The 57,374-nt window shown below is 57.1% G+C and carries 51 protein-coding genes and 1 riboswitch (1 of these 52 running past the window's edge); of the genes, 24 read left to right on the plus strand and 27 right to left on the minus strand.

Annotated features, from left to right (window positions below; genetic code table 11):
• Positions 1-135 precede the first annotated feature (135 nt).
• Positions 136-558 (minus strand): TonB system transport protein ExbD, encoded by a 423-nt coding sequence (exbD, locus tag QLG07_RS20180; protein ID WP_282470038.1) that lies wholly within the window; start codon positions 556-558, stop codon positions 136-138.
• A gap of 5 nt (positions 559-563) precedes the next feature.
• A complete protein-coding gene (gene exbB / locus QLG07_RS20185) occupies positions 564-1,292 on the minus strand; it encodes a tol-pal system-associated acyl-CoA thioesterase (protein ID WP_099753684.1) in 729 nt (242 codons plus the stop codon).
• Between the two features lie 249 nt (positions 1,293-1,541).
• On the opposite strand from exbB, the gene metC reads away from it, so the two are divergent.
• Both metC and QLG07_RS20195 read left to right on the plus strand, forming a co-directional pair.
• Complete coding sequence (metC, locus tag QLG07_RS20190) at positions 1,542-2,759, plus strand: cystathionine beta-lyase (RefSeq protein WP_048914603.1); 1,218 nt, start codon at positions 1,542-1,544, stop codon at positions 2,757-2,759.
• A gap of 217 nt (positions 2,760-2,976) precedes the next feature.
• Complete coding sequence (locus tag QLG07_RS20195) at positions 2,977-3,633, plus strand: DedA family protein (protein ID WP_048914602.1); 657 nt, start codon at positions 2,977-2,979, stop codon at positions 3,631-3,633.
• A 15-nt stretch (positions 3,634-3,648) separates the two neighbouring features.
• Here the strand turns inward: QLG07_RS20195 and QLG07_RS20200 are convergent, their stop codons facing one another.
• Entirely contained in the window at positions 3,649-4,542 is an 894-nt protein-coding gene (locus tag QLG07_RS20200) for an AraC family transcriptional regulator (protein ID WP_048914601.1), read from the minus strand.
• Between the two features lie 174 nt (positions 4,543-4,716).
• On the opposite strand from QLG07_RS20200, the gene yqhD reads away from it, so the two are divergent.
• Positions 4,717-5,874, plus strand: a complete 1,158-nt coding sequence (yqhD, locus tag QLG07_RS20205; protein WP_282470039.1) for an alcohol dehydrogenase — start codon at positions 4,717-4,719, stop codon at positions 5,872-5,874.
• An 86-nt stretch (positions 5,875-5,960) separates the two neighbouring features.
• Entirely contained in the window at positions 5,961-6,785 is an 825-nt protein-coding gene (gene dkgA, locus QLG07_RS20210; protein WP_048914599.1) for a 2,5-didehydrogluconate reductase DkgA, read from the plus strand.
• Positions 6,786-6,828: 43 nt separating this feature from the next.
• Here dkgA and ftsP read toward each other — a convergent pair whose 3' ends face one another.
• The 3 genes from ftsP to parC form a co-directional block, all read right to left on the minus strand.
• The gene (ftsP, locus tag QLG07_RS20215) at positions 6,829-8,244 is read right to left on the minus strand and encodes a cell division protein FtsP (RefSeq protein ID WP_048914598.1); all 1,416 of its coding nucleotides are present in this window, start codon (positions 8,242-8,244) and stop codon (positions 6,829-6,831) included.
• Positions 8,245-8,383: 139 nt separating this feature from the next.
• The gene (locus QLG07_RS20220; RefSeq protein ID WP_048914597.1) at positions 8,384-9,121 is read right to left on the minus strand and encodes a 1-acylglycerol-3-phosphate O-acyltransferase; all 738 of its coding nucleotides are present in this window, start codon (positions 9,119-9,121) and stop codon (positions 8,384-8,386) included.
• A gap of 51 nt (positions 9,122-9,172) precedes the next feature.
• Positions 9,173-11,449, minus strand: a complete 2,277-nt coding sequence (parC, locus tag QLG07_RS20225) for a DNA topoisomerase IV subunit A (protein ID WP_048914596.1) — start codon at positions 11,447-11,449, stop codon at positions 9,173-9,175.
• A 444-nt stretch (positions 11,450-11,893) separates the two neighbouring features.
• On the opposite strand from parC, the gene QLG07_RS20230 reads away from it, so the two are divergent.
• The 5 genes from QLG07_RS20230 (at position 11,894) to QLG07_RS20250 (ending at position 16,413) form a co-directional block, all read left to right on the plus strand.
• Complete coding sequence (locus QLG07_RS20230; RefSeq protein WP_253539457.1) at positions 11,894-13,468, plus strand: transcription antiterminator; 1,575 nt, start codon at positions 11,894-11,896, stop codon at positions 13,466-13,468.
• 21 nt (positions 13,469-13,489) lie between these two features.
• Complete coding sequence (locus QLG07_RS20235) at positions 13,490-13,960, plus strand: fructose PTS transporter subunit IIA (protein WP_048914594.1); 471 nt, start codon at positions 13,490-13,492, stop codon at positions 13,958-13,960.
• An 18-nt stretch (positions 13,961-13,978) separates the two neighbouring features.
• Positions 13,979-14,293, plus strand: coding sequence for a fructose PTS transporter subunit IIB (locus QLG07_RS20240; protein ID WP_048914593.1), 315 nt, complete (start codon positions 13,979-13,981; stop codon positions 14,291-14,293).
• A 22-nt stretch (positions 14,294-14,315) separates the two neighbouring features.
• On the plus strand, positions 14,316-15,407 hold the full coding sequence (locus QLG07_RS20245) for a PTS fructose transporter subunit IIC (protein ID WP_048914592.1): 1,092 nt from the start codon (positions 14,316-14,318) through the stop codon (positions 15,405-15,407).
• A gap of 142 nt (positions 15,408-15,549) precedes the next feature.
• Positions 15,550-16,413: a ketose-bisphosphate aldolase gene (locus tag QLG07_RS20250; RefSeq protein ID WP_187498161.1), complete on the plus strand. Its 864-nt coding sequence runs from the start codon at positions 15,550-15,552 to the stop codon at positions 16,411-16,413.
• Between the two features lie 43 nt (positions 16,414-16,456).
• Here QLG07_RS20250 and QLG07_RS20255 read toward each other — a convergent pair whose 3' ends face one another.
• Positions 16,457-17,221, minus strand: coding sequence for a transporter substrate-binding domain-containing protein (locus tag QLG07_RS20255; RefSeq protein ID WP_048914616.1), 765 nt, complete (start codon positions 17,219-17,221; stop codon positions 16,457-16,459).
• Between the two features lie 152 nt (positions 17,222-17,373).
• On the opposite strand from QLG07_RS20255, the gene QLG07_RS20260 reads away from it, so the two are divergent.
• Together QLG07_RS20260 and QLG07_RS20265 are read left to right on the plus strand one after the other, a co-directional pair.
• Entirely contained in the window at positions 17,374-17,955 is a 582-nt protein-coding gene (locus tag QLG07_RS20260) for an NAD(P)H-dependent oxidoreductase (protein WP_187498162.1), read from the plus strand.
• Between the two features lie 37 nt (positions 17,956-17,992).
• Complete coding sequence (locus QLG07_RS20265) at positions 17,993-18,301, plus strand: antibiotic biosynthesis monooxygenase (RefSeq protein WP_048914589.1); 309 nt, start codon at positions 17,993-17,995, stop codon at positions 18,299-18,301.
• Between the two features lie 53 nt (positions 18,302-18,354).
• Here QLG07_RS20265 and QLG07_RS20270 read toward each other — a convergent pair whose 3' ends face one another.
• Positions 18,355-19,257 (minus strand): LysR family transcriptional regulator, encoded by a 903-nt coding sequence (locus tag QLG07_RS20270; protein ID WP_282470040.1) that lies wholly within the window; start codon positions 19,255-19,257, stop codon positions 18,355-18,357.
• Between the two features lie 223 nt (positions 19,258-19,480).
• Here QLG07_RS20270 and QLG07_RS20275 point away from each other — a divergent pair, with 223 nt between their 5' ends.
• Positions 19,481-20,038 carry a cytochrome b/b6 domain-containing protein gene (locus tag QLG07_RS20275; protein WP_282470041.1) on the plus strand — a complete coding sequence of 186 codons (558 nt, stop codon included), beginning with the start codon at positions 19,481-19,483 and terminating at the stop codon, positions 20,036-20,038.
• A 252-nt stretch (positions 20,039-20,290) separates the two neighbouring features.
• On the opposite strand, the gene parE is transcribed toward QLG07_RS20275, so the two are convergent.
• Genes parE through nudF form a run of 5 tightly spaced genes read right to left on the minus strand, consistent with a single transcriptional unit; the run spans position 20,291 to position 24,746 of the window.
• Positions 20,291-22,186, minus strand: a complete 1,896-nt coding sequence (gene parE / locus QLG07_RS20280) for a DNA topoisomerase IV subunit B (RefSeq protein ID WP_048914586.1) — start codon at positions 22,184-22,186, stop codon at positions 20,291-20,293.
• Between the two features lie 54 nt (positions 22,187-22,240).
• Positions 22,241-22,819: an esterase YqiA gene (yqiA, locus tag QLG07_RS20285; protein WP_048914585.1), complete on the minus strand. Its 579-nt coding sequence runs from the start codon at positions 22,817-22,819 to the stop codon at positions 22,241-22,243.
• Between the two features lie 3 nt (positions 22,820-22,822).
• Positions 22,823-23,650, minus strand: a complete 828-nt coding sequence (gene cpdA / locus QLG07_RS20290; RefSeq protein WP_282470042.1) for a 3',5'-cyclic-AMP phosphodiesterase — start codon at positions 23,648-23,650, stop codon at positions 22,823-22,825.
• A 38-nt stretch (positions 23,651-23,688) separates the two neighbouring features.
• The gene (locus QLG07_RS20295; RefSeq protein ID WP_048914583.1) at positions 23,689-24,111 is read right to left on the minus strand and encodes a DUF1249 family protein; all 423 of its coding nucleotides are present in this window, start codon (positions 24,109-24,111) and stop codon (positions 23,689-23,691) included.
• Positions 24,111-24,746, minus strand: coding sequence for an ADP-ribose diphosphatase (nudF, locus tag QLG07_RS20300; RefSeq protein ID WP_048914582.1), 636 nt, complete (start codon positions 24,744-24,746; stop codon positions 24,111-24,113). Before nudF ends, QLG07_RS20295 begins: the two co-directional genes overlap by 1 nt.
• A gap of 210 nt (positions 24,747-24,956) precedes the next feature.
• Between nudF and tolC the strand changes: the two genes are divergently transcribed.
• From tolC to QLG07_RS20315, 3 genes are all read left to right on the plus strand, one after another.
• Positions 24,957-26,420, plus strand: coding sequence for an outer membrane channel protein TolC (gene tolC / locus QLG07_RS20305; protein ID WP_282470043.1), 1,464 nt, complete (start codon positions 24,957-24,959; stop codon positions 26,418-26,420).
• Positions 26,421-26,599: 179 nt separating this feature from the next.
• Positions 26,600-27,265, plus strand: a complete 666-nt coding sequence (locus QLG07_RS20310) for a DUF1190 family protein (RefSeq protein ID WP_048914580.1) — start codon at positions 26,600-26,602, stop codon at positions 27,263-27,265.
• Between the two features lie 6 nt (positions 27,266-27,271).
• Positions 27,272-28,432, plus strand: coding sequence for a glutathionylspermidine synthase family protein (locus QLG07_RS20315; protein ID WP_282470044.1), 1,161 nt, complete (start codon positions 27,272-27,274; stop codon positions 28,430-28,432).
• 187 nt (positions 28,433-28,619) lie between these two features.
• On the opposite strand, the gene ygiD is transcribed toward QLG07_RS20315, so the two are convergent.
• Positions 28,620-29,405: a 4,5-DOPA dioxygenase extradiol gene (gene ygiD / locus QLG07_RS20320; protein ID WP_282470045.1), complete on the minus strand. Its 786-nt coding sequence runs from the start codon at positions 29,403-29,405 to the stop codon at positions 28,620-28,622.
• Between the two features lie 307 nt (positions 29,406-29,712).
• Positions 29,713-30,369, minus strand: a complete 657-nt coding sequence (gene ribB / locus QLG07_RS20325; RefSeq protein WP_048914577.1) for a 3,4-dihydroxy-2-butanone-4-phosphate synthase — start codon at positions 30,367-30,369, stop codon at positions 29,713-29,715.
• A 107-nt stretch (positions 30,370-30,476) separates the two neighbouring features.
• A riboswitch (FMN riboswitch) is annotated at positions 30,477-30,626 on the minus strand.
• Between the two features lie 161 nt (positions 30,627-30,787).
• Between ribB and QLG07_RS20330 the strand changes: the two genes are divergently transcribed.
• Positions 30,788-31,120, plus strand: a complete 333-nt coding sequence (locus QLG07_RS20330; protein ID WP_191149849.1) for an accessory factor UbiK family protein — start codon at positions 30,788-30,790, stop codon at positions 31,118-31,120.
• 39 nt (positions 31,121-31,159) lie between these two features.
• On the opposite strand, the gene hldE is transcribed toward QLG07_RS20330, so the two are convergent.
• The 3 genes from hldE to QLG07_RS20345 all read right to left on the minus strand — a co-directional run bounded on the left by hldE (position 31,160) and on the right by QLG07_RS20345 (position 36,846).
• On the minus strand, positions 31,160-32,596 hold the full coding sequence (gene hldE / locus QLG07_RS20335; RefSeq protein ID WP_048914575.1) for a bifunctional D-glycero-beta-D-manno-heptose-7-phosphate kinase/D-glycero-beta-D-manno-heptose 1-phosphate adenylyltransferase HldE: 1,437 nt from the start codon (positions 32,594-32,596) through the stop codon (positions 31,160-31,162).
• Between the two features lie 95 nt (positions 32,597-32,691).
• Positions 32,692-35,505 (minus strand): bifunctional [glutamate--ammonia ligase]-adenylyl-L-tyrosine phosphorylase/[glutamate--ammonia-ligase] adenylyltransferase, encoded by a 2,814-nt coding sequence (glnE, locus tag QLG07_RS20340; RefSeq protein ID WP_282470046.1) that lies wholly within the window; start codon positions 35,503-35,505, stop codon positions 32,692-32,694.
• A gap of 36 nt (positions 35,506-35,541) precedes the next feature.
• Entirely contained in the window at positions 35,542-36,846 is a 1,305-nt protein-coding gene (locus tag QLG07_RS20345; protein ID WP_048914573.1) for an inorganic triphosphatase, read from the minus strand.
• Positions 36,847-37,089: 243 nt separating this feature from the next.
• On the opposite strand from QLG07_RS20345, the gene QLG07_RS20350 reads away from it, so the two are divergent.
• The gene (locus QLG07_RS20350) at positions 37,090-37,710 is read left to right on the plus strand and encodes a TIGR04211 family SH3 domain-containing protein (protein ID WP_048914572.1); all 621 of its coding nucleotides are present in this window, start codon (positions 37,090-37,092) and stop codon (positions 37,708-37,710) included.
• Positions 37,711-37,848: 138 nt separating this feature from the next.
• The gene (locus QLG07_RS20355) at positions 37,849-39,069 is read left to right on the plus strand and encodes a multifunctional CCA addition/repair protein (RefSeq protein WP_282470047.1); all 1,221 of its coding nucleotides are present in this window, start codon (positions 37,849-37,851) and stop codon (positions 39,067-39,069) included.
• Between the two features lie 98 nt (positions 39,070-39,167).
• On the opposite strand, the gene bacA is transcribed toward QLG07_RS20355, so the two are convergent.
• Together bacA and folB are read right to left on the minus strand one after the other, a co-directional pair.
• Positions 39,168-39,989: an undecaprenyl-diphosphate phosphatase gene (gene bacA / locus QLG07_RS20360; RefSeq protein ID WP_282470048.1), complete on the minus strand. Its 822-nt coding sequence runs from the start codon at positions 39,987-39,989 to the stop codon at positions 39,168-39,170.
• Positions 39,990-40,133: 144 nt separating this feature from the next.
• Positions 40,134-40,493: a bifunctional dihydroneopterin aldolase/7,8-dihydroneopterin epimerase gene (gene folB / locus QLG07_RS20365; RefSeq protein ID WP_048914569.1), complete on the minus strand. Its 360-nt coding sequence runs from the start codon at positions 40,491-40,493 to the stop codon at positions 40,134-40,136.
• A gap of 107 nt (positions 40,494-40,600) precedes the next feature.
• Here folB and plsY point away from each other — a divergent pair, with 107 nt between their 5' ends.
• Complete coding sequence (plsY, locus tag QLG07_RS20370) at positions 40,601-41,203, plus strand: glycerol-3-phosphate 1-O-acyltransferase PlsY (protein ID WP_048914568.1); 603 nt, start codon at positions 40,601-40,603, stop codon at positions 41,201-41,203.
• 135 nt (positions 41,204-41,338) lie between these two features.
• On the opposite strand, the gene tsaD is transcribed toward plsY, so the two are convergent.
• Positions 41,339-42,352: a tRNA (adenosine(37)-N6)-threonylcarbamoyltransferase complex transferase subunit TsaD gene (gene tsaD / locus QLG07_RS20375; protein WP_282470049.1), complete on the minus strand. Its 1,014-nt coding sequence runs from the start codon at positions 42,350-42,352 to the stop codon at positions 41,339-41,341.
• A gap of 303 nt (positions 42,353-42,655) precedes the next feature.
• On the opposite strand from tsaD, the gene rpsU reads away from it, so the two are divergent.
• From rpsU to rpoD, 3 genes are all read left to right on the plus strand, one after another.
• On the plus strand, positions 42,656-42,871 hold the full coding sequence (rpsU, locus tag QLG07_RS20380) for a 30S ribosomal protein S21 (protein ID WP_001144069.1): 216 nt from the start codon (positions 42,656-42,658) through the stop codon (positions 42,869-42,871).
• A gap of 111 nt (positions 42,872-42,982) precedes the next feature.
• Positions 42,983-44,728, plus strand: coding sequence for a DNA primase (dnaG, locus tag QLG07_RS20385; RefSeq protein WP_282470050.1), 1,746 nt, complete (start codon positions 42,983-42,985; stop codon positions 44,726-44,728).
• A 356-nt stretch (positions 44,729-45,084) separates the two neighbouring features.
• Entirely contained in the window at positions 45,085-46,926 is a 1,842-nt protein-coding gene (gene rpoD, locus QLG07_RS20390) for an RNA polymerase sigma factor RpoD (protein ID WP_048914565.1), read from the plus strand.
• 346 nt (positions 46,927-47,272) lie between these two features.
• Here rpoD and mug read toward each other — a convergent pair whose 3' ends face one another.
• The 4 genes from mug to QLG07_RS20410 all read right to left on the minus strand — a co-directional run bounded on the left by mug (position 47,273) and on the right by QLG07_RS20410 (position 51,599).
• Positions 47,273-47,791 (minus strand): G/U mismatch-specific DNA glycosylase, encoded by a 519-nt coding sequence (gene mug, locus QLG07_RS20395; protein WP_048914564.1) that lies wholly within the window; start codon positions 47,789-47,791, stop codon positions 47,273-47,275.
• Positions 47,792-47,844: 53 nt separating this feature from the next.
• Positions 47,845-48,879 carry a tartrate dehydrogenase gene (locus QLG07_RS20400; protein ID WP_282470051.1) on the minus strand — a complete coding sequence of 345 codons (1,035 nt, stop codon included), beginning with the start codon at positions 48,877-48,879 and terminating at the stop codon, positions 47,845-47,847.
• A 156-nt stretch (positions 48,880-49,035) separates the two neighbouring features.
• Positions 49,036-50,580, minus strand: coding sequence for a PAS domain-containing methyl-accepting chemotaxis protein (locus QLG07_RS20405; RefSeq protein WP_282470052.1), 1,545 nt, complete (start codon positions 50,578-50,580; stop codon positions 49,036-49,038).
• A gap of 83 nt (positions 50,581-50,663) precedes the next feature.
• A complete protein-coding gene (locus QLG07_RS20410; protein WP_282470053.1) occupies positions 50,664-51,599 on the minus strand; it encodes a LysR family transcriptional regulator in 936 nt (311 codons plus the stop codon).
• Positions 51,600-51,730: 131 nt separating this feature from the next.
• Here QLG07_RS20410 and QLG07_RS20415 point away from each other — a divergent pair, with 131 nt between their 5' ends.
• Positions 51,731-52,120 carry a tautomerase family protein gene (locus QLG07_RS20415; protein ID WP_048914560.1) on the plus strand — a complete coding sequence of 130 codons (390 nt, stop codon included), beginning with the start codon at positions 51,731-51,733 and terminating at the stop codon, positions 52,118-52,120.
• A 46-nt stretch (positions 52,121-52,166) separates the two neighbouring features.
• Here QLG07_RS20415 and QLG07_RS20420 read toward each other — a convergent pair whose 3' ends face one another.
• Positions 52,167-53,321, minus strand: a complete 1,155-nt coding sequence (locus QLG07_RS20420) for an autotransporter domain-containing protein (protein ID WP_099754275.1) — start codon at positions 53,319-53,321, stop codon at positions 52,167-52,169.
• 203 nt (positions 53,322-53,524) lie between these two features.
• Positions 53,525-54,667, minus strand: coding sequence for a porin (locus QLG07_RS20425; RefSeq protein WP_282470054.1), 1,143 nt, complete (start codon positions 54,665-54,667; stop codon positions 53,525-53,527).
• Positions 54,668-55,266: 599 nt separating this feature from the next.
• Between QLG07_RS20425 and opgB the strand changes: the two genes are divergently transcribed.
• Positions 55,267-57,374, plus strand: the 5' portion of a protein-coding gene (gene opgB / locus QLG07_RS20430) for a phosphatidylglycerol--membrane-oligosaccharide glycerophosphotransferase (RefSeq protein WP_048914555.1). Its footprint extends 184 nt past the window's final position; only the first 2,108 of its 2,292 coding nucleotides appear in the window; the start codon lies at positions 55,267-55,269; the stop codon falls past the right edge of the window.

The raw sequence follows: 57,374 nt of genomic DNA on the forward strand, positions 1-57,374 counted from the left end.
CCGCAGGGAGCGTCTTTTGCCGTTCCGGCGTGCTCAGGCTGAGCTCAGACCGGTTTGCGGACGTTTAGCGATGGAAGTTATTTCTGGGGATACCTCAGGGGGCGACCACCGTTTTGGTCGACCCATTACACGGGATTATTTCCCGGCAGTTTCCATACCCATCAAACCAATCTTCAGATATCCCGCCTGACGCAGTTTATCCATCACGCCCATCAGCGTTGCGTAATCGACGGACTTATCGGCCTGGAAGAAAATCGTGGTGTCTTTCTTACCTTCGGTCTGTCTGGTCAGCGCATCGACCAGCGTCTCTTCGGTTACCGCATCATTGCCAATAAACAGCTGCTTGTCGGCTTTGATAGACAGATAAACCGGCTTTTCCGGGCGCGGCTGTGGCGCACTGGTGGAGGCAGGCAGATTGACGCGCACGTCAACGGTGGCAAGCGGCGCGGCGACCATAAAGATAATCAGCAGCACCAGCATAACGTCGATAAACGGCGTCACGTTGATTTCATGCATTTCACCGTTGTTATCGAGATCTTCGTTTAATCGCATTGCCATAGTGCTTAACCTACCCGCAGTTTCTGTGCGGGCTGAACGCGCGGTGCGCTGGCGGCGAGGTCAAGGTCGCGGCTCTGCAGCAGCAGAACCTGGGCGGCCAGGTCACCGAGAGAAGCTTTGTAGCTGCCAATGGTGCGGGCAAAGACGTTATAGATAACCACCGCAGGGATAGCAGCAATCAGGCCCACCGCCGTCGCCAGCAGCGCTTCCGCAATACCCGGCGCAACCACGGCGAGGTTAGTGGTCTGCGTATGAGCGATGCCGATAAAGCTGTTCATAATGCCCCACACGGTACCAAACAGACCGACGAACGGTGCGATAGCCCCGATGGTGGCAAGGAAACCGTTACCGCGACCGGCATGACGGCTGATGGCCGCGACGCGGCGCTCAAGGCGGAAACCGGTACGCTCTTTAATACCGTTGTTGTCATCAGAGCCTGCAGACAGCTCCAGCTCGTTTTCCGCTTCTTTTACCAGTAGCGTGCTCAGGCTAAAGCCTTTAAAACCGGCACAGGTCTGGCTGGCCTCTTCCAGCGAACGCACGTTGGCTAGCGCCAGCTGCTCGCGCTTAAGGCGCTTGCGTGCCGCGCTGAGTTCGATACTTTTGCTGAAGAAAATGGCCCAGGTGACAACCGATGCCAACAGGAGGCCAATCATCACCGCTTTCACCACGATGTCTGCATGCTGGTACATGCCCCAGACGGAAAGGTCCATCTGCATCAAATCATTTGTCACGCTGTGTCTCCAACGTCTAATAGCCGATAGCGGAAAAATTCAGTGCGGATCATACCAAAACAGCCGGGAATTGATAGTGGTTCTCATTACTATTTACAACTTAATGGACATTTTTTGCACATTTTTTTATCTCCCGCGCTGCGCTGTCGCAGCGATAATGAATTTTTATCACTTATCCGCAGGCTGCATACCGCGCGGCAGGCTGGCGTGTTAACGTTGAAATAGGGCAAAAAATCATACGGGTATTTCATGAGCAGCAAAAAAATTGAAACCGCGCTGATCGCGGCCGGACGCGCTAAACGCTACACGCAAGGCTCGGTTAATCCGATTATCCAGCGCGCATCTTCGCTGGTGTTTGATAGCGTGGCCGATAAAAAACGCGCCACCGCCGGGCGTGCCGACGGCGAACTATTTTACGGGCGCCGTGGCACCCTCACCCACTTCTCCCTGCAGGAGGCGCTGACCGAGCTGGAAGGCGGCGCGGGCTGTGTGCTCTATCCCTGTGGTGCAGCGGCGGTAGCCAACGCTATCCTCGCCTTTGTCTGCGCGGGGGATAACGTGCTGATGAGCGGCAGCGTGTACGAGCCGACCCAGGATTTTTGCACAAAAATTCTCAGTAAAATGAATGTCACGACCACCTGGTTCGATCACAGCGCGGGCAGCGAAATCGCCGAGCTGGTGCAGCCCAATACGCGCGTGGTGTTCCTCGAATCTCCGGCTTCGATCACCATGGAAGTGCAGGACGTTCCGGCCATTGTCGCGGCGATCCGCAGCAAAGCGCCGGATGCGATCATCATGATCGACAACACCTGGGGTGCCGGGATCCTGTTCCGCGCGCTGGACTTCGGCGTGGACATCTCGATCCAGGCCGGAACCAAATATCTGATCGGCCATTCGGATGCGATGATCGGCACCGCCGTCGCCAACGCGCGCTGCTGGGCGCAGCTGCGCGAGAATTCCTACCTGATGGGCCAGATGGTCGATGCCGACACCGCCTATATGACCAGCCGCGGCCTGCGCACGTTGGCAGTGCGCCTGCGTCAGCATGAAGAGAGCAGCATTCGCGTTGCCAACTGGCTGGCCGAACGCCCGGAAGTGGCGGTGGTCAACCACCCGGCGCTGCCACAGTGCAAAGGACATCAGTTCTGGCAGCGTGATTTCAGCGGCAGCAGCGGTCTGTTCTCCTTTGTACTGAAGGCGAAGCTGAGCCGCGAGCAGCTGGCACACTACCTCGACAACTTCAGCCATTTCAGCATGGCCTACTCGTGGGGCGGCTATGAGTCGCTGATTCTGGCGAACCAGCCGGAAGAGCTGGCGGCGATCCGTCCCGCGGGCGGCATCGATTTCAGCGGCACGCTGGTGCGCCTGCATATCGGGCTGGAAAACGTCGACGATCTGATTGACGACCTTGCTGCCGGATTTGCACGCTTAAGCCAGTCATGCCCTAAAGCTTCAACAAAGTGTTAATAGCCTCCCGGCTTCGCGCCTTTGATCAAGGTGTTGAAGCGAAATTGCAGCTACAATGGACAGCGAAATTTCAATAGCCAAAATAATTGGCGTGACGGCAAGGCGGCAAGTACGCGCATCCCCGGGAGCTTACAGAAGTCAGTCACCTGGGTGTCCGTACGCAGCTAATGCAGCTGTGGCGTCAAGTATCAAGGCTATGCAGGTTACGGGATAACTAATGGGTGTATTACACGAGATTGTTCAGGCGCTGTGGCATCAGGATTTCGCCGCGCTGGCCAATCCGGACGTGATTTGGATTGTGTACGGGATTATGTTTCTGACGCTGCTGCTGGAAAACGGCCTGCTGCCCGCGGCGTTTCTGCCCGGTGACAGCCTGCTGCTGCTGGCAGGGGCGATGATCGCCAAAGGGGCGATGGCATTTATCCCCACGCTGCTGATCCTGACTACCGCTGCCAGCCTCGGCTGCTGGTTGGGTTATCTGCAGGGGCGCTGGCTGGGCAACACCAAAATGGTTCAGGGCTGGCTTATGCACCTGCCCGCTCAGTATCACCAGCGGGCATGGAACCTGTTCAACCGCCACGGCCTGATGGCGCTACTGGTCGGCCGTTTCCTGGCTTTTGTCCGTACCATATTGCCCACCCTTGCCGGGATTGCCGGATTAAAGAACACCCGTTTCCAGCTGTTCAACTGGCTGAGCGGTCTGCTGTGGGTGCTGATTCTGGTGGGATTCGGCTATGCCATTAGCCAGGTACCGTTTATTAAACGCCATGAAGACCAGGTGATGGCCTGCCTGATGGTGCTGCCGCTGGTGATGCTCTCCATCGGTCTTATTGGCAGTATTGCGCTGGTGATGCGCAGAAAAAAAGCCCGGTGAATCCGGGCTTGTTGCTTAACCGCTCTGGCGCATGCGCGTCATCTCTTCGCCCGGCGTCACGCCAAAATAGCGCTTAAACTCGCGGGAAAACTGCGATGCGCTCTCATAACCGACCTTCATCGCCGCCACGCTGGCCTTCATCCCTTCCTGTAACATCATCATGCGCGCCTGGTGCAGGCGGTAACTTTTCAGATACTGCAACGGCGAGGTGCTGGTCACCGCCTTGAAGTTGTGGTGGAACGCGGAGACGCTCATATTCGCCTCCGCCGCCAGCAGATCCACGCTCAGGCTGTCGGTGAAATGGTGCTCGATGCGCCGCAGCGCCCTGGCTATCTGGCTGAACTGCGTCTGGCGGCTCACCAGCGCCAGCAGCGCACCGCCGCACGGCCCCTGCAGGACGTGGTAGAGAATTTCGCGCACGATCTGCGGCCCGAGCACGCGGGCATCGCGCGGGTCTTTCATCACGTCCAGCAGGCGCTCGGTGGCGCACAGCATCTCTTCCGTCAGCAGCGCCGAGTGGATGCCGCGGGTTTGCGGCTCCGGGTGGAAACCGTCGTCATCGCCAATGTCGATCAGCAGATCCTGTAGCTTCAGCGCATCAACGCGCAGCGATAGCCCGGCCAGCGGCGCTTCCGGCGTGGCAAAGGTTTCGCATTCGAACGGCAGCGGCACGGTGAGCATCAGATATTTGGTGGCGTCATAGCTGAACACGCTGCTGCCAAGGTAGCCGGTTTTCTGCCCCTGAAACAGGATGACAATAGCAGGCTGGTACATCACCGGCTGGCGCGCCCAGTGCTGGTCGGCATAGATCAGGCTGATGCCCGGCACCGGGGCAACGCGGGTTTTATCCTGCGTAACCAGCCCAATAACCTGTTGCGCCAGTCGGGCGCAGATTGCCTTACGATCCATAGAGGTTCCCGCTGCTGAAAAAACAGTGACGATATCATCGCCTGCCGCCTGCGAATTCTCCAGCCCTTTGGAGGATCAGGCAAGAAACAGGCAGAAATGTGCATTGAGCAAAGCAGCAGCACTGCTCACAATCAATCTCAGACTTTGCCGCCGCCACTCACCAGGATTATCGACATGAATAATTTTGTACTGCATACGCCGACCCGCATTCTGTTTGGCCAGGGCCAGATTGCCCATTTAGCCGCTGAGATCCCCGCTGACAGCAAAGTGCTGATCACCTTCGGCGGCGGCAGCGTGAAAAACAACGGCGTGATGGACCAGGTTTACAGCGCGCTGCAGGGTTTTGACGTGCAGGAGTTTGGCGGAATTGAGCCGAACCCGAGCTATGAAACGCTGATGCAGGCGGTGGAGGTAGTGAAGCGCGAGAAGATCACCTTCCTGCTGGCGGTCGGCGGCGGCTCGGTGCTGGACGGCACCAAGTTTATTGCCGCAGCAGCGTTCTACCCGCAGGACCCGTGGCATATTCTGCAAACCGGCGGAGCAGAGATTGAACAAGCGCTGCCGATTGGCTCAGTGCTGACCCTGCCCGCCACCGGTTCGGAGTCCAACCGCAGCGCGGTTATCACCCGCCGTGCGACCCACGACAAGCAGGCGTTTCGCAATAACCACGTCTTCCCGCGCTTTGCCGTGCTCGACCCGGTTTACACCTACAGCCTGCCGCCGCGCCAGATTGCTAACGGCGTGGTCGATGCCTTTGTGCATACCATTGAGCAGTATCTGACTTACCCGGTTGATGCCCGCGTGCAGGACCGCTTCGCCGAAGGCCTGCTGCTGACGCTGATTGAGGAAGGCCCGCGCGCGCTGGCCGAGCCGGAAAACTACAACGTGCGCGCCAACGTGATGTGGAGTGCCACCATGGCGCTTAACGGCCTGATTGGCGCCGGGGTGCCGCAGGACTGGGCCACCCATATGCTCGGCCATGAACTCACCGCGCTGCACGGGCTCGATCACGCTCAGACGCTGGCGATTGTGCTGCCGTCGCTGATGAACGTTAAGCGCGATACCAAGCGCGAGAAGCTGCTGCAGTTCGCTGAACGCATCTGGGGAATCAACGAAGGCAGCGAGGACCGGCGTATCGATGGCGCGATTGCCGCCACCCGCAGCTTCTTCGAACAGATGGGCGTGCCGACGCGCTTTAGCGATTATCAGCTCGACGGCTCCTCAATCCCGGCGCTGCTGGCAAAACTGGAAGAGAAAGGCCTGACCGCGCTGGGCGAGCGCCAGGATATCACCCTCGACGTCAGCCGCCGTATCTACCAGGATGCCTCCTAATCGCCCGGCATTCGTCTGTGATTCAACTAGACTTGATCACATCTACCGCTGCTGAGCGGCGGTAACTTGCTGAAAAGGAGATTAACATGGCCGATCAACCGATGATTAAACTGCACGATGGCAACATGATGCCGCAGCTGGGGCTGGGCGTCTGGCAGGCCACGATTGACGACGCGCGCGCCGCCGCCGTGAAAGCGCTGGAAGTGGGCTACCGCTCCATAGATACCGCCGCCATCTACAAGAACGAAGAGGGCATTGGCCAGGCGCTGAAAGAGACCGACGTGGCACGCGAGGATATTTTTGTCACCACCAAGCTGTGGAATGACGATCAGCTTAATGCCGAAAGCGCGATGGAAACCAGCCTGAAGAAACTGCAGCTGGACAGCGTCGATCTTTATCTGATGCATTGGCCCTGCCCGCAGAAAGATAACTACGTTGAAGCCTGGAAAGCGATGATCAAGCTACAGCAGCAGGGGCTGACCAAAAGCATCGGCGTCTGTAACTTCCAGGAAGCGCATCTCAAGCGCCTGCTGGATGAAACTGGCGTCAGCCCGGTCGTCAATCAGGTGGAGCTGCACCCGATGCTGCAACAGCGCACGCTGCACGCGTGGAATGCCATGCACCAGATCCAGACCGAATCATGGAGCCCGCTGGCTCAGGGTGGTAAAGGGGTGTTCGATCAGGAGGTGATTAAGCACCTGGCGAAAAAATATGGCAAGACTCCGGCGCAGATCGTCATCCGCTGGCACCTCGATAGTGGCCTGGTGGTGATCCCGAAATCGGTTACGCCATCGCGTATTGAAGAGAACTTCAAGGTGTTTGATTTCCGTCTGGAAAAACCGGAAATTAGCGAAATTGCCAAGCTAGATCAGGGCAAACGTCTGGGCCCGAACCCGGATGAATTAAATTAAAGATAGGTTGCGGGTCGGGCATGCCCGACCCCTACGAAAGACCCTATAACGTTGGATTCACCGCTAACTGCCCCGCCGTCCCACGATCCGCCATCTCCAGCGTCTGGCTGTAATAGGTGAACGGGAAATGCTCCGAGGTTGACTGCGGGAAGGAGACAAACAGCTCAACGCTGCCATCCACCCACACCGTATCTTTCCAGCCGCGATCTTCCGCCATTGGCTGCGCCCCGTTGACGTTTTTAATCAGGAACATCACGCCCTGAATATGGAACGCCTGCGGCGTGTCAGCATGGACAATCCAGCGTTCAAAGCTGCCCTGCTGCGCCTGCACGTCAGTGCGGTTCATATCCCACAGCGCGCCGTTGATACCCGGTACGGAATCGCCAAGGCGGAATTCACGGGTGCGGCTGACCGCGCCTTCAATCATCTGATCCGCCAGCAGGCGCATCGGTAAGTTATCGGTCACTAACGGCAGCAGCCCGGTGGGCCGCAGGTTGAGTATTTGCGTCGAGGTCAGAATGCTGGATGGCTCAAAGAACCCGCGCAGGCGATCCATGACGCCGGCGGCTTCCCCGGCGGTGATCGACACTTCATCCCCCTGCGACATATCCACCAGGATCTCCCGCCGCTCGCCCGGGGCCAGCGACAGCTGCTCAACCGCCACCGGCGCAGGCAGGAAGCCCTGATCGCTGGCAATCACGTTGAACGGGCGACCGTCGCTCATCCGCAGCTGATAGCGCCGGGCATTCGAAGCATTCAGCAGGCGCAGGCGCACCCAGCCGCGCGACACTTCCACATAAGCATTCTGAATACCGTTGACCAGCAGCGTATCGCCGATAAAGCCGCCGTTTTCCGGCGGGTCGTACTCCGGCGCACCAAAGTTGTCGAGACGTTTATCCTGAATAATCAGCGGGAAGTCATCGACGCCGTAGTGGTTCGGCACCGGTAAGGACTTACTCACTTCATCTTCAATCAGCCACATCCCGGCCAGCCCGTTATAGACGTGGGGTGCCATACGGTTCGGCGTGTTGGCGTGATACCAGCAGGTCGCGGCAGGCTGACGGATCGGCACCACCGGCGCCCAGTCAACGCCCGGCGACATCATGCGCGCCGCGCCGCCCATCAGGGCCCCCGGCACCTGCAGGCCGCTGACCGTCATGGCCACCGGCTCATTCAGGCGGTTGCTGTAGATCAGCTTCACGTCATCACCCGCCCAGACGCGCACCGTCGGGCCCAGGTACAGGCCGTTAACGCCCCATACCGGCACTTTGCTGTTGCCATCAAATGACCAGTGGCTGCGCTGCAGCGTCAGAAACAGCGGCTGCCCACGGCGGGATTCAATCAGCGGAGGAACAGGTAAGGGATTACCCGGCCCCGCTGCGCGGGCGCTGAAGGGTAAGGCAGAAGCGCACAGGGCAAGGCCCGATGCCTGAATAAATTGACGACGACTGAAGGACATACCCACTCCGTAAGCCAAAAAACCGACCACCGCAGTGGCCGTATTCCATTTTTTATCATTGTGCGCGGGCTGTGCTGCCGCGTCCTGTGCTGCCGTTTTTCGCGGTCAGCCTGGCCGCCAGTGCGGCCACTGCGTTAATTTATAGTTTACCTGCGGCTTCGCGCTCGGCCACTTCGGCATTTAATTCATCCAGCTTAGCCGCCATCAGCTCGCGACAGTGGGTCGCCAGCTTACGCACCGACTGGTCGGCAAAGGCTGCGGTATCCACCGGCGGCAGCATTTCGACAATCGCCAGGCCGTTTTTCAGGCGGTTGAGCTTAATTTTGCCGTGGGTGTTGGAGACCACCACCGGAATAATCGGTACGCCAGCCGCGACGGCCGCGTGGAAGGCACCGGTTTTAAACGGCAGCAGGCCGCGGCCGCGGCTGCGCGTCCCTTCGGGGAACATCCAGAATGAGATCTTCTTCTTCTTAAACTGCGCCACCAGCTCGCCGATGGTGCCGTGCGCTTTAGCGCGGTTATCACGGTCGATCAGCAGGTTACCGGTCAGCCAGTACAGCAGGCCGAAGAACGGCACCCACAGCAGGCTGGTTTTGCCCACGGTCACCGTGGTGGGCTGCACAATCGCGGCAGCGGTGATCATGTCGTAGTTATTCTGATGGTTACAGATATAAATTGCATTCGGATAGTTCTCTGCGCCCTGCGGCTTACGCAGCTCCACCTTCAGGCCAAAGACCGGCGCCAGACGGCCAAACAGGTGGCCAAAGGTTGCCACGTGGCGCGGGTTACGCGGGCTGAACAGGCAGTAAATACAGCCAAAGACACACAGCAGAATCGAGTACACCACCACGATGATGGTACGTAAAATAGCAAGCATCAAAACCTCGTCGTCACTTAAAGGCAGCGGCCCGCATGCAGGCCGCCGTCGTTACTCTTCGCTGTCATCCACCGGAGCAGCGCGCACCGGCCCTTCGATTTCTACCTTGTCGATACGCTGCAGGCCGCGCGGCAACAGGGTGCCACGGCGGCCGCGTTCGGCGCGGAATTTCTGCAAATCGGCAGCTTTCAGCGTCAGCTTGCGCTTGCCCACGTACAGCGTGATGTCGCTTTGCGGCGTCAGCAGCAGCAGCCAGGCCAGTTTGTCTTCACCCGAAGCGGCCTGCGCCGCAGGGATTGAGATAATCTTGTTGCCCTTGCCCTTCGACAGCTGCGGCAGGTCGCCCACCGGGAACATCAGCATCCGTCCGGCAGTGGTGATCGCCAGCAGCAGATCGTCATTGCTGTGGATCGCCATCGGCGTCATCACTTTGGCGTTTTCCGGCAGGCTCAGCAGCGCTTTACCGGCGCGGTTGCGCGAGACCAGATCGCTGAAGGTACAGACGAAGCCGTAACCGGCGTCGGAAGCCATCAGCAGTTTCTGATCGTCATTCTCCATCAGCACCTGCTCCACCACTGCGCCCGGCGGCGGGGTGAGTTTGCCGGTCAGCGGCTCACCCTGCCCGCGTGCCGAAGGCAGCGTGACCGGGTCGAGCGCGTAGCTGCGCCCGGTGGAGTCGATAAAGGCCACCGGCTGATTGCTCTTGCCGCGTGCGGCAGCGCGGAAGCTGTCACCGGCTTTGTAGCTCAGGCCGGTCGGGTCGATATCGTGCCCCTTGGCGCTGCGTACCCAGCCGCTCTGCGACAGCACAATCGTGACTGGCTCAGACGGCACCAGCTCATTTTCGCTGATCGCTTTCGCTTCTTCACGCTCGCGCAGCGGGGAACGACGATCGTCGCCGTAGGCATCGCTGTCGGCCTGCAGCTCTTTCTTCAGCAGGGTATTCATTTTGCGCTCGGAGGCCAGCAGCGCTTCCAGATGGGCGCGCTCTTTCTCCAGCTCATCCTGCTCACCACGAATTTTCATCTCTTCCAGCTTGGCGAGATGGCGCAGTTTCAGTTCGAGGATCGCTTCGGCCTGGGTCTCTGAAATGTCGAAGCGCGACATCAGCACCGGCTTCGGCTCATCCTCGCTACGGATGATGTGGATGACTTCATCAATATTGAGGAAGGCCACCAGCAAACCGGCAAGGATATGCAGGCGCTTGAGCACTTTTTCCAGACGATAGTTGAGGCGGCGGCGCACCGTGTCACGGCGGAACACCAGCCATTCGGAGAGGATCTCCAGCAGGTTTTTCACCGCCGGGCGGTTATCCAGGCCGATCATATTCAGGTTGATTCGGTAGCTGCGCTCCAGATCGGTGGTGGCAAACAGGTGGTTCATCACCTGATCCATGTCCACGCGGTTAGAGCGCGGCACAATTACCAGCCGCGTCGGATTCTCGTGATCGGATTCATCCCGCAGATCTTCCACCATCGGCAGCTTTTTATTGCGCATCTGCGTGGCAATCTGCTCCAGCACGCGCGCACCGGAAACCTGGTGCGGCAGCGCGGTGATCACCACGTCGCCATCCTCTTTTTTCCACACCGCGCGCATACGCACCGAGCCACGACCGCTCTGGTAGATTTTGCGGATTTCATTGCGCGGCGTGATGATTTCGGCCTCGGTCGGATAGTCCGGCCCCTGCACGATATCCAGCAGCTCATCAAGCGTGGTTTTCGGGTTATCGATAATCGTGATGGCGGCTTTCGCCACTTCGCGCAGGTTGTGCGGCGGAATATCCGTTGCCATGCCGACCGCGATGCCGGTAGTGCCGTTCAGCAGAATATTCGGCAGGCGCGCCGGCAGCATGGATGGCTCCTGCATGGTGCCATCGAAGTTCTGTACGAAGTTAACGGTACCCTGACCCAGTTCGCCCAGCAGCACTTCCGCATACTTCGACAGGCGCGATTCGGTATAACGCATCGCGGCGAAGGATTTTGGATCGTCCGGTGCCCCCCAGTTGCCCTGGCCATCGACCAGCGGATAACGGTAGGAGAACGGCTGCGCCATCAGCACCATCGCTTCATAGCAGGCGCTGTCGCCGTGCGGATGGTATTTACCCAGCACGTCACCGACGGTACGTGCCGATTTTTTAAATTTGGCGCTGTTGCTCAGGCCCAGTTCGGACATGGCGTAAATAATGCGGCGCTGAACCGGTTTCAGGCCATCGCCGATATAAGGAAGCGCACGGTCCATGATGACGTACATGGAGTACTTCAGGTACGCATCTTCGGTAAAGGTGTGCAGGGGAAGGCGCTCTGCGCCATCCTGCGTCAGGTCACTCATTGTTCTCTTTTCCTCACTTCGCGGCGCGTTAAGGGCAAGGCGCCACACAGCGGTAAGTTTGGCGAGGATAGTACCTTATCTGGTGAGGGTCTGTCACAGGGATCAGCGGTTAAGCCGTGCTGTCAGCCACAAATTGTCGCTAACGAGCGAAAAATGTAATTTATGCCCGCTATAATCATTCATGAAAATAATATGAGAACGCGATCACATTTATTCAGAAATGGATTAATGTGATCTCCCTCCCAAATAATTACCTCTTGCGGGATCGTTTTAATTTTGTCCCGCCTGACGGACAACCTTTAGTATTGTCCCCTTTCCCCGCAGCGACTAAATTCATCATCATAAGTTGGCGCCAGATAAACTCAGTCCGGCACGGTGAATGAATAAAACATGAGAATCTATTAACAATAAGACACCGCCGAACGGGCAAAAAAGGGTGATATGATGCAAATACTTAGCTCCCGACAAAACAAATTACTTAAGTACCTGCTGCAACATCAGGAGTATGTTCCGGTTAAAAATATCGCCCAGCTGCTGGCGGTATCGGAAAAGACGGTCCACCGCGATATCCAGTTTATCGAAGAGATGCTGGCCGAGTGGAATATCGCCAGCGATAAAAAAATTGGCAGCGGCATTATGCTGCTGGTCGACGACAGCCAGCGCCTGATGCTGCTGGAGCAGCTCATCACCCCGGAAGACGGCGGCGCTGAAGCGCTGGCAAACAATTCGCGCCGGGTGAAAATTGCTTCGCAGCTGCTGAGCGATACGCCGCGCGAAACCTCCATCAGTAAACTGTCCGAACGTTACTTCATCAGTAGCGCCTCGATCGTCAATGACCTGAAGATGATTGAGAGCTGGATTGCCCCGCTCGGCCTGACGCTGGTGCGCAGCCAGAGCGGGACGCATATTGAGGGCAGCGAAAATCATATCCGCCAGGCGATGGCCACGCTGATTAACGATGTGATGAACTATCAGGAGCCGGGCAGCGTCAATCATTCCCGCCTCGACCCCGGCAGCTATAAAGCCCTGACGCACTATTTCGGCGAGGAGGAGGTGCTGTATGTGCAGCAGATCCTGCAGCAGATGGAGCAGCAGCTGGGCTACCCGCTGGGTGAACCTTATTACATCAATCTGTTTACCCATATTTTAATTATGATGCACCGCATGTCTTTAGGTAACCCGCTTATTCTCAATGAAGAGAATATTAATCAGCAGCCGGATGAGGCTATTTTTAATATCGCGCAGCAGATGGTTAATCACATCGAACGGCGTATTGGTAATATCCTGCCACGCGATGAAGTGTGGTTTGTTTATCAATATATTATTTCCTCCGGCATTGTCATTGAGGAGAGTGAAAATAATCCGCCACTGTACTGCCAGCTATCCAACAGTGAATCACGCCGTTTAACGCTGGATTTAATCGCCACTTTTTCCAAGGTAATTAATATTGACCTGCGCGATGACCGCCTGTTGCACGAAGGATTACTGGTGCACATTAAGCCGCTGCTGAACCGCCTGAAATATCACATCCGCATTCGTAATCCGCTGCTGGAAGATATTAAACAGGAGCTGGCGGATATCTATCAGCTGACGGGCCACGCCATTCATCGCGTTTGCCAGCGCTTCCAGCTGGCTGACATTGCCGACGATGAAGTGGGCTATCTGACGGTGCATTTTCAGGCCGCGCTGGAGCGGCAAATTGCCCACAAGCGCATCCTGGTGGTGTGCTCCAGCGGCGTCGGCACCTCACACCTGTTGAAAAGCCGCATTCTGCGCGCTTTCCCCGACTGGACGATCGTTGGCGTGGTCTCCGCCAGCACCGTGACGCAGCACTGCCAGCAGCAGGATATTGAGCTGGTGATCTCTACCGTTCATCTGGCCGAGCTGCCGCTGCCGGTGGTGTATGTTTCGGCCTTTTTTAACGATGACGATATCAAGCGCGTCACCGAAAGAGTTATCGCCAGCAAACTGCTGCTGGCTTCCGATCGCATCAAGGCTTGTGAACACGCCTTTTCATAACGTTTTTAAAGAGGTTTGCCGATGGATATTAATAAGATTCTCAGCGCCCGGCGCGTCAAGTTAGACATGAACGCCCGCAGTAAAGATGAAGCGATCCGTGAACTGACCGACCTGCTGTATGCGGATGGCGCCCTGACCTCAAAAGAGGATTTTATTCACGACGTCTATTTACGTGAAGCAGAGGGCTCCACCGGCTTTGAAAATCATATCGCCATTCCACACGGCAAATCGCTGGCGGTGAAGCAGACCACCCTGGCTATCGGCCGCACCCGCGCCGATATTCCGTGGGAAACGCTGGACGGCAGCGAAGTGCGCTGCATTATTTTGTTCGCGGTACGCATGGAGGATCAAAACACCACGCATATTCGCCTGCTGTCTCAGGTGGCCTGCGCGCTGGCCGATGATGAGGTGATTGCCCAACTGTTACAGGAGCAGGATGCCGACAGCATTATCCAACTGTTCAGCCAGTACGCGGAAACAGACCTCTGTTAATAAGAAGCGAGGCACATCATGAAAATCGTTTGTGTGGCCGCCTGCACCGCAGGCATCGCGCATACCTACATCGCGCGTGAAAAACTGATTAAGGGCGCGAAAGCGCTCAACTTCGACATCCTGGTGGAGACCCAGGGCACCATCGGCACCGAGCATGCCCTGAGCGCAGCGGATATCGCCGCCGCTGACGTGGTGATCCTCGCGGTGGATATCAAAATCAACGGCGAGGAGCGTTTCAAAGGCAAGCCGGTGGTACGGGTCAAAACCGATATCGTGATCAAGTCCCCGGTGAAATTCCTGGAAAAAGTGGCCGGCTCGTTAGAGCGCGCCTGAACCGTCATTCGGGGAAATCACTATGCGTACGCAAACCAGCAACATAGGACAAGAGATAAAGGGGCATCTGCTGACCGGCATCTCGTGGATGATCCCGCTGATCGTCGCCGCCGGGATCTGTATTGCGCTTGGCCAGGTGATCGGCGGGCCGGACGTGGGGAAACACCCGGGGACTATCGCCTGGATGCTGAATCAAATTGGCGGCTGGGGGATGGGGCTGATCGTGCCGCTGATCGCGGCTGCCATTGCCTGGTCGATTGCCGACCGCCCCGGCTTTGCGCCGGGACTGATCGTCGGCTTTATCTGTGGACAGATCGGCACCGGGTTTATCGGCGGCATCCTCGGCGGATTTCTGGTCGGTTACACCGTGCTGCTGCTGCGGCGCACCATCAAACTGCCTGCTTCGATGCAGGGGCTGATGCCGGTGATGATCCTGCCGGTACTCAGCACCATTATCGCCGGGCTGCTGATGATGACCTTGATTGGCCAGCCGATCGCCTGGCTGCAGAAAGCGCTGTACCACCTGCTGGAGTCGATGCAGGGCGGTTCCCGCTTCCTGATGGGGGCTATCCTCGGCGCAATGGCCACCTTCGACTTCGGCGGGCCGGTAAACAAAACCATGTCGCTCTTCGCTGACGGCATGCTGGTCGACGGCATTTACGGGCCGGAAGCGGTGAAGTTTGTCGGCTCAATGATCCCGCCGTTTGGCATCACCCTCTCCTTCCTGCTGACGCGCAATAAGTACACCCGGGCAGAGAAAGAGGCGCTGAAGGCGGCGTTCCCGATGGGCATCTGCCTGATCACCGAAGGGGTGATCCCGATTGCCGCCCGCGACCTGTTCCGAGTGGTCGGCAGCTGCGTCGTTGCCTCGGCCATCGCTGGCGGGCTGATCATGGTCTGGGGCGTGGAGGCACCGGTACCGCACGGCGGAATGTTTGTGGTGCCGCTGTTCACCAAACCCGCGCTGTTCTGCCTGGCGCTGGGCATCGGCACGGTCATCTGCGGCGTGATGCTGTCGCTGCTGAAGAAGCCGGTGACGGCGGCGGATGAAGAGTTCGACGACGTGGACGACGCCAGCGTGCGCGACGAAGACATTAAATTTACCCTGGAATGAAGTGGGGCTGGAGCCTCTCTGCGGCTCCCGCTCTGCCCGTAAAGCGTCACCGTTAATTTTTCCGTTCGCCCTGCATTCCGTCAGTGACCCGTCACTGGTGCAGGAAAGTCTTGCCTGAAATCTGACCCTGAGGAAATAGACCATGTTGATGTCAATGCACGAACTGTTAAAACCCACCCGTGAAAACCGCTTCGCCATTGGGGCGTTTAACGTCGCCGACAGCTGCTTTATCCGCGCGGTGGTTGAGCAGGCCGAAGCCAGCAACAGCCCGGCGATTATCTCCATCCACCCCAGCGAGCTGGAGTTCGTGACCGATGAGTTCTTTGGCTACGTGCGCGAGCGCACGCTGCGCAGCCGCATCCCGTTTGTTATCCATCTCGACCACGGCGCGTCGGTTGAGCACGTGCAGCGCGCCATTCGGTGCGGCTTTACCTCGGTGATGATCGACGGGTCGCTGCTGCCGTATGAAGAGAACGTGGCGCTGACGCAGGAGGTGGTAAAGCTGGCGCACGCGGTGGGGATCTCGGTGGAGGGCGAGCTGGGCACCATTGGCGATACCGGCACCTCGGTAGAGGGGGGCGTGAGTAAAGTGATCTACACCGATCCGGCACAGGCGGAGGATTTTGTCGCGCGCACCGGCGTCGATACGCTGGCGGTGGCCATTGGTACCGCGCACGGCATCTATCCGAAGGATCTCAAGCCGGAATTGCAGATGCATATTCTGCGCGATATCTCGCAGCGCGTGACGATCCCGCTGGTGCTGCACGGCGGCTCGGCGAACCCGGATGCGGAGATCGCCGAATCGGTGACGCTCGGCGTTGGCAAGATCAACATCTCCAGCGATATGAAGTATGCCTACTTTGCCAAAGCGCGTGAGATCTTAAGCCTTGAGGCGTGGTGGGATCCGAACGTGATCTATCCGCAGCCGATCCAGGCGGCAAAAGAGGTGATCGCCTACAAGATGTCGCTGTTTGGCTCGACCGGGAAAGCGGATCTGTATCGTTAACCGGGAAGTGAATCCAGGGTCGGGCATGCCCGACCCTGTCAGGTTATTTGGCAGCTAACCACTGCCCGACAACCTGCTGATACTCACCGGTGGCTTTGCTGAGGTGCAGCCACTGGTCAACGTACATCTTCCAGCTGATATCATCACGCGGCAGCATCCACGCCTTCTCGCCGTACTGCAGCGGCTTATCCGGGTTGATCGCGCACAGCTGCGGAAAACGCTTCTGCTGGTACAGCGCTTCCGACGCATCGGTGATCATCACATCGGCTTTCTTATCCACCAGCTGCTGGAAAATCGTCACGTTGTCATGGAATAACGTCAGATTTGCCTGCGGCAGATACGCATGAACAAAGGCCTCATTGGTGCCGCCCGCCGGTTCGATCAGGCGCACCGACGCTTTGTTCATCTGCTCAACGGTGCGGTATTTCTTTTTATCGGCGCAGCGCACCAGCGGGATTTTGCCGTCGGTGTCCAGCGGGTTAGCAAACCATGCCGTCTGCTGGCGCTTCAGCGTCACTGATACGCCGCCCAGCGCCACGTCACACTGCTTGGCGATAAAATCGGGGGTCATGGTTTTCCAGCTGGTCGGCACCCACTTCACTTCCGCACCGAGGCTTTTCGCCAGCGACTGCGCCAGTGAGATATCAATGCCTTCGTAACTGCCGTCCGGGCGCAGGTAGGTGTAAGGCTTATAATCCCCGGTAGTACACACGGTTAAGGTCTTGCTTTGCATCACGCGGTCGAGGCGCGATTGGGCGCTGGCACTACCTGCCACTAGCATCAGGGCGATGACCACCCCGGATTTCATCATCATGCTTTTTCTCTCATTATTGTTATCACTGTCGGTCCTGTTCCCTGCATTGTTGCTTAAAACGCAAGAGTATTGTGATTGATACCACATTTTTCCCGGCGCTGTCCTCCGGTAGACTCACAGAAATTGCACACAGCTGAGAGAAATTCATGAGCCAGATTTTAATTATTGATGCCGGTAAAGCCTTCGCCCACTCCAAAGGCGAGTTAAACCACACCCTGACCAACGTTGCCGCCAGCTTCCTGCGCGATGCCGGTCACCAGGTCGATGTCACCGTGGTCGACGACGGGTATGTGGTCGCGGACGAAATTGAAAAATACCTCGCCGCCGATACACTCATTTACCAGATGCCGGGCTGGTGGATGGGCGAACCGTGGACGCTGAAAAAATACATCGACGAAGTGTTTACCGAAGGTCACGGCAAACTGTACGCCAGCGACGGCCGGACCCGCTCCGACGCGGCGAAAAAATATGGTTCAGGCGGCCTGCTGCAGGGTAAAAACTATATGCTCTCCCTCACCTGGAATGCACCGCTACAGGCGTTTACCGACCCTGAGCAGTTCTTTGAGGGCGTCGGCGTCGACGGCCTGTATCTGCACTTCCACAAAGCCAACCAGTTCCTTGGCATGGACGGTCTGCCGACCTTTATCTGTAACGATGTGATCAAACAGCCGGATATTGCCGGGGATATCGCACGCTATCGGACTCATCTGAGCGAAATTTTTGCTTAACTGGTAGTTCGCCCATTCGAGTAAGAAGGAAAACAGTATGCTGACCGTGATTGCGGAAATTTGTATCAAGCCAGGCCGCCGTACTGCTGTTCTGCAGGCGATAGAGACGTTAACGCCAACCGTGCTGGCTGAAGAGGGCTGCGGCAGCTATCAGACGCTGATCGACCACAAAGCCCAGGTGCCGTGGAAGCAGCATTCGCCGGAGTCGATCTTTATGGTTGAGCACTGGGAGTCGCTGCGCCACCTTGAGCAGCACCAGCAGGCCGACCATATGGAACGCCACCGCACGGCGATTAAGCATGATGTGGTTGATGTGAAGATTTTCGTCTTAGAGCCGGCGTTTTAAACCTTCGCATCAGGTAGGGGCCGACCTTCTTTTCCGGTCGGCCCTTGAACGTCCTATAACAGCGTTTTGCTGGCGAACTGTTCGCTGAGGTAGTCCAGAAAACAGCTGATGCGCGTCGACAGCGTGCTGTTGCGGTAGTAAACCGCATGGATGGGATGGCGCATCTCGTGCGTTTCCGCATCCAGCACCGGGATTAACCGGCCTTCAGCCAGATCCTCGCGGCTGAGAAAATCAGAAATACGCGCAATCCCCATGCCGTTGACCGCCAGCTGGCGCAGCGTTTCGCCACTGGAGGCAAACACCGTCGGTTTGATCTGCAAAAACACCCCTTCCGAACGCCACACCGGCCAGACGTTGTGCTGATCGAGATTGCTAAAGCCCAGCAGCTGATGATTCTCCACCATATCTGCCACGCTGTGCGGCGTACCGTGGCGGGCAAGATAGTCCGGGCTGGCCATCAGCCGCAGCTTACTGCTGCCGAGCGCGCGCGCGTGCATGGTGGAGTCGCGCAGGTCGCCGATGCGGATAGCGATATCGGTCTGCTGCTCCAGCAGGTCGATCACCACCTCATCAGTATTTAACTCCAGCTGGATCAGCGGGTAGCGGCGTGAAAAATCCGCCATCAGCGGCACAATCACATGCAGCATAAACGGCGTGGCGGCATTGACGCGCAGGCGCCCGGAAGGGATTTCTCGCCGCTGGGCGATCTGCTCTTCGGCGGTCTCTACCGAACGAATAATCTGGCGGGCGTGCTCCAGGAAGATCTGCCCTTCCTCAGTCAGCGCAATACGGCGGGTGGTGCGGTGCAGCAGCGTGGTCTGCAGCTTGCTCTCCAGGCGACTCAGCGCACGGCTGATGCCGGAGGTGGTCTGGTTTAGCTGGTCTGCAGCAGCGGTGATCGAACCGGTGTCGACCACCACCACCCACGCGCGTAACTCTTCAAGGGTGATTTTCACGAGAGGGCCTTGTGGTTAGAAGAGCGCACCCAACTGGATGCGAATGGCGTATCAATTCTAACAGAAGTTGATAAAAAACATGCCGTTTTAGCCCGCCTGCGGCCGCAGGTCTGTTTTGCCAGACTCAATATCATCCTTCATTTTTTCATTAAGGTTAATTTAATCATTCCTTGTCACAATCGCTAGCATCAGCCAGAAGAACAAAATTAACGGGAAAACCCTCATGAATAAAGCTATCAGGATCTCGCTACCGCACGCAGACGCGCCATTTTTTCGCGGCCTGCATATTCTCGTTGCGCTGATGATCCTTGCGCAGATTATTAATTCTAACTTTACTGAACGGGAAGCGCTGGATGAGCAAGGCCTGACGAGCATTATCACCTGGATACATGTTATTTCCGGCTTCTCTCTTATTATGTTGGGCGCCCTCATGCTGGGCTGGATGTTAGCGCAGCGCGGTGCGCGCTATTATTTTTCCTGGTTACATTTTGATGTTAGCGGCATTGCGCAGGATATCGCCACGCTGAAGCGCCTGCGTCTGCCTGAAGCCCATTCAGGGGGCATCGCCGCCACCATTCAGGGGCTGGGGGTGCTCTCACTGCTGGCCGTTGCCCTTTCCGGGGGGATCTGGTTTCTATTGAATGCTGCGCAAAACCCGCTGGCACATAGCGTGATGCACTGGCATAAAAATCTGACAACGTTTATTGAAATCTATTTTTTTGCACATGGAGCCATGGGATTACTTCATATTTTCCTTAACAGTAAGCGGTTTCAACGCTGAAGTTTAAAAAAAAAATTAATACATTCAGCTTTCAATGCAACTTAACTTATAAAAGAGAAAATGAAGCAATCCTGTGGAAGTACACGCTTTCTGTCGCCTGAAGTGGTGTAATGGCGGCCAGGAAAATAACGCCACCAGCATTTTAATTGACGATATTCAGCGCAATCTGCCGAGGCTGGCCGGCGAATAATAAAAACTCAGCCCGAAGGGGGGTTCCCACTTCGGGCTGGCTGTTAATGCGGCTACGAAGCGTTAAACCTCGATTTCCGCCGTATCGCCTTTCTCCTGCAGCCAGTTGCGGCGATCTTCGGAGCGCTTTTTCGCCAGCAGCATATCCATCACTGCCAGGGTCTGCGCCACGTCCTCTTCGCTGATGGTCAGCTGCACCAGGCGGCGGGTATTGGGGTCGAGAGTGGTTTCACGCAGCTGCAGCGGGTTCATTTCGCCCAGCCCTTTAAAGCGCTGTACGTTAGGTTTGCCCTTCTTGCGCTTCAGCTGCTCCAGCACGCCCTCTTTCTCTTCCTCATCCAGCGCGTAATAGACCTCTTTGCCCAGGTCAATACGGTAGAGCGGCGGCATGGCAACATAGACGTGGCCGTTCTGCACCAGGGTACGGAAGTGACGCACGAACAGCGCGCACAGCAGGGTCGCAATGTGCAGACCGTCGGAGTCCGCATCCGCAAGGATACAGATCTTACCGTAGCGCAGCTGGCTGAGATCTTCGCTATCGGGATCGATACCGATCGCCACCGAGATGTCGTGCACCTCCTGCGACGCCAGCACTTCATCCGAAGAGACTTCCCAGGTGTTCAGGATCTTACCCTTGAGCGGCATGATCGCCTGATACTCACGATCGCGCGCCTGCTTGGCCGATCCGCCCGCCGAGTCCCCTTCCACCAGGAACAGTTCGGTACGGCTGAGATCCTGCGCGGTACAGTCCGCCAGCTTGCCCGGCAGCGCCGGACCGCTGGTGAGCTTTTTACGCACCACTTTCTTGGCGGCACGCATGCGGCGCTGAGCGCTGGAAATGGCCAGCTCGGCCAGCATTTCTGCCGCCTGCACGTTCTGGTTCAGCCACAGGCTGAAGGCATCTTTCACCACGCCGGAAACAAAGGCGGCGCACTGGCGCGAAGAGAGGCGCTCTTTGGTCTGCCCGGCAAACTGCGGATCCTGCATTTTGACCGACAGCACGTAGGCGCAGCGATCCCAGATATCTTCCGCCGACAGCTTCACGCCGCGCGGCAGGATATTGCGGAACTCGCAGAACTCGCGCATCGCATCCAGCAGGCCCTGACGCAGACCGTTAACGTGCGTGCCGCCCTGCATGGTCGGGATCAGGTTAACGTAGCTTTCGGTGAGCAACTCACCGCCTTCCGGCAGCCACAGCAGCGCCCAGTCCACCGCTTCCACATCTCCGGCGTAAGCACCGACAAAGGCTTTTTCCGGCAGCGTTGGCAGGCCGTTAACCGCCTCCATCAGGTAGTCGGTCAGACCATCGGCGTAGCACCAGCTCTGTTCGGTATTGTTCAACTTGTCTTTAAAGACAATTTCTACGCCCGGGCAGAGTACCGCTTTGGCTTTCAGCAAGTGGCTGAGGCGCGAAACCGAGAAGCGCGGGCTGTCGAAGAAGGATTCATCAGGCCAGAACTGCACGCGGGTGCCGGTGTTGCGTTTACCGACGGTGCCGGTTACCACCAGGTCCTGAACCTTATCGCCGTTCTCAAACGCCATTTCGTAGATTTCGCCATTACGGCGTACGGTCACTTCCACGCGTTTGGAGAGGGCGTTAACCACCGAGATCCCCACGCCGTGCAGGCCGCCGGAGAACTGGTAGTTTTTGTTGGAGAATTTGCCCCCGGCATGCAGGCGGCAGAAAATCAGCTCAACGGCCGGCACGCCCTCTTCAGGGTGGATATCCACCGGCATGCCGCGCCCGTCGTCGATAACTTCCAGCGACTGATCGGCGTGCAAAATCACTTCCACGCGCTTGGCGTGACCGGCCAGCGCTTCATCCACGCTGTTGTCGATCACTTCCTGACCTAAATGGTTAGGGCGCACGGTATCGGTGTACATGCCCGGGCGGCGACGCACGGGTTCAAGGCCGCTGAGAACCTCAATGGAATCAGCGTTATAGCTGGATTGAGTCATCGTTACAATCTGATTGATAATGGCTAAAAATGCGTGTCCAGACTCCGGCTTATCTCAGTCCCGGAAGCCCAGGAAATCGATCATTGCGGAGAAATGGCGTTCGAATCCGATAAAAGCATGGTTTCCGCCCTCTTCTACCGTTTGACGGCAGGCGCTGTAGTAGTCCAGAGCCTGGCGGTAGTCGAGCACTTCATCACCCGTTTGTTGCAGCAGCCAGATCAAATCCGGCGACTCTAACGGGTCAATCTGCATCACTTTTAGATCGTAAATATGGCGAGACTCTAACACATATTGCTGGCCGGTGTATGGGTTCTCATTATTGCCAAGGTAATCCGCCAGCAGCTCAAACGGGCGTACCGCCGGGTTCACCACCACCGCAGGCAGCGCAAAGCATTGCGACAGCCAGGTGGCATAATAGCCGCCAAGGGAAGAGCCAATAATACCCAGCGGTTCGCCCGCCGACTTCATGACAAACTCCTCCAGCAGGGCCGCAGCCTCAGCGGGAAATGCCGGCAGTTGCGGCACATGCAGGGTAATTTTTGGGTGGTGCTGTGCCAGCCACTGTTTAAAGATGGTCGCTTTTGCCGACTGCGGAGAGCTGTTGAAACCGTGCAGATAGAGCAGGGTTGCCATCGATCAGTATCCTTCTGAGTCGAGATCGGGGTTAAATTTGCGGGTCGCCAGACGCTGAACTTCCGTTTCCAGCCGTCCGTCATCATACAGATCCAGCCAGCGCCATCCCGGCGCTTCCGCATCAATGGTGAAGTTGGTGCAGTGGGGTTTAAACTGGACGCAGGTGGACGGGCTGGCCAACACGCGCCGTCCGTGCCAGTCGAGGTCAAGCTCCTGATGAATATGCCCACACAGCAAGGTTTTTGCCAGCGGGTAGCGCTGTAATACCGCATCCAGCATATGCGGATTGCGCAGGCTGTGCTGATCGAGCCAGGAGCAGCCGGAAGGCAGGGGATGATGGTGCAGCAGTACCAGCGTGTGGCGCTGGGGTTCAGCGGCCAGCGCGCGCTCCAGCCACTCCAGCTGGTAGTCACTTAACTCGCCGTGCGGGACGCCAAACACCTGGCTGTCCAGCAGCACGATTTGCCAGCGATCGCCCACCAGCACCTGCTTTTCATCGCCAATACTCGACTCCGCCAGCGTGCTGAACATCGCCGGCTGAAAGTCGTGATTGCCGGGCAGCCAGACGCAGGGAGCCGGCAGGCGAGCAATACCCTCAGCAAAATGCTGATAGGCTTCGACCGAGTGATCCTGCGCCAGGTCGCCAGTGGCGACAATCAGATCGTAATGACGCTGCCCGGCGGCGATCGCCTCCAGTACCGCGTCATAACTGGCCCAGGTGTTCACACCGAGTAACGTTTCGTGTTTACCTGCAAAAAGGTGGGTATCCGTTATCTGTAAAATCCTGACTCTGGACCCACTCGCCACAGGAAGTTTTAACAGGCTATCCAATCAAAGTCCTTAACTCGCTCTGAAATTGTCGCAGCGTTCTAAAAAACCGGGGCTGCCATTGCGCCATGGAACAAACAGTAGCGCAGCCAGTCCGCAAGAAACTGGTTAATCTGATGCTTTTCATCACGCTGATGCAGCTTTTTATTTGGATAATCATAGCGTGCTTTAAAGCGGTAGATCTGCTGAGTGGAACACACTTCCGCCACCATCGCGTCATGATACAGGCGAACCGACATCGATGGCAGGCTCCAGTAACTGACGGCCGGTGCGGTCTGTTTCACCTCAACCAAGGTGGTGTAGCGCGTTGATTCCAGGATAGTTATCTGGTAACTGGCGCCATTAACCTGATACGTCACGGACTCCCCCGCCTGGTCCTCTTTGGGCAACAGGCGACGCAGTTGCGCAAAATTGGTTTCGCAAACGCGCATCATTTCTGGAAAGTCAGGGACATAACGTTTCATTATTCGGGGTTCCATTCATCACAAAGCTGTTTATGGTGCAGCTCCAGCCATTGCAAAGCAATGACAGCAGCGGCGTTATCTATTTTCCCCTGTTCCACCCACTGGTAAGCCTGAGTACGGCTGACCACATGCACAAGAATATCCTCATTCTCTTCCTCCAGACCGTGGTTTCCCTGCGCCACGCTGGCATCCACTTCTCCCACAAACACCGCAAGGCGTTCTGAGGTTCCTCCCGCGCTGGAGAGGTAGTTAATTATGGGTTTAATGCGCCCGGGAGTCAGCCCGGCTTCTTCCAGCGCTTCGCGTCTGGCGACCTCTTCCGGCGTTTCACCCGGTTCCATCATCCCCGCCACCAGTTCAAGCACCCACGGCGTTGGGCTGGTGTCGTAAGCGGCGATACGGATCTGCTCGATTAACACCACTTCGTCGCGCAGCGGATCATAGGGTAGCAGCACTGCGGCATGACCGCGCTCCAAAATTTCTCGTGATACTTCACCACTCATCCCGCCATTAAACAAGCGGTGACGAAAGCGGTAGCGCTCCAGCGAAAAAAAACCACGATAGAGGGTCTCTCGTGCAATAATTTCTACATCGTTTTTGGTGAAAGTCACCGGGTATTTGTTACTTGTTGCCATAACAACAGCTCCTGTGAAATGGTGGCCAAAACGTAAAATGCAATCGTAATCCGCCTGATGTCTGGTTCTTAATGAAATATTTAAGTAAATTAAGGCAGGATGGCACTTTCAGCCAACTTACCTTCTCGGAACTCTCTGCTATTATCGGCGATAATTTTTGGCTTACGTCAGCGCTACCATAGCAATTTTGCTGCACTACAAGGAATGCAAATGAACAAACTGCTCCCTTTACTCATCGGTCTGAGCCTGGGCGGCTTCAGTGTTGCCAGCCAGGCTGAGAACCTGCTGCAGGTGTATCAGCAGGCTCGTTTATCCAATCCTGACCTTCGTAGCTCAGCAGCCGATCGTGATGCGGCATTTGAGAAGATTAATGAAGCACGTAGCCCGCTGTTACCTCAGCTGGGGCTGGGTGCCGACTACAGCTACAACAACGGCTACCGCGACGCGCGCGATTCGAACAGCACCTCGAAAAGCACCTCACTGCAGCTGACTCAGACCATTTTTGATATGTCAAAATGGCGCGCGCTGACCCTGCAGGAAAAAACCGCCGGGATTCAGGATGTCACTTATCAGACCGCGCAGCAAACGCTGATCCTCAACACCGCGACAGCGTATTTCAACGTGCTGAATGCGATTGATACCCTCTCCTACACCGAAGCGCAGAAACAGTCGATCTACCGTGAACTGGATCAGACCACTCAGCGCTTTAACGTGGGCCTGGTCGCCATCACCGACGTGCAGAATGCGCGCTCACAGTACGACACCGTGCTGGCCAACGAAGTGACGGCGCGTAACGATCTTGATAACGCGGTTGAAACGCTGCGCCAGGTGACCGGGAATTACTACCCGAGCCTCGCCTCGCTTAACATTGATAACTTCAAAACCGAGAAGCCACAGCCGGTTAACGCGCTGCTGAAAGAGGCCGAGAGCCGCAACCTCAGCCTGCTCTCTGCCCGTCTGTCGCAAGACCTGGCGCGTGAGCAGATCCGCTCTGCGGAAACTGGCCATATGCCAACCGTGGACCTGACCGCGTCAACCGGTTTGTCGAACAACCGTTACAGCGGCGATCGCGCCACCAATAACGACAACATCAGCGGTAGCAACCAGGTTGGCTTAAGCTTCAACCTGCCGCTGTACAGCGGCGGCTCGGTGTCGTCACAGGTGAAGCAGGCGCAGTATGCGTTTGTGGCAGCCAGCGAGCAGCTGGAAGGCGCGCACCGCTCCGCCGTGCAGACCGTCCGCTCCTCGTTTAACAACGTGAATGCCTCCATCAGCAGCATCGAAGCGTACAAGCAGGCCGTGGTTTCTGCCCAGAGCTCGCTGGATGCAATGGAAGCGGGTTACTCCGTGGGTACCCGTACCATCGTTGACGTGCTGGATGCGACCACCACGCTGTATGAAGCAAAGCAGAAGCTGGCTAACGCCCGCTACAGCTATATGATCAACCAGCTGAACATCAAATCTGCGCTCGGTACGCTGAACGAGCAGGATCTGGCGACGCTGAATAATCATCTGGGCAAGGATATCAATACCTCACCGGAAGCTGTGGCACCAGAAAATCCACAGCAGGTTGCCCGCGTCGACGGCAATGAAAGCGCCCCGGCCGCGCGCCAGGCAGCAGCCACCAGCCGCCCGGCAGCAAACCGCAGCAGCGGCAATCCGTTCAGTCAGTAATCTCCCCGCGGGGCAGCCAACGCTGCCCCGTTTTATTTCGATCCCACCTGTCTTAACCTCTCCTTCACAATCAAACGTATAGCTAAGTAAAGATCCCCGGTCTGTCGCGCCTCATCGCTTCATTTTTCACCGCTATTCCCCTATCCTATGCACTACCTTTGGGCACAGGACGAAAAGTGATGAAACGGACTAAACAGATTAATCATGCCTCCTTTCGCAAAAGCTGGAGCGCACGCCATTTAACGCCGGTGGCGCTGGCGGTTACCGCCGTATTTATGCTGGCCGGTTGTGAGCAGTCAGACGAGACCGTCTCGACTTATATGAACGCCGATGACTGTTCGAGCGCCAACCCGGGCAAGAGCGAGCAGTGCACTACGGCCTATAACAAAGCTAAAGAAGAGGCGGTGAAAACCGCACCGAAATATGCCACCCGCGAAGACTGCGTGGCGGAATTCGGTGAAGGCCAGTGTCAGCAGGCTCCGGCTCAGGCTGGCGTGGGCACCACCAATGCTGAATCTCAGTCCAGCGGCAGCTTCTGGATGCCGCTGATGGCCGGTTACATGATGGGCCGCATGATGGGCGGCGGTATGGGCCAGCAGCAGCCGCTGTTCTCCTCTAAAAACCCAGCCAGCCCGGCCAACGGCAAATTCGTTGATGCCAGCGGCAAAAGCTACGGCGCAGCTACCCCTGGCCGTACCATGACGGTGCCTAAATCCGCCATGGCACCAAAACCTGCCACTACCAGCACCGTAATGCGCGGCGGCTTTGGTGAAAGCGTTGCCAAGCAGACCAGCATGTCACGCAGCAGCGCGGCTTCCGGCTCCAGCCGCAGCTTTGGGGGCTAATCGCTGATGAAGCGTATTGCCATCACTGAACGCCCAGGCTGGCGGGAAAAGGCCACGGAGTTTGGTTTTCGTTTTCACACCATGCACGGCGAGCCTTACTGGTGTGAAGATGCCTATTACCAGTTCACCCTGGAGCAGATTGAGACGCTGGAAGATGTCACCAGCGAGCTGCATCAGATGTGCCTGCAGGCGGTGGAGATGGTGGTCGGCAGCGACGAGCTGCTGGAGAAGTTTCGCATCCCCAAACACACCTGGGACTTCGTGCGCGAGTCGTGGAAAAGCGGCCAGCCGTCGCTCTACTCCCGCCTCGATCTCGCCTGGGATGGTGTGACGCCGCCTAAGCTGCTGGAAAACAACGCGGATACGCCAACTTCGCTGTATGAAGCGGCCTTTTTCCAGTGGCTGTGGCTGGAGGACCAGCTGAACGCCGGCCAGCTGCCGGTCGGCAGCGACCAGTTTAACAGCCTGCAGGAGAAGCTGATCGAGCGCTTCGCCGAGCTGCACCAGCAGCACGGATTCAGCTGGCTGCACTTCGCCTGCTGTCGCGATACCGATGAAGATCGCGGCACGGTGCAGTATCTGCAGGATTGCGCTACCGAAGCGGGCCTGCCGAGCGAATTCCTCTATATGGATGAGATTGGCCTCGGCGAGAAAGGGCAGTTCACCGATCAGCATGACCAGGTGATCGCCAATCTGTTCAAACTCTACCCGTGGGAATTTATGCTGCGCGAGGTGTTCTCCACCAAGCTGGCCGATGCGGGCGTGCGCTGGCTGGAGCCGGGCTGGAAGAGCATTATTTCTAATAAAGCGCTGCTGCCGCTGCTGTGGAAGATGTTCCCGGATCACCCCAATCTGTTACCCGCCTACTTTGCCGAAGACAACGTGCCGCACATGGATAAATACGTGGTGAAGCCGCTGTTTTCCCGTGAAGGCGCGAATATTCGCGTTGTGGAAAACGGTCAGGAGATTGCCCGCGTTGACGGTCCGTACGGTGAGGAAGGAATGATCGTACAGCAGTTTCATCCGCTGCCGAAGTTTGGCGATAGCTATACGCTGATTGGTTCGTGGCTGATCAACGATCAGCCAGCAGGAATTGGTCTGCGCGAGGATCGCGACTTGATCACCCAGGATCTGTCACGATTTTATCCGCACGCGTTTATCGAGTAATCGCGCGCTGTGGCGGGCGGGCCGCAACATAAGGTCCGCCCCTGGAAATCGCTTACAATAAGGTTACCAACAGGCGTTATTGGCGATGCCAGTTTGGGTGCGGCCAGCGCACAGCTCCCTCAACGTACATCAGTACCTGAGGAGAGCGAGCACTGCCCAATCCCAAAATGGTGAGCAAAATAGCCTGTTATCCCACCTGCACCGACAACATACTTAACGACCCCATCACAATCCCGTCCACCGGGATCGCTATCGCCTCGCCCGCGGCGCGTGCGCCCAGCACATACAGCAACGGCAGATAGTGCTCCGGCGTCGGGTTCGACAAGGCGGCGCCTTCATGCTGCATAAAGTTCACCAGCGGATGCTGCTCTGACTCTCCTTCCCAGCTCAGATTATCGCGCACGTACTGATTGAACGATTCCGCCCAGGGATAGGCTGTGGCATCGCCGCCCCAGCGCACCATGCGCAGGTTGTGCACCACGTTACCGCTGGCCACGATCATGATGCCCTGTTCGCGCAGCGCCGCCAGCTTGCGGCCCAGCTCAAAGTGGTAAGCAGGCGGCCTGGTGCCGTCAACGCTCAGCTGCACGACCGGAATATCGGCGTCGGGGTACATCTTGATCAGCACGCCCCAGGAGCCGTGGTCAAAACCCCACTCGCGGTCGAGTTCTACCGCTACCGGAGCCAGCGCATCGGCAACCTGCTGTGCCAGCGCGGGCGAGCCCGGTGCCGGATAGTGGGTATCGAACAGCGCCTGCGGGAAACCGCCGAAGTCATGGATAGTGCGCGGTTTCTCCATCGCGGTGACTGCGGTGCCACGCGTGTACCAGTGTGCGGAAACCGCAATAATCGCTTTCGGGCGCGGCAGCGTTTTACCCAGCTCACGCCAGGTTTCAGTGTAGATATTCTCTTCCAGCACGTTCATCGGGCTGCCGTGTCCAAGGAAAAGCGCGGGCATACGTGAGTGGCTCATGTTAAAACTCCAGGCAATATTGTGCTCAATGACGCCTACATTACGCGCTTTATTTCACGGATGAACCTGGATAAGCCTGACGGAGATATTCAGAAAATTTGAAGGGGAAACGGAGAAGTGAATGTCTGCCCCCTGAGATTCAGGGAAATAATCCCCCGGGAGCGTAGATGAGTACGTGACCGGGGTGCGCGACAACTCTGCCCGGAGCAGATTTGAACGCTGTTTACAGCGCCCCCGCAGGGGCGAGGCCCTGGGATGGGCCGAGTAAGGTAGCCAACGCCCCCATAGCTTGAAGTATGACGGGGATTTAGCTGGCCTGACGCGTCTCGTGACTGCGGCGGTAAGCCACCAGGTCTTCGATGGTCACAACCGGCATGTCGTGCTGCTTAGCAAACACGATTGCTTCAGGGGCATGCGCCATTGAGCCATCGTCGTTAGTCAGCTCACACAGCACGCCCGCAGGCTTGAAGCCGGCCAGCGTCACCAGGTCAATGGTCGCTTCGGTGTGGCCGCCACGGGTCAGCACGCCGCCAGCACGGCCGCGCAGCGGGAATACATGGCCAGGGCGATTCAGATCGCTCGGCTTAGTATCATCGGCAATCGCGGTGCGGATGGTGGTCAGGCGGTCAGTAGCAGAAACGCCGGTGGTGACGCCTTTGGCGGCTTCGATAGTCACGGTAAAACCCGTACCGTAAGCGCTGGTGTTGTCCTGCACCATCATCGGCAGCTCAAGCTCCTGCAGACGCTGTTCGGTCAGACACAGGCAAACAATACCGCTGCCGTGACGGATGGTCAGCGCCATCTGCTCAACGGTCATGGTTTCCGCGGCGAAGATCATATCGCCTTCGTTCTCACGATCTTCATCGTCTAAAACCATCACACCGCGGCCAGCGCGCAGCGCTTCGATAGCACGGGTTACACGCTGTTCAGGCGTGCCAAATTCAGAAAGTAGCGACTGATTCATGGTAAAAAAACCTTAATTAATTTATGGGTTACCAGAACCAGGGCGTGCTTAGGAGTGTCATGCAGTGACAAAAAATAACGCGAGGCAGGCAAAAGCCCGACAAGATTCGTTACTCTCTCCCATCCGGACTCTAACCGTCGGCCCCGGAATCACACCGGGTCTGCTGTCCTTCAGAATTGCTCCTGAAGCGCTCGCGGGCTTTCAGCGTCAGCTGATTTACCGCCGGTGGGGAATTTCGCCCCGCCCTGAGAATAAGCAAAAACATCATAACGCTGAAAAAGTAGCAGAGCAACGAACAAAAACATCAAATAGATTGTCAGCAGATGACTAAGGCATTTCCTGTTTATTCATTTCAGGTTTAACCTTTTAGCGTCAGGGATTACACTAAGTTAAAACCCGCTGCTACCAGGAAGCCGCTATGATCGACGCAAAAAAAATTGAACAACTGGCCCGTCAGGTCCATGACTCCATGCCGAAAGGGATCCGCGAGCTGGGTGATGATGTGGAGAAGAAAATTCGCCAGACATTACAGGCGCAGTTAACCCGTCTGGACGTGGTGAATCGCGAAGAGTTTGATGTGCAGACTCAGGTGCTGCTGCGCACGCGTGAGAAACTGGCCGCGCTGGAACAACGCCTGGCCGAGCTGGAAGCGAAAGTGGCACAGCCTGCTACAGCTGCAACGCCAGCGGCTTCCGCAACACCAGCGACCTCTGCAACAGCGGCCACCAGCGAGCCGAAAGCGCCAAACTGAGTGAGTTAAGCGGCTGCCCGCAAGGGCAACCGCCAGCTATCAGCTTTTACCGGTGCCTGAAATAATTGTCTTGATGATATTACTGGTTGAAATACCGTCTTCGAAGTTCAGCACCCGCACGTCACCGCCGTTAGCCCACACTTCTTTACTGCCCGCGATATCTTCCGGCTTATAGTCTCCGCCTTTCACCAGCAGGTCCGGCAGCACCTCAGCAATCACCCGCTGTGGCGTGTCCTCTTCAAAACCGATGACCCAGTCCACGGCTTCCAGCGCACCCAGCACGATCATACGATTGACCAGCGGGTTTACGGGGCGCGTTTCGCCCTTCAGGCGACGGGTTGAAGCATCGCTGTTGACCGCCACAATCAGGCGATCCCCCAGCTTACGCGCATTGGCAAGATAGGAGACGTGGCCCGCGTGCAAAATGTCGAACACGCCGTTGGTCATCACCACTTTCTCGCCGCGCTGGCGCGCCTTGGCGACTTCAGCGATCAGCTGTGCTTCATCCATCACGCCAAAGCCGGATTCAGGGCGCGCATGAATGGCGTTCTCCAGCTCAACCGGGGAAACCGTCGAGGTCCCCAATTTACCGACCACCACGCCCGCCGCGGCATTCGCCAGGAAGCAGCTCTCTTCCAGCGTATTGCCTGCCGCCAGCGCGGCCGCCAGTACGCCAATCACCGTATCACCGGCACCGGTAACGTCGAACACTTCCTGCGCCTGGGTTGGCATATGGAACGGCTCTTTGCCCGGCTGCAGCAGCGTCATACCGTGCTCGGAACGCGTGACCAGCAGCGCCGACAGGCCGTGCTGCTGCATCAGTGCCGTACCGCGCTCAACGATATCCGCTTCGCTTTTACATTTGCCCACCACCGCTTCGAACTCGGAGAGGTTTGGCGTCAGCAGCGTTGCACCGTGATAACGTGAGAAATCAGTCCCTTTCGGGTCGACCAGCACCGGTACGCCCGCTTCGCGTGCCAGCGCGATCATGGTTTCAACGCTGGCCAGCGCGCCTTTGGCGTAGTCAGACAGCACCAGCGCACCAATTTTCGGCAGCGCCTCACGGATGCGCTCGTGCATTGGCTCCGGATTAACCCCGTCAAAGCCCTCTTCAAAATCGAGGCGGATCAGCTGCTGGCTGCGTGACAGCACGCGCAGTTTGGTAATGGTTGGATGCGTCGGCACCGCCACGAAATCACACCGCACGTTCACCCCGGCCAGGGTCGCGCTCAGCGCCTGCGCGGCTTCATCAATCCCGGTCAGGCCTACCAGACGCGAACCGGCACCGAGAGAAGCGATATTCATCGCCACGTTGGCCGCGCCTCCCGGGCGCTCCTCCACATGGTCCACTTTGACCACCGGCACCGGGGCCTCTGGGGAGATGCGACTGGTTGGGCCGTGCCAGTAGCGATCCAGCATCACATCGCCAACCACCAGAACACCCGCGCGCGAAAAATCGGGCAGTGTAATTTTCATTCCAGACACTCCAGACTGCAGTTTAAACAGGAAAAATTATGCGCGCGATGATAGCACAACTTGCTGCTGACCATCATCACGCGCCGAACACCCGCTCAGGCTCCCAGCCACTTCTGCCAGCTGGCATTGACCTGGGCCTTTTCCGCGCTGAATGCGCTCTCCTCTACGTGCCCCGGCAGCTCCTGCAAAGCGAGATGGTGCAGCGCATCGCGCAGCGAAACGTAGGCCTGGGTCAGCGCTTGCGCCTCGGCCTGCGCCATCTTGTCGCCATTTGCCAGCAGTTCGAGGATGCGCACGTTATCGGACCAGCGCGTCAGCGTCGGATCCTGGGCGGCGTAGCGTAAGACCAGGTATTGCGTAATGAATTCAATATCGGTGATACCGCCCTCATCCGCTTTCAGATCCCAGCGCCCTTTATGCTTGTGCCCAAGGTGCGCGCGCATCTTCTCGCGCATTTCCCGCACTTCGGTTTTCAGCGCCTCAGGCTCGCGCGGCAGCGAAAGAATGCCACGGCGGATCTGGTCAAAGCGCTGACTCAGCGCCCCATCACCAAACACAATGCGCGCCCGCACCAGTGCCTGATGCTCCCAGGTCCAGGCTTCATTGCGCTGATAATCATCGAAGGCATCGAAGGTACTGACCAGCATCCCCGCCGCACCGGACGGGCGCAGGCGCGCATCGACTTCATACAAAATGCCGGAGGAGGTGCGGGTGCTGAACAGATGCATCACGCGCTGCGCCAGGCGCAGGTAAAACTGGCGCCCGTCGATGCTGCGCTCACCCAGCGTCACGGCATCCACCGGGCAGTCGTGCAGGAATACCAGATCAAGATCGGAACTGTAGCCCAGCTCCCAGCCGCCCAGCTTGCCATAACCGACCACGGCAAAGCCCCGCTCGCTGTCGCTGGTCAGGTGCGACGGGCGACCGTAGCGCTGCACCATCATATTCCATGCCTGCTGTACCACCGCTTCGATCATCGCTTCTGCCAGCCAGGTCAGATGGTCGCTGACCTTCATGACCGGCAGGGTTTTGGCGATATCGGCGGCGGCAATGCGCAGATGCTGCGCCTGTTTAAACTGGCGTAGCGCCTCCAGCTGCTGCTCTTCGTCCTCTTCCGGGATGCGTAACAGATACTGGCGCAGCTCATCGCGGTAGGCATCGGTGGCGGTCGGCTGGTACAGCGTGGCCGGGTCGAGCAGCTCATCAAGCAGCAGCGGGTGGCGCGCCAGCTGGCTGGCAACCATCGGTGAGGCGGCGCACAGGCGGATCAGATGTTTCAGCGCGCCGTCGAATTCGGTCAGCAGTTCGAGATAGGTCGAGCGGGTGACCACGCCTAGCAGCAGCGGGGTCAGGCGGCTGAGCGTAACCGGGGCATCATCGCGCGGCACCACTTCACTCAGCAGGCGCGGCATCAGCTGATCCAGCGCCTGGCGGCCGCGTGGACCAATGGTGCGTTTATCCACATCCAGGCGGAATTCGGTGATGGTGCGCCACAGTAGCTGGCGGGCGGCGCTGTCGAGATGCGGCACCAGCGGTGCCAGCTCGGCTTCTTCCAGCTGATCCTGCCACAGCACGCCGTATTCACCCGCGTCGCGACTGTCGCCGCTCTCTGAGCTATCGTCGCCGATCAGATCGTTAAAGATGGTGCGCACCTGCGCCATATGGATATCCAGCTGGTCATGCAATGCCTGCCAGTCGCTGAAATCCATCGCCCAGGCAAGGCGGGCGCGGTCCAACTCAGCCACCGGCAGCGTCTGCGTCTGTTCGTCGTTGATGCTCTGCAACAGATTCTCCAGGCGACGCAGGAACAGATAGGCATCGCGCAGCTGGCTAACCTGCCCTTGCGGCAGCAGATGCAGCTCGCCAATCGCGTGCAGCGTCGGCAATAAGGAGCGCATTTGCAGCGATCGTTCGCGACCGCCGCGTATCAGCTGGAAGACCTGCACGATAAATTCGGTTTCGCGGATACCGCCAGCGCCCAGCTTGATGTTATCGGTCAGCCCGCGCCGCCGTACTTCACGCGCGATCATGCTTTTCATATTACGCAGCGACTGGATCACGCTGAAATCAATGTAGCGGCGAAAGACAAACGGGCGCAGCGTCTGGCGCAGCTCTTCGCTCCAGCGGTCGTCGCTGTCGCCCATCAGGCGCGCTTTCACCATCGCGTAGCGTTCCCAGTCGCGCCCCTGCTCCTGGTAATAATCTTCCAGCGCGGCAAAGCTCAGCACCAGCGGGCCGCTGTCGCCAAACGGGCGCAGGCGCATATCCACACGGTAAACAAAGCCATCCACGGTGGGCTGATCCAGCACCTTAATCAGGCGCTGCCCAAGGCGGGTGAAGAACTGCGCATTATCCAGCTCGCGGCGGCCCCCCTGGGTGGTGCCGTTTTCCGGCCAGGTGAAGATCAGGTCAATATCAGAGGAGAAATTAAGCTCGCCACCGCCCAGCTTGCCCATACCGAGGATCAGCAGCGGCTGCGGCTCCCCGGCGGCATTCACCGGCGTGCCGAAATCGCGGCAGCAGGCGTGCCACAGCCAGTCGCGGGCGGCGACTATCAGCGTCTCCGCCAGCTCGCTCAGCTGGCGCAGGCTCTGCTCTGTACTGCTGGTCGCCAGCGTCTGCATCCAGGCGATACGCGTCAGCATATGGCGGCGGAACAGGCGCAGCTCGCGCATCAGCGCATTTTCATCCTGCGCCGCGGCCAGCTGCGTCTGTAACCACTGCGGATAGTGTTGCCATTCATCCGGCTGCGGCGGCTGCTGCTGGATCTGCTGCCACCAGTCGGGGCATTTTGCCAGGTTATCGCTGATAAAATCGCTAAATGCCAGAACCGCCTTTTGCTGTTCACTGGCCCCGCTGAAAATGGGATCGAGCAGTGCGATCTGCCCGGTCAGTAACGATGGCAACATAATCACTCCCTTATAAAAAGCCGCACGCCAAAGGTTTTACACGCTGCCGTTCTTCCAGAACGCCGCCTGTTTCAGCGCCTGCTGGCGATGACTGTCCAGCCAGACTTCCTGCTGGCTGACAATCGCCTGCTGCAGCTGCTGCCAGCTTTGCAGCCAGCTGTTGACCACATCAGGTTGATAGGCACCGGCCAGCAGATGAACGGCCAGCAGCTGGCGATGCAGGCGCGTCAGTTTGTCCTGATACTCGCCCGAATGGTTGACGTGAGCGAAGGTCTCTTTCAGGTCGGCGGCAATGCGCCCGAGCATGATATCGCTGAAGCGTTTAAATGAGCCCTGCAGCTTGGCATCCGCCTTTTGATCGACAAACGCACGCCAGCCTTCGGTGACGATCCAGTTAGTAAGCGCTAACTGGGTCTCCAGCCAGACCGGACTGAAACAGAGCTTTTCAGCGCTGACATTCTCTTCCAGCAGCGCCTCTTCCAGCACGGTCAGTTTTTGGCGCAGATCGCTGCTGGCCTTGCGCGGAACCAGCGCGCCGTACAGAGAGAAGACCTGACGCAGCGTCTCCAGCGCATCCTTGATCTGCGGCAGTGCGCCGCTGACGCCGCGCAGCCACAGCTCTTCGTGATACTGCCACTGGCTGAGAGCCAGCAGGAACCCGCTGCGCATCCCCTCTTCTACCGTTGCTTTCGGCTTGACCTTCAGCAGCGGAACCGGGCGCAGCGGGCGCGGTGGATTGCCCTGCGCCAGCGCATAGCCGCGTGCGGCTTTGCTCAGGCTGCCGAGGCGCAGGCCCTCCAGCGTGGCCAGCTCGGCGGCAAAGGCCAGCAGATCGTCACGCTGGCCACTTTTCAGCTCCAGCTCGATTTCTCTCAGCGGCTCGCTTAACGCACCGGCACTGACTTCCCCGCAGTCGTAAGCCACTTCAATCTCGCTTTGCAGGTAAGTAACCACCCACTTTTCGCGCACGAAATGGGTACTGAACAGCGCGTTGAGGCGCTGTTGCAGCGCGGCCACGTCGGTGCCTGCAGGCCAGACGTCGGCAGGTAGCAGGGCGATATCGAGCTCAGGCTGGCCGAGGGCCACATTGTATTCCGGCCGCTGATGCAGCCCGCCCACCGTCTGCCCGGCGGTTTTTAGCGTCATCTCGTAGCTGTCGCCAAAGCCGCGAATGCGCAGGCCCATATCCCAGCGGCGCAGCTGGCTGTCGTCGGTTTCAAAGTAGATGTTGGTGAGCTTCTGCCCCGCGCTGTGCTGGTGAGGCCAGTTCGCCAGTTTATCGGCAATTTTTGATGCAGCTTCTGCCGCGGCGATGAACTTTAATTCGATTTCGATGGTCATATTGTCTTATTTACGTCGTTAACGGCACGGTAAACGGTTAAGGTAACTGATTATGCCTGCTTTATGACAGGTAGCTTAACCCGAAGAGTAATGCACAAGCGACAGGGCTGTCTCTGCTTTATTACGCTTTCGCGTGCCCGCTCTCACGCTCTCTGAGACCAGGATAGTTCTCATTCAGCTTTCTGCGAGGCCGCTCCAGACTGTGCCTTTACTTTTTTCCAGCACTTACGAATAAGAGTTCGAATGAATAAAACTCACCTTATTGGACTGACTTTACTCACTTTTAGCGTTGCAACATCGGTTCATGCTGAAGAAAAACGCTACATTTCCGACGAGCTTTCCACCTGGGTCCGCAGCGGTCCTGGCAATGATTATCGCCTGATCGGCACCCTGAACGCCGGCGAAGAAGTCACCCTGCTGCAGTCAAACGACAATAGCAAATATGGGCAAATCCGTGACAGCCAGGGGCGCACCACCTGGATCCCGCTGGCACAGCTGAGCGAGCAGCCAAGCCTGCGTTCGCGCGTGCCGCAGCTGGAGCAGCAGGTCAAAGACCTGACGGCCAAACTGGCCAATATCGACGGTAGCTGGAACGAACGCACCGCCGAGATGCAGAAAAAAGTCGCCGGCAGCGATGGGGCGATCAACAGCCTGAAAGAAGAGAATCAGCAGCTGAAAAACCAGCTGGTGGTGGCGAAAAAGAAAGTGGATGCCGCCAACGTACAGCTTGACGATAAACAGCGCACCATCATTATGCAGTGGTTTATGTACGGCGGCGGCGTAGCCGGTGTTGGCCTGCTGCTTGGCCTGCTGTTGCCGCATATGATCCCGCGCAGGAAGAAAAGCGACCGCTGGATGAATTAATCCAAACGATGACAAATCAGGGTATCTGCGGATGCCCTTTTTGTCGTGCCTGCGATTTATCATTTGTGCAACATGGATGTTATAGTGTTCCGATTAATGATCGGTTAATTCCGATTATCCGCTTTGTGGAGACCCGCAGTGAAAACATACCTTGTCGGCGGCGCCGTGCGCGATGGACTGCTGAATTTGCCGCTGAAAGACAAAGACTGGGTGGTGGTGGGAGCCTCTCCCCAGCAGATGCTGGATGCTGGCTACGAGCAGGTTGGCCGCGATTTCCCGGTATTTCTGCACCCTTCCAGCCACGAAGAGTATGCGCTGGCGCGCACCGAGCGTAAGTCCGGCAGCGGTTATACCGGCTTCGTCTGCTATGCCGCGCCCGACGTCACGCTGGAACAGGATCTGGCCCGACGCGATCTGACCATCAACGCCATTGCCCAGGACGCTGACGGCAACTTTTACGACCCTTATCGCGGGCGTGAAGACCTTAAGCTGCGCCTGCTGCGCCATGTTTCGGCCGCATTTAACGAAGATCCGCTGCGCGTACTGCGCGTGGCGCGCTTTGCGGCACGTTTTGCCCACCTCAATTTCCGCGTCGCTGACGAAACCATGGCGCTGATGCGCGCCATGGCGGCAAGCGGCGAGCTGGCGCATCTGACGGCGGAACGCGTATGGAAAGAGACGGAGAGCGCCCTGCTCACCCGCAACCCGCAGGTCTATTTCCAGGTACTGCGCGACTGCGGTGCGCTGGCGGTGCTGTTCCTCGAGCTGGATAATCTGTATGGCGTGCCGGCCCCGGCCAAATGGCACCCGGAGATTGACACCGGGGTGCATGCGCTGATGACGCTGGCGATGGCCGCCCAGCTCAGCCCGGAGCTGGATATTCGCTTCGCCACGCTGTTTCACGACGTCGGCAAAGGCCTGACGCCGCCGGAGAAGTGGCCCAGCCACCACGGGCACGGCCCGGCTGGCGTGCCGCTGGTTGCCGCGCTGTGCGAGCGCCTGCGCGTGCCGAATACCGTGCGCGACCTTGCCCTGCTGGTTACCGAATTTCACGACCTGGTGCACACCGTACAGAATCAGTCAGCCGCTACGCTGATTGCCCTGTTTGACCGCGTGGATGCCTGGCGTAAGCCGCAGCGCGTTGAGCAGATTGCTATCACCAGCGAAGCCGATGCGCGTGGGCGCACCGGTTTTGAAAGCAATCCTTATCCGCAGGGCGACTACCTGCGCACCGCCTGGCGGGTGGCACAAAGCGTGTCGACCAAAGAGGTGGTTGAGGCCGGATTCAAGGGCAGCGAAGTCAGAGAAGAGCTAACGCGGCGGCGAGTGGCCGCGCTGGAAGAGTGGAAGTCGTCATAACATCGTAACGGGCCGACCGAAACAAACGACCCCAGGGCCGATCGAATCAAACGACCCCAGGGCCGATCGAAACAAAAGATCGGCCCCTACGGGTAGTTTTACAGAACGAACACCGCGTAAACCGCTGCCGCGATAATAAAGCGGTAGATAGCAAACGGGATAAACGAGATACGTTTGATGATGTGCAGGAAGGTCTTGATCGCGATCAGCGCGACAATAAAGGCGGTGACAAAACCGACGGCGAACATCGGGAAGTCGGCCATGGTCAGGAAGCCCATGCTCTTATAGAGATCCAGCGCGGTAGCGCCCATCATCATCGGCACGGCCAGCAGGAAAGAGAACTCAGAAGCCGCATAGCGGCTCACGCCCATCAGCATCCCGCCGGAAATGGTCGCACCGGAACGTGAGAAGCCCGGCCACAGCGCCAGACACTGGAAACAGCCAATCACGAATGCCTGGCGATAGGTAATATCATCCACGCCCACGGCTTTTGGCTGCTTCGGCTTCAGCAGCTCGGCCGCGATCAGCAGCACGCCACCGACCACCAGCGCATACATCACGTTAACCGGGTTAAACAGCGTTTTGATCTGGTCGTGCAGCAGCAGACCAATGACTACCGCCGGCACCATACCCAACAGAATATGAATCAGCGTTAATTTGCCGGTACCGTTACCTTCATGCGGCTCTTTGCCGAAGTGAATACCGATCAGGCCAAACAGACGGCGCCAGAACATTACCACCACAGCCAGAATTGAACCAAGCTGGATAACCACTTCGAAAGTCTCTGCTTTCTCGCCTTCAAAACCTAACAGATGACCGACAATGATCATGTGCCCGGTGGAGGAAACAGGAAGGAACTCCGTCAACCCTTCAACAATGCCGAGTATTGCTGCCACCCATAGCTGATGAATATCTGCCATCAAATTCTACCTCTAACCAAGTTAAAACCATTAAAAAGGCGGTCGCTTTGCGCTACCGCCAAATTGTGCCCGGACTGAATTAGGGCAACCTTAAGACAGACCATAATGTGGTTTGGTTTCATTGTCATGGCAATGAGATTGCGTTTATTTCGGATTAGTCCCGCGTTCGATGATCACCCCGACCTCACGCGCCTGAGCGACTGCTCCCGGTTTGCTGACCTTAATCCGCACCCACGGCGAGGCGAATCGAGCCAGCAACAGCGTGGCAATCTCCTCCGCAACGCGCTCAACCAGCGCGAATTTGCCGTTGGCAACGTGATCGATAATCGCCTGTGAGACGTCGGCATAGCTCAGGCAGTCATTGACATCATCGCTGGCCGCGGCTTTGCGGTTGTCCCACGCCATTTCGACATCGAACACCAACTTCTGCTGAATCGTCTGTTCCCAGTCGTAAACGCCAATGGTAGTGATGACGGACAGGTGATCTATAAATACAATATCCATGATACGGCTCTCTGTTTTTACGGTTGCCGGATATCATCCCCGGCGGTTTATGCGTATTATCCACGGATGCAGACTTTAAGACGACCCCAACAAGACGGAATAGAGTTATGAGTGTATTCGCGCTTGGTATGATCATTTTCGCGTATCTGTGTGGCTCCATCTCCAGCGCGATTCTGGTTTGCCGGCTGTTTGGATTACCGGACCCTCGCCACCACGGTTCGCGCAACCCCGGCACCACTAACGTATTGCGCATCGGCGGTAAAGGTGCGGCAGCCATGGTGCTGGTGTTTGATGTGCTTAAAGGCATGCTGCCGGTCTGGCTGGCGTATCACTTCGGCGTCACCCCGCTCTACCTCGGTCTGACCGCCATTGCGGCCTGTCTTGGCCATATCTACCCGGTATTCTTTAAGTTCAAAGGCGGTAAAGGCGTCGCCACTGCCTTTGGTGCTATCGCGCCTATCGGCTGGGATTTAACGGGATTGATGACCGGGACCTGGCTGCTGACGGTGCTGCTAAGCGGCTACTCTTCGCTGGGGGCGATTATCAGCGCGCTGATCGCGCCGTTCTACGTCTGGTGGTTTAAACCGCAGTTTACCTTCCCGGTCGCCATGCTCTCCTGCCTGATCCTGCTGCGTCATCACGACAATATTCAGCGCCTGTGGCGCGGGCAGGAAACCAAGATCTGGAAGAAGAAGAGAAAGGATCCGTAAAGATACGGGCGAGGCATGCCTCACACCTGCCAAATCACGGTGAATTCGCATCGGTAAGTGGGTTACTTAACCCCGACAAAAACGCGGTGAATGTGCTGATGGGTCAGGCACGCCTGACCCACAACAGGCGAGCAGTTAAATAGCAGGTAACTCTGCCAGCGGCCAGCGCGGGCGCACCGTGACGCTCAGCTCCGCATGCACACCACCTTTCATCCGCACCATCCCTGCATAGGCGATCATCGCGCCGTTATCGGTACAAAATTCCGGGCGCGCATAAAACACTTCGCCGCCCCGCTTCTGCATCATCTCTGCCAGCTTGCTACGCAGCGTGCGGTTAGCGCTGACGCCCCCGGCAATCACCAGGCGCTTAAAACCACTCTGGTCGAGTGCACGGCGGCATTTAATTGCCAGCGTATCGACGACGGCATCTTCAAAAGCGCGCGCGATGTCAGCACGAGTCTGTTCGCTGCTGTCATTATCGCGAATGGTATTTGCCGCGAAGGTTTTCAGGCCAGAGAAGCTGAAATCCAGCCCCGGGCGATCGGTCATCGGGCGCGGGAAGACAAAGCGCTTTTCCACCCCCTGCTGCGCCATTTTCGACAGCATCGGGCCGCCGGGATAGTCCAGCCCCAGCAGCTTGGCGGTTTTATCAAAGGCTTCGCCTGCCGCATCATCTATGGATTCGCCCAGCAGGGTGTATTCACCGATGCCCGTGACGCCGATCAGCTGCGTATGGCCGCCGGAAACCAGCAGCGCGACAAACGGAAACTCGGGCGGGTTGTCTTCCAGCATCGGAGCCAGCAGGTGCCCTTCCATATGGTGCACGGCAATCGCCGGGACATCCCAGGCAAACGCCAGCGAGCGACCAATGGTGGCGCCAACCAGCAGCGCACCGACCAGGCCCGGGCCGGCAGTGTAGGCCACCGCATCGATATCCTGCGCCTGCAGCCCGGCTTCTTTCAGCGCGGCCTGGATCAGCGGCACCGTTTTACGCACGTGATCGCGCGAAGCCAGTTCGGGGACCACACCACCGTAGTCGGCGTGGAGCTTTACCTGGCTATAAAGTTGATTAGCGAGCAAACCGGCCGCATCGTCATAAATGGCAATACCGGTTTCATCGCAGGATGTTTCAATTCCGAGAACACGCATGGCTTTTTCACCTCATTCTTGCGGCGCGCAGTGTAGCATGGCGGCGCTTTGCCGGGCGGCAATTTTAGCGACTCAGCGGTTATGCCTTGACCAATAAGGCGTTTTTTTTCCCACCAGGGACGCTGGTTTCGTGTATAATCAGCCCCCTGAAAAAAACCGGCAGCCGCACAGGCGCATCTGTTGGTTACATTAAGCTATGGTGCTTTACAACGCAGCCTGTGTTGGAGTAAAATTCCGCACCATTTTGAAATGAGCTGGCACCGATGTCAGCAGCAAAACCGAATTTATCGAGGTGAGAGTTACATGCCGGTAATTAAAGTACGTGAAAACGAGCCATTCGACGTAGCACTGCGTCGCTTCAAGCGTTCTTGTGAGAAAGCAGGCGTTCTGGCTGAAGTTCGTCGTCGTGAGTTTTATGAAAAACCTACTACCGAACGTAAGCGCGCTAAAGCGTCTGCAGTAAAACGCCACGCGAAGAAACTGGCTCGCGAAAACGCACGCCGCACTCGTCTGTACTAGTAGCCTGAGGGTTCGCCCTCTCGTTATACAGACCAGTTAGTAGTTATCAGGCCGTGCTTCCGAAAGGAATGCGCGGCTTGTTGTCGTTTATGAGCTGATCAACCGGGGCTTATGGCAGGAAGAATTCCACGCGTATTTATCAATGACTTACTCGCACGCACGGACATCGTGGATCTTATTGATGCCCGGGTGAAGCTGAAAAAGCAGGGTAAAAACTATCACGCGTGCTGCCCTTTCCATAATGAGAAAACCCCCTCCTTCACGGTAAACGGCGAGAAACAGTTTTATCACTGTTTCGGCTGCGGTGCACACGGCAACGCCGTCGACTTCCTGATGAATTACGATCGTCTGGAATTTGTCGAAAGCATCGAAGAACTGGCGACCCTGTATGGTCTGGAAGTGCCGTATGAAAGCGGTAACGGTCCCAGCCAGCTTGAGCGTCACCAGCGTCAAAGTCTTTATCAGTTAATGACCGATCTGCGCGATTTCTATCAGCAGGCGCTGGTTCAAAGCCAGTCGGCAGGCGCGCGTGAATATCTGGCGCAGCGCGGGCTAAGCGAAGAGGTCATTAAGCATTTTTCTATCGGTTTCGCCCCTGCGGGCTGGGACAACGCGCTTAAACGCTTTGGCCGTAATCCTGATGACCGCCAGTCGCTGATCGACGCCGGTATGCTGGTCACCAACGATCAGGGCCGCAGCTACGATCGCTTCCGTGAGCGCGTGATGTTTCCTATCCACGATAAGCGTGGACGGGTGATTGGCTTTGGTGGCCGGGTACTCGGCGACGGGATGCCGAAATATCTCAACTCGCCGGAAACCGATATTTTCCATAAAGGCCGCCAGCTGTACGGCCTGTATGAAGCACAAAAAAATTATCCTGAACCGCCTAAGCTGTTGGTGGTTGAAGGGTACATGGACGTGGTGGCGCTGGCGCAGTTTGGCGTGGATTACGCCGTGGCCTCGCTGGGGACCTCCACCACAGCTGAACATATTCAGCTGCTGTTCCGCGCCACCAACACCGTGATTTGCTGTTACGACGGTGACCGTGCAGGCCGCGAGGCAGCCTGGCGTGCGCTGGAAACCGCATTACCTTACATGAATGACGGTCGTCAGCTACGCTTTATGTTCCTGCCTGACGGCGAAGACCCGGATACGCTGGTGCGTAAAGAGGGTAAAGAGGCGTTTGAAGCGCGGATGGAGCAGGCAATGCCGCTCTCCGGGTTTCTGTTCGATACGCTGATGCCGCAGGTCGATTTGCGCTCGCCGGATGGCCGCGCGCAGCTCAGCACCCTGGCCCTGCCGCTGATTAGTCAGGTGCCGGGCGAGACGCTGCGCATCTACCTGCGTCAGGAGCTGGGCAACAAGCTGGGGATCCTTGACGATAGCCAGTTGGAGAAGCTGCTGCCGAAGCAAGCGGAAAATGCGAAACCGCCCGCGCAGCCCCAGCTAAAACGCACAACCATGCGTATACTTATTGGGCTGCTGATCCAGAACCCACAGCTGGCGATGATGGTGCCCTCTCTTGATGGGCTGGAGCAGTCGGATTTACCCGGTTTTCCGCTGTTCGTTGAGTTAGTGAGCACTTGCGTTGCTCAACCTGGCCTGACGACCGGACAGCTACTAGAGTTATACCGCGGCACAAAATTTAGCCAGAGCCTTGAAACCCTGGCAACATGGAACCACATGATAGTAGATGACGAAGTGGACACCATGTTTAAGGATGCGCTGGGCAGTATGTACGATGACGCGCTGGAGCGTCGGCTGGAAGAGCTGATTGCCCGTGACCGCACGCACGTACTGAGCGCAGAAGAGCGCCGCGAGTTCTGGACGCTAAGCCAGGCTCTGAAGAAACAGTAACACGGGCTGACCGAAAAAGAGGGTCAGCCCCTACATCACAGAAGATTTTAGGGTTCGCCCCAAAGTCACACAGAATTTAGAGGCGTTATCGGCGCAGTCAGTTTGCACACCGCCTGCGCGCAGCACCCGGAGCGTACTGAAGTACGTGAGGAGTGCGAGCACGGCCGGGGTTCAAAATGGCAAGTGAGATAGCCTCGACAAAGATATCAGCGGCTTAAGTGCCGAATTCGAGTCAGGCAGCCCCTGACAGCCGCCATGACGGGCAGCGGCAATAATCTAAACGCCCTCACTGTTATTGTTGGCATCTTAGCCGACCCGACACCAATCTAATTTAACAGAAGTGTGGATACCGTCTTATGGAGCAAAACCCGCAGTCACAGCTGAAGCTACTTGTCACCCGTGGTAAGGAGCAAGGCTATCTGACCTATGCCGAGGTCAATGACCATCTGCCGGAAGATATCGTCGACTCCGATCAGATTGAAGACATCATCCAGATGATTAACGACATGGGCATCCAGGTAGTGGAAGAAGCGCCTGATGCCGATGATCTGATGCTGAATGAAAACAACAACGATACGGACGAAGATGCTGCTGAAGCGGCTGCTCAGGTGCTATCCAGCGTAGAGTCCGAAATCGGGCGTACTACCGATCCGGTGCGCATGTACATGCGTGAAATGGGTACCGTTGAACTGTTGACTCGCGAAGGCGAAATCGACATCGCGAAGCGCATCGAAGACGGTATCAACCAGGTACAGTGCTCGGTTGCTGAATATCCTGAAGCCATTACCTACCTGCTTGAGCAGTACGATCGCGTTGAAGCGGGCGAAGCGCGCCTGTCAGACCTGATCACCGGTTTTGTTGATCCCAACGCGCAAGAAGATATCGCACCGACGGCGACCCATGTCGGTTCCGAGCTGTCTGAAGCTGAGCGTGACGACAACGAAGAAGAAGACGAAGAAGATGACGACAGCTCGGACGATGACAACAGCATCGACCCGGAGCTGGCGCGTGAAAAATTCAACGATCTGCGCGTACAGTACGAGAAAACCCGTACCGTCATCAAAGCGAAAAGCCGCAGCCACGCTGATGCCATCGCTGAGATCCAGAATCTTTCCGACGTCTTTAAGCAGTTCCGCCTGGTGCCGAAGCAGTTCGACTTCCTGGTAAACAGCATGCGCGTGATGATGGACCGCGTACGTACTCAGGAACGCCTGATTATGAAGCTGTGCGTTGAACTGTGCAAAATGCCGAAAAAGAACTTCATTACTCTGTTCACCGGCAATGAAACCAGCGAAACCTGGTTCAAAGCGGCACTGGCAATGAACAAGCCGTGGTCTGAAAAGCTGAACGACGTGTCAGAAGATGTGCATCGTGGCCTGCAGAAACTGCAGCAGATTGAGCAAGAAACCGGCCTGACCATTGAGCAGGTGAAGGATATCAACCGCCGCATGTCCATCGGTGAAGCGAAAGCGCGCCGTGCGAAGAAAGAGATGGTTGAAGCAAACTTACGTCTGGTTATCTCTATCGCTAAGAAATACACCAACCGCGGTCTGCAGTTCCTTGATCTGATTCAGGAAGGCAACATCGGCCTGATGAAAGCGGTGGATAAGTTTGAATACCGCCGTGGTTATAAGTTCTCAACTTATGCTACCTGGTGGATCCGTCAGGCGATCACCCGTTCTATCGCCGACCAGGCGCGTACCATCCGTATTCCGGTGCACATGATTGAGACGATCAACAAGCTCAACCGTATTTCGCGCCAGATGCTGCAGGAGATGGGCCGCGAGCCAACGCCGGAAGAGCTGGCTGAGCGCATGCTGATGCCGGAAGATAAAATCCGCAAGGTGCTGAAAATTGCCAAAGAGCCGATCTCCATGGAGACGCCAATTGGTGATGATGAAGATTCACATCTGGGTGATTTTATCGAAGACACCACGCTGGAGCTGCCGCTGGACTCTGCCACCTCTGAGAGCCTGCGTTCTGCTACCCACGACGTGCTGGCTGGCCTGACTGCGCGTGAAGCGAAAGTGCTGCGTATGCGTTTCGGTATCGATATGAACACCGACCACACGCTGGAAGAAGTTGGCAAGCAGTTTGACGTGACGCGTGAGCGTATCCGTCAGATTGAAGCGAAGGCGCTGCGTAAACTGCGCCATCCAAGCCGCTCTGAAGTGCTGCGCAGCTTCCTCGACGATTAACCGACGGTCTGCGTAACAAGATGGCTCCTCACTGAGGGGCCATTTTTTTTGCGCTTAAATCAGCATAACTATTAAACAAAAAGCGAGCAGTTTTTGCGCCATCTTTGGCCTCCTTCTCCATTGCTTTTCAGCAGGTAAAAGGCTACCTTTACGTTGTCGGTCGTAAGGGCAGCCTCACTTTGATTACAACTCAAGTGGGGCTTTTCGCTATCTGTCCCTTACCCAAGGCTCAGGACAGAAAGATCCTGAGCACCCGTCGCGCAGTGTAACGCATCCGCTTTTAAATCAATGCCTTCAGATTGCCGAAATCAGTGCTCTGTCTGATTTTTATGCAACGGTAATGCAATCAACGCCCCTGCTCACGCAATGCCTGATCGAGTGCCGCATAGGCCGCCGTCATCTCCTGCTGCGAAGCACGATTCAGGCCGCTGGGATTCGGCAGTACCCAGATTTCGGTGCCAGCAATCGTCACAGGCTGCCTGCCCCACTCCACCTTGCTGCGGCGAAATGCCTGCTGATAAGCCTGCTTGCCGAGCACCGCCAGCGCCGCGGGCTGATAGCGCTCAATCTTATCCACCAGCGCCTGGCCGCCCTCACGCAGCTCGCTGCCCGCCAGTTCACTGGCCAGCACCGTTGGCCGCTCCACCAGCATGGTAATACCGCAACCGGTCTCCAGCAGCTGCTGTTCCTGCTCGGGCTTGAGCTGGCTGCGGGTAAAGCCCGCCTGGAAAATGGTTTTCCAGAAGCGGTTACCCGGATGCGCAAAATGAAAACCCGTGTGGGCGGAGGATTTTCCTGGATTAATGCCGCAGAACAGCACTCTCAGTCCGGGCTGGATAATATCGCTGATGCCGTGTGCTTCCATGAATCACTCTCTCCCTGCTAGCGGGCTGCCACGCGTGCGGCAGCCATCGTGATTTAAATCGCGGCAATAACTGCTGCGCTGATCTCTTCGGTGCTCAGCCCGTGATTTATTTTCTGCTGCGCGGTGACGGTTTCAACGGCGTGCAGGATCGCGCGTGCTGCCTGTTGCTCGCCCAGATGTTCCAGCATCATCGCCGCAGACCAGATAGCGGCAATCGGGTTAGCGATGCCCTGCCCGGCAATATCCGGCGCGGAACCGTGCACCGGTTCAAACATCGAAGGCACAGCGGGGTCGGGATTGAGGTTGGCAGAAGCCGCATAGCCCAGCCCGCCCTGAATGGCCGCGCCGAGATCGGTGAGGATGTCGCCAAACAGGTTGGAGGCGACGATCACGTCGAGCGTTTCCGGGTTCATCACCATTCGTGCTGCAATCGCATCAATATGATAGCGGTTAACCGTGACATCAGGATAGCCGCGCGCCACCTCCTCGGTGACTTCATCCCACATCACCATGGTGTATTTCTGCGCGTTGGATTTGGTGACGGAGGCCAGCCGCTTGCTGCGCTTTTGCGCCATCTCAAAGCCAAAGCGCAGAATGCGCTCAACGCCGCGACGGGTGAAAATTGACGTTTCTACCGCCACTTCTGCCGGGGTTCCCTGGTGAATACGCCCACCCGCGCCGCTGTACTCGCCTTCAGTGTTTTCACGAATGCAGAGGATATCAAACTCGCTTTTGCGCAGCGGGCCTTCCACTCCCGCCAGCAGGCGGTGCGGCCGTACGTTGGCAAACAGGTCAAACTGCTTGCGGATGGGCAACAGCAGGCCGTGCAGCGAGACGTTATCCGGCACTTTTTCCGGCCAGCCAACCGCACCCAGCAGCACCGCATCAAATTTCTTCAGCGTATCGATACCGTCTTTCGGCATCATCTCACCGTGCTCAAGATAGTATTCGCACGACCACGGGAACCACTCGCCGCCAAGGGCGAAATCAAATTTGGCCGCGCTGTGGACCAGCACATGCCAGGCAGCGTTAATCACATCCACGCCGATTCCGTCCCCGGGGATCACCGCCACTTGATAGCTTTTCATGATGCTCCTTAGATGATTAATATAACCAGCAAGATAACATCTTCGCCCAGGTGACGCGTTTGTGCTGCTTTTTTTGGGGTATCTGGCGGCAGAAGCTGCCGAACAGGCACGCTGTACGCATCAGCCATCGCGGGCCGTGCAAGGCCCGCGTTCAGATTAGCGAAACACGCTGACTGCCTCTACCAGACGGCTGGCCTGGTTTTTCATACGCTGCGCCGCCTGCGCGCCTTCGCTGACCAGCGCGCTGTTATCGTGCGTCAGGCGGTCGAGCGCTTCTACCGCCTGCCCGACCTCGCCCAGCCCGGCGCTCTGCTCGGCCGTTGCCACGCTGATCTGCTGCAGCAGTTCGGTGACGTTCTGCACCTTATCGACAATATCGCCGATCGCCTTGCCCGCTTCATGCACCTGCCCGGCACCGGACTCCACCTTGAGATTACTGGCGGCAATCAGTTGGCGGATCTCACTGGCTGCACCGGCGCTGCGCTGCGCCAGGCTGCGCACTTCTCCGGCGACCACGGCGAAGCCTTTGCCCTGTTCGCCGGCACGCGCGGCTTCCACCGCCGCATTCAGCGCCAGGATATTGGTCTGGAAAGCGATGCTGTCGATCAGGCCGGTAATGGTGGCAATCTGGCGCGAGCTGGCGGCGATCTCATCCATTGTCACCACCACGTTCTGCATCACCTCACCGCCCTTCACCGCCGCGTTGCTGGCGGTATGCGAGAACTGATTGGCCTGCTCGGTACTCTCGCCGTTGCGCTGCACCGTGCTGGTCATCTGGTTCATGGTGCTGGCCGTCTGCTGCACGCTAGCTGCTGTCTGTTCGGTATGGCTGTTGATCTTGTCGTTACCGCGCGCCAGCTCGTCGCTGGCGCGATGCACGTCGAGTACCTGATCGCTGACGTCTTTAATCAGCCAGCGGAACATCAGGCCCAGCTGCCCCACCGCCCGCAGCGTCATACCGATCTCATCAACCCGGTTGAGGTGCTCAACCTGCGAATTAGCGCCGCTGGCCACGTCCAGCGCCTGGCGACAGACGGCAGCCATCGGGCGGGCAATCTGGCTTTGCAGCCAGGCATCCACCCCCAGCGCGATCAGCACCGAAAAGGCGCTAAAACCGGCCAGCGCCGTGCCCTGCAGCCCGGCGACTGCCGCCGCCGCCACCAGCGGTAGCCACAGCGCCAGCACCGCGCTATGAATGCGCCAGCGCAGTGACAGCGTTTTCAACAGGGAGAGCGGACGCAGCCAGCCCGTGCGCAGCAGCAGGCCGCGATGCAAATGCCAGCCCTTGAGCCGCCCCTGATTCATCTTCTGATACAGCTGCTCGGCGCCACGCACCTCTTCGGCGCCGGGCTTAACCCGCACCGACATATGGCCGAGGATTTCGCCATTGCGGATCACCGGCACCACGTTGGCGCGCACCCAGTAATGGTCGCCATTTTTACGGCGGTTTTTCACCAGCCCGGTCCACGGCAGCCCCTGTTTCAGGGTGCTCCACATATCGGCAAAGGCGGCTTTTGGCATATCGGGGTGGCGTACCAGATTATGAGGCTGACCGTCGATTTCACTGCGATCGTAGCCGCTCACCTCAATAAACGCGCTGTTAGCGTAGGTGATGTAGCTGTCGGCATCGGTGGTGGTCATCAGAGTGGTATCGTCGTCGAGCAGATGCTCCTGCTGGGTTACGTGCTGATGGGTTTGCATATAACGACCTTGTTATGATTGTTTGGATCCTGCAGCAACTTGCCTGCACTATGCTAAACCATCGGCAGAATGTGGCGAAAACTTTAACAATTCTCACCAGATTTATGCGCAAACGCCTCACGCAGCCAGTGAATAAAAGCGCTGACGGCACGCGGCACCTGAGCCGACCACGGGCGCACCACGTACAGCATCTCGGCAAAGGCGCCCACCGCCTGCCACTGCGGCAGCAGCTGCACTAACGAGCCATCCTTTAGCGCCGCTTGCGCGCTGAAGTCCGGCAGCAGCGCAATGCCCAGCCCTTCCAGCGCCGCATCGCGAATCGATTCACTGTTGTTGGTGGCAAACGGCCCGCTGACGTTCACGGCTGTCTGTTCGCCCCCGGCCAGCGGCTGAAAACGCCAGCGCGGCGCTTCCACGCCGCGCGGATAGTAAAGGCAGAGGTGTTCACTCAGGGCATGCGGGCTGGCGGGATGACCGAAACGTGCCAGATAGGCCGGAGAAGCCACCACCACGGCGCGCGTCGGGCACAGCGGCAGCGCGACATGGGTTTCCGGTAAGGTGGTGCTGTGACGAATAGCCAGGTCAAACCCTTCGCTGGCCAGCGATACCAGGCGGTCAGAAACTTCCAGCTGCACGCGCACCTGCGGATGCTCGCGCAGGAAAGCGGTGATATGCGGCACCAGCTGCTGGCGGGCAAACGCCACCGGTGCAGTCACGCGCACCATCCCGCGCAGCGGTCCGGCAGAGTCGCGCACGCTGAAAAAACTTTGGGCAATCTGTGCAAAGGGCGCGCGCAGGTCATCCACCAGCTTTTCCCCGGCGCTGGTCAGGCGCAGGCTGCGCGTAGTGCGCGTCACCAGCGGTACTCCTGCCAGCTGCTCCAGCTCTTTGATCTTCTGCGACATCGCCGCCTTACTGACCTCCAGCCGATCTGCGGCTGCGGTAAAACTGCCCTGCTCGGCCAGCACCGTCAGCCAGTGCAGATGCGTCCACAGCGCATCCGTCTTCAGCTCTTTCATTTTCATTGTTCACTATAGTAAATAATCATTTCAAGCATAGCGCTTTTTCCCGCCGCGCATCAGGGTTAAATTGCCCCCGTTGACAGGCGATACTGCCTGCCTCACTAAACAATGACCAAGTCGGGGTATCTATGCCGTTACTGCAATTCGATGTCATTCAGGGCCGTTCAGAGTCCGAGCTAAAAACCCTGCTGGATGCCGCCCACCGTGCAGTCCTGACGGCGTTTAACGTGCCAGCGCGCGACCGCTATCAGATTGTTCACGAGAATAAAGGCTACCAGATGGTGTTCGAGGATACCGGCCTGGATCTGCCGCGTACCGATAATCTGGTGATGGTGAGGGTGTTTACCAGCCCGCGCAGCAGCGAGCAGAAGCAGCTCTTTATGGCCGAACTGTGCCGCGAACTGGAAGAGAGCTGTGGGATCCTGCCGACTGATGTGATGATGACCTTTATCACCAACGACAAAGGCGACTGGAGCTTCGGCAATGGCGTGGCGCAGTATCTGACCGGCGAGCTGTAAGCAGTAGCAGAAACTCCCCGGCTGGCCGCCGGGGAGTGCATAACGATTAGAAATCGTAACGCAGACGCACCAGGTTCATATCACCCAGGTTGTCGGTGCTGGAAGTAAACACGTGTTCGTAGTCAACACGGAAGCCGTAATCCAGCTTGAAGGTCACACCCAGGCCGTTATCGATGCGCTGGTAATCACGCCCCGACACGTACTGCAGGCGGTCGCCCATAAAGTACGGCATCACCGACTTCAGACCGTATTGACCCACCGGCACGGTATAACCGGCCAGATACTCCACGCCCCACGCATCACCGGCGAAGTAGTTGTGAACATCGGCTTTTTTGGTGGTCAGGAAGTTGTCGTACCAGCCGCCGCCCACGGTAAAGGTCCAGTTATCCGGCGTCCAGCTCAGCGCGGTACCGAAAATGTTCTGGTCGTAGGATTTGTCATCGCCATTGTTGCGGTTACGCATATCTGCGCGGGTGTAGTTCCACGCGGTGCCCCAGGTCAGATCCTTCGCGATGTGGTAATCCACGCCCAGCGATCCGCCGCCCTGACGCTTGTAGCCGAGGCTATTGCCATTGACCAGGTAGTCATTGTCGGCAAACAGGTAGGAGGCATACACATCCGCGTCGCCGAAGGTATTTTTGTACTTCAGCATCTTGCGTGAACGATAAGAGCCATCGTAGTCACCGTTAATCCCGTTACCCGGTGCCTGGGCCAGCATGTCGTAGTCCCAGATATCGGTTTTCGCGCCGACCACATCGTAATAAACGCTGTTCTGCTGGCCGAAGGTCAGCGTACCCCAGGTTTTGCTTTTCAGGCCGGTGTAGAGCATGCGGCGGGTGGTGTTGTGCGCGCCCGGGGCGTAGTGGTTATCCCAGTCGAACACCGCCGGGATATTGACGCCCAGCTCGTAGTAGCTGATCCAGCTGATATCATCAAACAGATAATAATCAGCGGCAAAGCGGAAACGCGAACCGCCGTCAAAACCATTACGACGGTAGGCGTTGCTGCCATCGTTGCCGGTCAGGTTGTTGAACTGTGGACGAATACTGCCGCCCACGGTGAAGTTCAGACGGCTCAGCGGGTCGCCCGCCTGGGGATCTTGTTTAAGCAGGGTAATCTCAGCATTAGCAGCAAAAGAAGCGCTGCCAACAATCAGCCCCAGACCAATGGCCTGAGTTAAAACACGCATTTTAGTTAACATTATGTAGCCCTGTGTAATATTGCCAAATATAACGGCGAGATATTAGCCCGAAATATGTGACATTTAGTTCATCTGCATGACGATTTTGTGCGATTTTGCGCACGAAGAGATTAAGCAAATATTTCATTATGTTTTTTTATTCACACAAATTATCAAATTGTGCGGTATTTATTGACCGTGCCTAAACAAAAGCCAAATAGTTTTCAGAAGTCATAGCGCAGGCGAAACAAATTTAAATCACCAATGTGGTCATTGCTGGAGCGAAACACATGCTGATAGTCAAAACGGAATCCCTTGTATAAAAAGAACTCCACGCCCAGGCCATTCTCACGCTGGTAGCGCTCACGATGCTGCCCGGCACGCAGCTGGGCACCAAAGTAGATCGGCATGATGCTTTTCAGCCCGTAGCGATTTACCGCAAAGTCCCGCCCGATGAAATAGCTCAGCCCCCAGGCGCGGGTGGCAAAGTAGCGCCGCAGCGGTCGGCCGGCCAGAGGGGTAAAGTTACGGAACCAGCCGCCGGTCGCCGCCACCGTCCAGTGCCCTGGCTTCCAGGAGAACCCGGTTCCCAGGATCTGCTGATCAAAGCGCTTGCGCTGCTGCTGTGCATCACTCATGGAGGCGCGGGTACGGTTCCACGCCAGCCCCCACGACAGCCGGGGTGTTAAATGGTCGTCAATCCCCAGTGACTGACCATCATGCCGCTTGTACCTTGCGCCACGGCTGTAGTACGGATTGACCGGGAAAAGATAGCTGGCGTAGAGATCGACGGGGCCGAAATGTTGCAGGTAGTTGAGCGATCGGCGGGCGTGCCAGGAACCATCGGCATTTGCCTCCATCCCGTTCTCCACCGGCTCGGTGTGCATATCGTTGCCCCAGATATCGGTTTTAGCGGTCACCACCTGGTAATAGATACTGTCGCGGTGGCCCCAGGTGAGTTCGCCCCAGCGCTGACTGCGTACCCCGGCAAACAGCTGTCGATTACTGGTGTTGCGCGCCCCTTCAGCATAGTGTCCGTGCCAGCCGATCAGCTCAGCGCTATTCACCCCTGTTTCCGCATAGCCCACCAGGCTGAAGTCGTCATCCACCTGATAGCGCAGATGGAAACGCAGGCGCGAGCCGCCATCAAACAGGTTGCGCTGATAAGAACCGCGATCTTTACCGCCCATCACATCATAGATACTCATACGGATATCGCCGCCGACGCGTAAATTGAAGCGGCTTAGCAAGCTGCCCCCCTGCGGATCGGCCCTGAGCAGGGTGATCTCAGCCCGGCATGAGGTGGAAAAAAGTAGCAGCAGCAGCGCGGAACGACACAGGTGAAGCGTGCAAGCGAGTTTCATCATTACCCTCCCTGAGTAGACCACTCCCCCGGCGGGGAGCAGTTTTCACGAAATGCGCAATCATAAAAACGCCTGATTCTTAGCCGGGTTTTATCCCTAAATGTGAACCCCCCCGTTTCTGCATAGCGAGATTGCAAAAATTTGGCGCAATTAACATTTTTGCAACATCGTTACGGCTTTTTGTGGTTTTTAAATGAAAAAGATGCTGACTCGCCATTTATGTGAGCTAAATCCTAATTTTGAGATTATTCCCTCCTGCACTCACTCATTAATTATGTTTAAGATACTTCGCGCCAAATGCGGGCTATTCGACTGTCTGGTCATGGCTGAGTGAGGGTGGCTTCGCCTGTAGCAATGAAAAGCAGCGTCAAATAGCCTTATCGCCCGCAAACAGCAGATTGAAAAAAGTCATCATTGCGTCACGCAAAGTTAAACGAAAGGTAAACGGCGGGGTTCCTGGCGTGGGCACTATCACATTTTCCTGTCCCCCCGGTTGGTTGCCAGAGATAATTCGCTGCGTTAAATTAATCCGTTGAACTTAATATTTTCTTTTCGCAGGCACCTGACAGGGATTGCGTCACATACAGGGTAAAATTGATCCGATGGTTTCAGAATGGTTATCACTCCTATTTTTTATCGCTTCTGTATCACTTTACACATGGAAGGCAGGACGCCATAAGCTGTGGTTCTCGGCGGTGCTGGTACTGCTGGGCGTCTACATTGTGCTGAATGCTTCACTGCTGGCGAGTAATTATTTCACCGGTGAAGGCATTAACGATGCGGTTATTTATACCATCACCAGCAGCCTGAGCGGCGCCGGGGTGCAGAAGTATATTCTGCCAGCGGTGGGGCTGATAATAACGTTATTACTGCTATTCCTGTTATTATCCTGGGTATTACGACTGCGTAAAAACCATAATTACAGCAAATTATATAGCCTGCTGGCATTGGTGCTTGCCGTACTCTCGATCAAAACCACTCCGGCTTATCAGCAGGTCACCAATTTAATTAAGTCACAAATGACCAAAGGCGACTCGGATTTTTACAGTCATTATCAGGTGCCGGGAAAAAGCTTACGCGGCGATCGCCCTAATCTGGTGTATATCTACGCCGAAAGCCTGGAACGCACCTATTTTGATGAGCATGCGTTTCCAAAACTGGCACCTGAACTGAACGAAATTAAAAATAACTCGCTGGACTTCAGCAATACTGAACAGCTGCCCGGCACCGAATACACCATTGCCGGTATGGTGGCCTCACAGTGCGGCATCCCGCTGTTTGCGCCGTTTGACGGCAACGCTTCCAGCTCGCTGTCGACCTTCTACCCGCAGAATGTCTGCCTTGGCGATATCCTGAAATCTTCCGGTTATCAGAACTATTTCTACCAGGGTGCCAGCCTGAGCTTCGCGGGTAAGGATCTGTTCCTCTCCTCGCACGGCTTTGACCATATGTACGGTTTTAAAGAGCTGGCTGGCGTGGTGAAAGACCCGAAATATCGCAACGACTGGGGCTGGTATGACGATACCGTGCTGGAGGTGGTGTTTGACAAATATCTGGAGCTGGCGCAGAAAAACCAGCCGTTCTCGCTGTTTGCCCTGACCGTGGATACCCATCATCCGGATGGCTTTATCTCCCGCAGCTGCCAGCGCAAGTCTTATCCGTTTGACGGCAAAGAGAATAAATCCTTCGCGGCGGTTGCCTGCGGCCAGGAGCATATTGCCAGACTGATTGAAAAAATCCGCGCCACGCCGTATTTCAAAAACACCATTATCGTGGTCAGCTCCGACCATCTGGCGATGAACAACACCGCCTACAAATATCTCAACCAGCACGATCGCCGCGATCTGTTCTTTATGCTGCGCGGCGATGACGTCAGCAGCAAAGTGATTTCGCTGAAGCGCAACACGCTGGACAACGGCGCCACGGTGCTGGATGCGATGGGCGGCGATAACTTTATCGGCCTGGGGCGCAGCAGCCTCTCGTCCACCTCCCTTTCCGCCACCTATCTCAATATCAAAGAGAAGATCAACGAGTGGAAGCCGGACGTGATTTCGCTGTGGAACTTCCCGAAAGCGATCTCCGACTACAAAATTGATAGCGAGAAAAATACCTTCAGCTTCTCTGGCGCCCACTTCAAGCTGCCGCTGTTACTGTCAGTGATGCCAAATAAGATTGAACCGAAGCTGGATGCTTACCTGGCGACCCCGCTGAAACAGCAGCTGGCAAGATTCGCCCCCGACGAGAAGTTTGTCTGGATCGATCGCTGCTACAAAATAGGCAGCGTATGGGATGACAAGCTGATAATGAACAACGGCCTGTGCGTGGCAAACGGTACGCTGAATGCGCACCCGACCATTATTCAGGTTAAACCGGGCAACACGCTGGGGAAAATCACCTTTAGCAAGGGTGAGCAGAGTGACGATCGCTATCAGCGCAGCCTGACGCGCCTGAAGATAGCCGACGCCGACCTGAAATACGCCTCGGACAGCATTCAGTTCAATCTGCCTGGCCTGCCGCAGCAGGTGCAGAAAGTGTCCGGCCTCTCTTATGCTGAAAACTGGGGGCGCTGGTCGGATGCCAACCTGCTGCCGGATGTCACCATCCAGTATCTGGAGCCTCTGCCAGCTAAGTTTGCGCTGACGATGAGCGCCCGCGCCTTTGGCAATAACAGCCTGCGCCCGGTGCAGGTCAGAGTCGGTGACTGGCAGCA

The organism is Erwinia sp. V90_4, from assembly GCF_029967685.1.
Classification (GTDB): Bacteria; Pseudomonadota; Gammaproteobacteria; order Enterobacterales; family Enterobacteriaceae; genus Erwinia; species Erwinia aphidicola.

Excerpts from the sequence above, each read along its gene's own strand:
- exbD (WP_282470038.1), bottom strand. The coding sequence starts at position 558 with ATGGCAATGCGATTAAACGAAGATCTCGATAACAACGGTGAAATGCAT.
- metC (WP_048914603.1), top strand. The coding sequence starts at position 1,542 with ATGAGCAGCAAAAAAATTGAAACCGCGCTGATCGCGGCCGGACGCGCT.
- QLG07_RS20195 (WP_048914602.1), top strand. The coding sequence starts at position 2,977 with ATGGGTGTATTACACGAGATTGTTCAGGCGCTGTGGCATCAGGATTTC.
- QLG07_RS20200 (WP_048914601.1), bottom strand. The coding sequence starts at position 4,542 with ATGGATCGTAAGGCAATCTGCGCCCGACTGGCGCAACAGGTTATTGGG.
- yqhD (WP_282470039.1), top strand. The coding sequence starts at position 4,717 with ATGAATAATTTTGTACTGCATACGCCGACCCGCATTCTGTTTGGCCAG.
- dkgA (WP_048914599.1), top strand. The coding sequence starts at position 5,961 with ATGGCCGATCAACCGATGATTAAACTGCACGATGGCAACATGATGCCG.
- ftsP (WP_048914598.1), bottom strand. The coding sequence starts at position 8,244 with ATGTCCTTCAGTCGTCGTCAATTTATTCAGGCATCGGGCCTTGCCCTG.
- QLG07_RS20220 (WP_048914597.1), bottom strand. The coding sequence starts at position 9,121 with ATGCTTGCTATTTTACGTACCATCATCGTGGTGGTGTACTCGATTCTG.
- parC (WP_048914596.1), bottom strand. The coding sequence starts at position 11,449 with ATGAGTGACCTGACGCAGGATGGCGCAGAGCGCCTTCCCCTGCACACC.
- QLG07_RS20230 (WP_253539457.1), top strand. The coding sequence starts at position 11,894 with ATGCAAATACTTAGCTCCCGACAAAACAAATTACTTAAGTACCTGCTG.
- QLG07_RS20235 (WP_048914594.1), top strand. The coding sequence starts at position 13,490 with ATGGATATTAATAAGATTCTCAGCGCCCGGCGCGTCAAGTTAGACATG.
- QLG07_RS20240 (WP_048914593.1), top strand. The coding sequence starts at position 13,979 with ATGAAAATCGTTTGTGTGGCCGCCTGCACCGCAGGCATCGCGCATACC.
- QLG07_RS20245 (WP_048914592.1), top strand. The coding sequence starts at position 14,316 with ATGCGTACGCAAACCAGCAACATAGGACAAGAGATAAAGGGGCATCTG.
- QLG07_RS20250 (WP_187498161.1), top strand. The coding sequence starts at position 15,550 with ATGTTGATGTCAATGCACGAACTGTTAAAACCCACCCGTGAAAACCGC.
- QLG07_RS20255 (WP_048914616.1), bottom strand. The coding sequence starts at position 17,221 with ATGAAATCCGGGGTGGTCATCGCCCTGATGCTAGTGGCAGGTAGTGCC.
- QLG07_RS20260 (WP_187498162.1), top strand. The coding sequence starts at position 17,374 with ATGAGCCAGATTTTAATTATTGATGCCGGTAAAGCCTTCGCCCACTCC.
- QLG07_RS20265 (WP_048914589.1), top strand. The coding sequence starts at position 17,993 with ATGCTGACCGTGATTGCGGAAATTTGTATCAAGCCAGGCCGCCGTACT.
- QLG07_RS20275 (WP_282470041.1), top strand. The coding sequence starts at position 19,481 with ATGAATAAAGCTATCAGGATCTCGCTACCGCACGCAGACGCGCCATTT.
- parE (WP_048914586.1), bottom strand. The coding sequence starts at position 22,186 with ATGACTCAATCCAGCTATAACGCTGATTCCATTGAGGTTCTCAGCGGC.
- yqiA (WP_048914585.1), bottom strand. The coding sequence starts at position 22,819 with ATGGCAACCCTGCTCTATCTGCACGGTTTCAACAGCTCTCCGCAGTCG.
- QLG07_RS20295 (WP_048914583.1), bottom strand. The coding sequence starts at position 24,111 with ATGAAACGTTATGTCCCTGACTTTCCAGAAATGATGCGCGTTTGCGAA.
- nudF (WP_048914582.1), bottom strand. The coding sequence starts at position 24,746 with ATGGCAACAAGTAACAAATACCCGGTGACTTTCACCAAAAACGATGTA.
- tolC (WP_282470043.1), top strand. The coding sequence starts at position 24,957 with ATGAACAAACTGCTCCCTTTACTCATCGGTCTGAGCCTGGGCGGCTTC.
- QLG07_RS20310 (WP_048914580.1), top strand. The coding sequence starts at position 26,600 with ATGAAACGGACTAAACAGATTAATCATGCCTCCTTTCGCAAAAGCTGG.
- QLG07_RS20315 (WP_282470044.1), top strand. The coding sequence starts at position 27,272 with ATGAAGCGTATTGCCATCACTGAACGCCCAGGCTGGCGGGAAAAGGCC.
- ygiD (WP_282470045.1), bottom strand. The coding sequence starts at position 29,405 with ATGAGCCACTCACGTATGCCCGCGCTTTTCCTTGGACACGGCAGCCCG.
- ribB (WP_048914577.1), bottom strand. The coding sequence starts at position 30,369 with ATGAATCAGTCGCTACTTTCTGAATTTGGCACGCCTGAACAGCGTGTA.
- QLG07_RS20330 (WP_191149849.1), top strand. The coding sequence starts at position 30,788 with ATGATCGACGCAAAAAAAATTGAACAACTGGCCCGTCAGGTCCATGAC.
- hldE (WP_048914575.1), bottom strand. The coding sequence starts at position 32,596 with ATGAAAATTACACTGCCCGATTTTTCGCGCGCGGGTGTTCTGGTGGTT.
- glnE (WP_282470046.1), bottom strand. The coding sequence starts at position 35,505 with ATGTTGCCATCGTTACTGACCGGGCAGATCGCACTGCTCGATCCCATT.
- QLG07_RS20345 (WP_048914573.1), bottom strand. The coding sequence starts at position 36,846 with ATGACCATCGAAATCGAATTAAAGTTCATCGCCGCGGCAGAAGCTGCA.
- QLG07_RS20350 (WP_048914572.1), top strand. The coding sequence starts at position 37,090 with ATGAATAAAACTCACCTTATTGGACTGACTTTACTCACTTTTAGCGTT.
- bacA (WP_282470048.1), bottom strand. The coding sequence starts at position 39,989 with ATGGCAGATATTCATCAGCTATGGGTGGCAGCAATACTCGGCATTGTT.
- folB (WP_048914569.1), bottom strand. The coding sequence starts at position 40,493 with ATGGATATTGTATTTATAGATCACCTGTCCGTCATCACTACCATTGGC.
- plsY (WP_048914568.1), top strand. The coding sequence starts at position 40,601 with ATGAGTGTATTCGCGCTTGGTATGATCATTTTCGCGTATCTGTGTGGC.
- tsaD (WP_282470049.1), bottom strand. The coding sequence starts at position 42,352 with ATGCGTGTTCTCGGAATTGAAACATCCTGCGATGAAACCGGTATTGCC.
- rpsU (WP_001144069.1), top strand. The coding sequence starts at position 42,656 with ATGCCGGTAATTAAAGTACGTGAAAACGAGCCATTCGACGTAGCACTG.
- dnaG (WP_282470050.1), top strand. The coding sequence starts at position 42,983 with ATGGCAGGAAGAATTCCACGCGTATTTATCAATGACTTACTCGCACGC.
- rpoD (WP_048914565.1), top strand. The coding sequence starts at position 45,085 with ATGGAGCAAAACCCGCAGTCACAGCTGAAGCTACTTGTCACCCGTGGT.
- mug (WP_048914564.1), bottom strand. The coding sequence starts at position 47,791 with ATGGAAGCACACGGCATCAGCGATATTATCCAGCCCGGACTGAGAGTG.
- QLG07_RS20400 (WP_282470051.1), bottom strand. The coding sequence starts at position 48,879 with ATGAAAAGCTATCAAGTGGCGGTGATCCCCGGGGACGGAATCGGCGTG.
- QLG07_RS20405 (WP_282470052.1), bottom strand. The coding sequence starts at position 50,580 with ATGCAAACCCATCAGCACGTAACCCAGCAGGAGCATCTGCTCGACGAC.
- QLG07_RS20410 (WP_282470053.1), bottom strand. The coding sequence starts at position 51,599 with ATGAAAGAGCTGAAGACGGATGCGCTGTGGACGCATCTGCACTGGCTG.
- QLG07_RS20415 (WP_048914560.1), top strand. The coding sequence starts at position 51,731 with ATGCCGTTACTGCAATTCGATGTCATTCAGGGCCGTTCAGAGTCCGAG.
- QLG07_RS20420 (WP_099754275.1), bottom strand. The coding sequence starts at position 53,321 with ATGTTAACTAAAATGCGTGTTTTAACTCAGGCCATTGGTCTGGGGCTG.
- QLG07_RS20425 (WP_282470054.1), bottom strand. The coding sequence starts at position 54,667 with ATGATGAAACTCGCTTGCACGCTTCACCTGTGTCGTTCCGCGCTGCTG.